General features: G+C 67.1%; 50 protein-coding genes and 1 pseudogene (1 of these 51 running past the window's edge). 34 read left to right on the top strand and 17 right to left on the bottom strand.

Going from position 1 to position 56855, the window contains the following annotated elements; all coding sequences use genetic code 11:
- The 3 genes from ACFVDI_RS06300 to ACFVDI_RS06290 all read left to right on the top strand — a co-directional run.
- A protein-coding gene (locus tag ACFVDI_RS06300; RefSeq protein ID WP_008362725.1) for a rhodanese-like domain-containing protein crosses the window boundary here: on the top strand, positions 1-1198 show its 3' portion. The gene continues 296 nt to the left of window position 1, outside the view; only the last 1198 of its 1494 coding nucleotides appear in the window; its start codon lies beyond the left edge, outside the window; it ends in the stop codon at positions 1196-1198.
- A 1-nt stretch (position 1199) separates the two neighbouring features.
- Entirely contained in the window at positions 1200-2051 is an 852-nt protein-coding gene (locus tag ACFVDI_RS06295) for a sulfite exporter TauE/SafE family protein (protein ID WP_008362724.1), read from the top strand.
- A gap of 81 nt (positions 2052-2132) precedes the next feature.
- On the top strand, positions 2133-4334 hold the full coding sequence (locus ACFVDI_RS06290) for an MMPL family transporter (RefSeq protein WP_008362723.1): 2202 nt from the start codon (positions 2133-2135) through the stop codon (positions 4332-4334).
- A 221-nt stretch (positions 4335-4555) separates the two neighbouring features.
- On the opposite strand, the gene ACFVDI_RS06285 is transcribed toward ACFVDI_RS06290, so the two are convergent.
- From ACFVDI_RS06285 to ACFVDI_RS06275, 3 genes are read right to left on the bottom strand one after another with little or no spacing between them, the layout of a single operon-like run.
- Entirely contained in the window at positions 4556-5032 is a 477-nt protein-coding gene (locus ACFVDI_RS06285; protein ID WP_008362722.1) for a PaaI family thioesterase, read from the bottom strand.
- A 13-nt stretch (positions 5033-5045) separates the two neighbouring features.
- Complete coding sequence (locus ACFVDI_RS06280) at positions 5046-5666, bottom strand: TetR/AcrR family transcriptional regulator (protein WP_170225267.1); 621 nt, start codon at positions 5664-5666, stop codon at positions 5046-5048.
- Between the two features lie 34 nt (positions 5667-5700).
- On the bottom strand, positions 5701-8742 hold the full coding sequence (locus tag ACFVDI_RS06275) for an MMPL family transporter (RefSeq protein WP_141782166.1): 3042 nt from the start codon (positions 8740-8742) through the stop codon (positions 5701-5703).
- A gap of 101 nt (positions 8743-8843) precedes the next feature.
- Here ACFVDI_RS06275 and ACFVDI_RS06270 point away from each other — a divergent pair, with 101 nt between their 5' ends.
- On the top strand, positions 8844-9476 hold the full coding sequence (locus tag ACFVDI_RS06270; RefSeq protein WP_008362719.1) for a TetR/AcrR family transcriptional regulator: 633 nt from the start codon (positions 8844-8846) through the stop codon (positions 9474-9476).
- 257 nt (positions 9477-9733) lie between these two features.
- Here the strand turns inward: ACFVDI_RS06270 and ACFVDI_RS06265 are convergent, their stop codons facing one another.
- On the bottom strand, positions 9734-10753 hold the full coding sequence (locus tag ACFVDI_RS06265) for a helix-turn-helix domain-containing protein (protein ID WP_378878377.1): 1020 nt from the start codon (positions 10751-10753) through the stop codon (positions 9734-9736).
- 114 nt (positions 10754-10867) lie between these two features.
- Here ACFVDI_RS06265 and ACFVDI_RS06260 point away from each other — a divergent pair, with 114 nt between their 5' ends.
- The 10 genes from ACFVDI_RS06260 (at position 10868) to ACFVDI_RS06215 (ending at position 21610) form a co-directional block, all read left to right on the top strand.
- Positions 10868-11188, top strand: coding sequence for a 2Fe-2S iron-sulfur cluster-binding protein (locus ACFVDI_RS06260; protein ID WP_040756907.1), 321 nt, complete (start codon positions 10868-10870; stop codon positions 11186-11188).
- Between the two features lie 21 nt (positions 11189-11209).
- Positions 11210-12598 (top strand): cytochrome P450, encoded by a 1389-nt coding sequence (locus ACFVDI_RS06255; protein WP_040756998.1) that lies wholly within the window; start codon positions 11210-11212, stop codon positions 12596-12598.
- Positions 12595-13809 (top strand): NAD(P)/FAD-dependent oxidoreductase, encoded by a 1215-nt coding sequence (locus ACFVDI_RS06250; protein ID WP_040756905.1) that lies wholly within the window; start codon positions 12595-12597, stop codon positions 13807-13809. The genes ACFVDI_RS06255 and ACFVDI_RS06250 overlap by 4 nt, the downstream gene beginning before the upstream one ends.
- Before the next feature lie 368 nt (positions 13810-14177).
- Complete coding sequence (locus ACFVDI_RS06245; RefSeq protein ID WP_008362709.1) at positions 14178-14903, top strand: transglutaminase family protein; 726 nt, start codon at positions 14178-14180, stop codon at positions 14901-14903.
- A complete protein-coding gene (locus ACFVDI_RS06240; protein WP_008362707.1) occupies positions 14900-16432 on the top strand; it encodes an aldehyde dehydrogenase family protein in 1533 nt (510 codons plus the stop codon). The genes ACFVDI_RS06245 and ACFVDI_RS06240 overlap by 4 nt, the downstream gene beginning before the upstream one ends.
- Positions 16429-17262 (top strand): SDR family oxidoreductase, encoded by an 834-nt coding sequence (locus ACFVDI_RS06235; protein WP_008362705.1) that lies wholly within the window; start codon positions 16429-16431, stop codon positions 17260-17262. The genes ACFVDI_RS06240 and ACFVDI_RS06235 overlap by 4 nt, the downstream gene beginning before the upstream one ends.
- A 52-nt stretch (positions 17263-17314) precedes the next feature.
- A complete protein-coding gene (locus tag ACFVDI_RS06230) occupies positions 17315-18382 on the top strand; it encodes a BtrH N-terminal domain-containing protein (RefSeq protein WP_008362703.1) in 1068 nt (355 codons plus the stop codon).
- Positions 18383-18460: 78 nt separating this feature from the next.
- Complete coding sequence (locus ACFVDI_RS06225) at positions 18461-20092, top strand: long-chain fatty acid--CoA ligase (RefSeq protein ID WP_008362701.1); 1632 nt, start codon at positions 18461-18463, stop codon at positions 20090-20092.
- Positions 20093-20147: 55 nt separating this feature from the next.
- Positions 20148-20819, top strand: coding sequence for a PaaI family thioesterase (locus tag ACFVDI_RS06220; protein WP_008362700.1), 672 nt, complete (start codon positions 20148-20150; stop codon positions 20817-20819).
- Between the two features lie 29 nt (positions 20820-20848).
- On the top strand, positions 20849-21610 hold the full coding sequence (locus ACFVDI_RS06215) for a 1-acyl-sn-glycerol-3-phosphate acyltransferase (RefSeq protein WP_008362699.1): 762 nt from the start codon (positions 20849-20851) through the stop codon (positions 21608-21610).
- 239 nt (positions 21611-21849) lie between these two features.
- On the opposite strand, the gene ACFVDI_RS06210 is transcribed toward ACFVDI_RS06215, so the two are convergent.
- Complete coding sequence (locus ACFVDI_RS06210; protein ID WP_008362698.1) at positions 21850-23091, bottom strand: CdaR family transcriptional regulator; 1242 nt, start codon at positions 23089-23091, stop codon at positions 21850-21852.
- 256 nt (positions 23092-23347) lie between these two features.
- On the opposite strand from ACFVDI_RS06210, the gene ACFVDI_RS06205 reads away from it, so the two are divergent.
- From ACFVDI_RS06205 to ACFVDI_RS06150, 12 genes are read left to right on the top strand one after another with little or no spacing between them, the layout of a single operon-like run.
- Positions 23348-25102: a GMC family oxidoreductase gene (locus tag ACFVDI_RS06205; RefSeq protein ID WP_008362697.1), complete on the top strand. Its 1755-nt coding sequence runs from the start codon at positions 23348-23350 to the stop codon at positions 25100-25102.
- 44 nt (positions 25103-25146) lie between these two features.
- The gene (locus ACFVDI_RS06200) at positions 25147-25953 is read left to right on the top strand and encodes an ABC transporter permease (RefSeq protein ID WP_141782921.1); all 807 of its coding nucleotides are present in this window, start codon (positions 25147-25149) and stop codon (positions 25951-25953) included.
- Between the two features lies 1 nt (position 25954).
- The gene (locus ACFVDI_RS06195; RefSeq protein ID WP_008362695.1) at positions 25955-26758 is read left to right on the top strand and encodes an ABC transporter permease; all 804 of its coding nucleotides are present in this window, start codon (positions 25955-25957) and stop codon (positions 26756-26758) included.
- 6 nt (positions 26759-26764) lie between these two features.
- Positions 26765-27940 carry an MCE family protein gene (locus tag ACFVDI_RS06190; protein WP_008362694.1) on the top strand — a complete coding sequence of 392 codons (1176 nt, stop codon included), beginning with the start codon at positions 26765-26767 and terminating at the stop codon, positions 27938-27940.
- Positions 27937-28968 (top strand): MCE family protein, encoded by a 1032-nt coding sequence (locus ACFVDI_RS06185; RefSeq protein ID WP_008362693.1) that lies wholly within the window; start codon positions 27937-27939, stop codon positions 28966-28968. Before ACFVDI_RS06190 ends, ACFVDI_RS06185 begins: the two co-directional genes overlap by 4 nt.
- Complete coding sequence (locus ACFVDI_RS06180; protein WP_008362692.1) at positions 28965-29954, top strand: MCE family protein; 990 nt, start codon at positions 28965-28967, stop codon at positions 29952-29954. The genes ACFVDI_RS06185 and ACFVDI_RS06180 overlap by 4 nt, the downstream gene beginning before the upstream one ends.
- A complete protein-coding gene (locus tag ACFVDI_RS06175) occupies positions 29951-31183 on the top strand; it encodes an MCE family protein (RefSeq protein ID WP_008362691.1) in 1233 nt (410 codons plus the stop codon). Before ACFVDI_RS06180 ends, ACFVDI_RS06175 begins: the two co-directional genes overlap by 4 nt.
- A complete protein-coding gene (locus ACFVDI_RS06170) occupies positions 31180-32322 on the top strand; it encodes an MCE family protein (RefSeq protein ID WP_008362689.1) in 1143 nt (380 codons plus the stop codon). Before ACFVDI_RS06175 ends, ACFVDI_RS06170 begins: the two co-directional genes overlap by 4 nt.
- Positions 32322-33626, top strand: coding sequence for an MCE family protein (locus ACFVDI_RS06165; protein ID WP_008362687.1), 1305 nt, complete (start codon positions 32322-32324; stop codon positions 33624-33626). The genes ACFVDI_RS06170 and ACFVDI_RS06165 overlap by 1 nt, the downstream gene beginning before the upstream one ends.
- Before the next feature lie 2 nt (positions 33627-33628).
- Positions 33629-34114 (top strand): hypothetical protein, encoded by a 486-nt coding sequence (locus tag ACFVDI_RS06160; protein WP_008362685.1) that lies wholly within the window; start codon positions 33629-33631, stop codon positions 34112-34114.
- Positions 34111-34695 (top strand): hypothetical protein, encoded by a 585-nt coding sequence (locus ACFVDI_RS06155; RefSeq protein ID WP_008362682.1) that lies wholly within the window; start codon positions 34111-34113, stop codon positions 34693-34695. Before ACFVDI_RS06160 ends, ACFVDI_RS06155 begins: the two co-directional genes overlap by 4 nt.
- Before the next feature lie 32 nt (positions 34696-34727).
- Positions 34728-35747: an ABC transporter ATP-binding protein gene (locus ACFVDI_RS06150; RefSeq protein WP_008362680.1), complete on the top strand. Its 1020-nt coding sequence runs from the start codon at positions 34728-34730 to the stop codon at positions 35745-35747.
- Positions 35748-35956: 209 nt separating this feature from the next.
- On the opposite strand, the gene ACFVDI_RS06145 is transcribed toward ACFVDI_RS06150, so the two are convergent.
- Positions 35957-36445, bottom strand: coding sequence for a TetR/AcrR family transcriptional regulator (locus tag ACFVDI_RS06145; RefSeq protein ID WP_141782164.1), 489 nt, complete (start codon positions 36443-36445; stop codon positions 35957-35959).
- Between ACFVDI_RS06145 and ACFVDI_RS06140 the strand changes: the two genes are divergently transcribed.
- From ACFVDI_RS06140 to ACFVDI_RS06125, 4 genes and pseudogenes are all read left to right on the top strand, one after another.
- Positions 36420-37505 (top strand): tyrosine-type recombinase/integrase, encoded by a 1086-nt coding sequence (locus ACFVDI_RS06140; protein ID WP_141782163.1) that lies wholly within the window; start codon positions 36420-36422, stop codon positions 37503-37505. The genes ACFVDI_RS06145 and ACFVDI_RS06140 overlap by 26 nt on opposite strands.
- A gap of 3 nt (positions 37506-37508) precedes the next feature.
- Positions 37509-37688 (top strand): annotated as a pseudogene (locus ACFVDI_RS06135) (type IV toxin-antitoxin system AbiEi family antitoxin domain-containing protein); the annotation flags it as partial.
- Between the two features lie 87 nt (positions 37689-37775).
- The gene (locus ACFVDI_RS06130) at positions 37776-38153 is read left to right on the top strand and encodes a hypothetical protein (RefSeq protein WP_246088252.1); all 378 of its coding nucleotides are present in this window, start codon (positions 37776-37778) and stop codon (positions 38151-38153) included.
- A gap of 125 nt (positions 38154-38278) precedes the next feature.
- Positions 38279-39055, top strand: a complete 777-nt coding sequence (locus tag ACFVDI_RS06125) for a nucleotidyl transferase AbiEii/AbiGii toxin family protein (RefSeq protein WP_211352508.1) — start codon at positions 38279-38281, stop codon at positions 39053-39055.
- Between the two features lie 471 nt (positions 39056-39526).
- Here the strand turns inward: ACFVDI_RS06125 and ACFVDI_RS06120 are convergent, their stop codons facing one another.
- The 3 genes from ACFVDI_RS06120 to ACFVDI_RS06110 all read right to left on the bottom strand — a co-directional run bounded on the left by ACFVDI_RS06120 (position 39527) and on the right by ACFVDI_RS06110 (position 43689).
- A complete protein-coding gene (locus ACFVDI_RS06120; RefSeq protein ID WP_378901727.1) occupies positions 39527-40048 on the bottom strand; it encodes an isochorismatase family protein in 522 nt (173 codons plus the stop codon).
- A gap of 141 nt (positions 40049-40189) precedes the next feature.
- Positions 40190-41314, bottom strand: coding sequence for an acetate/propionate family kinase (locus tag ACFVDI_RS06115; protein WP_378901724.1), 1125 nt, complete (start codon positions 41312-41314; stop codon positions 40190-40192).
- Positions 41299-43689 carry a phosphoketolase gene (locus ACFVDI_RS06110; RefSeq protein ID WP_378901721.1) on the bottom strand — a complete coding sequence of 797 codons (2391 nt, stop codon included), beginning with the start codon at positions 43687-43689 and terminating at the stop codon, positions 41299-41301. Before ACFVDI_RS06110 ends, ACFVDI_RS06115 begins: the two co-directional genes overlap by 16 nt.
- A 290-nt stretch (positions 43690-43979) precedes the next feature.
- Between ACFVDI_RS06110 and ACFVDI_RS06105 the strand changes: the two genes are divergently transcribed.
- Complete coding sequence (locus tag ACFVDI_RS06105; protein WP_378901718.1) at positions 43980-45572, top strand: sulfatase-like hydrolase/transferase; 1593 nt, start codon at positions 43980-43982, stop codon at positions 45570-45572.
- A 121-nt stretch (positions 45573-45693) separates the two neighbouring features.
- On the opposite strand, the gene ACFVDI_RS06100 is transcribed toward ACFVDI_RS06105, so the two are convergent.
- Positions 45694-46722: a GlxA family transcriptional regulator gene (locus ACFVDI_RS06100; RefSeq protein WP_378901715.1), complete on the bottom strand. Its 1029-nt coding sequence runs from the start codon at positions 46720-46722 to the stop codon at positions 45694-45696.
- Positions 46723-46845: 123 nt separating this feature from the next.
- Here ACFVDI_RS06100 and ACFVDI_RS06095 point away from each other — a divergent pair, with 123 nt between their 5' ends.
- Both ACFVDI_RS06095 and ACFVDI_RS06090 read left to right on the top strand, forming a co-directional pair.
- Positions 46846-47280, top strand: coding sequence for a hypothetical protein (locus ACFVDI_RS06095; protein ID WP_378901712.1), 435 nt, complete (start codon positions 46846-46848; stop codon positions 47278-47280).
- On the top strand, positions 47277-47939 hold the full coding sequence (locus ACFVDI_RS06090; RefSeq protein ID WP_378901709.1) for a DJ-1/PfpI family protein: 663 nt from the start codon (positions 47277-47279) through the stop codon (positions 47937-47939). Before ACFVDI_RS06095 ends, ACFVDI_RS06090 begins: the two co-directional genes overlap by 4 nt.
- Positions 47940-48159: 220 nt before the next feature.
- On the opposite strand, the gene ACFVDI_RS06085 is transcribed toward ACFVDI_RS06090, so the two are convergent.
- From ACFVDI_RS06085 to ACFVDI_RS06055, 7 genes are all read right to left on the bottom strand, one after another.
- Positions 48160-48714 carry a GNAT family N-acetyltransferase gene (locus ACFVDI_RS06085; RefSeq protein ID WP_378901706.1) on the bottom strand — a complete coding sequence of 185 codons (555 nt, stop codon included), beginning with the start codon at positions 48712-48714 and terminating at the stop codon, positions 48160-48162.
- A 184-nt stretch (positions 48715-48898) separates the two neighbouring features.
- Entirely contained in the window at positions 48899-49876 is a 978-nt protein-coding gene (locus ACFVDI_RS06080) for a bile acid:sodium symporter family protein (protein WP_378901703.1), read from the bottom strand.
- Positions 49873-50730: a PaaX family transcriptional regulator C-terminal domain-containing protein gene (locus ACFVDI_RS06075; RefSeq protein WP_378901864.1), complete on the bottom strand. Its 858-nt coding sequence runs from the start codon at positions 50728-50730 to the stop codon at positions 49873-49875. The genes ACFVDI_RS06080 and ACFVDI_RS06075 overlap by 4 nt, the downstream gene beginning before the upstream one ends.
- 2 nt (positions 50731-50732) lie before the next feature.
- Positions 50733-53138 carry a bifunctional salicylyl-CoA 5-hydroxylase/oxidoreductase gene (locus ACFVDI_RS06070; protein WP_378901700.1) on the bottom strand — a complete coding sequence of 802 codons (2406 nt, stop codon included), beginning with the start codon at positions 53136-53138 and terminating at the stop codon, positions 50733-50735.
- Positions 53135-54778 carry an AMP-binding protein gene (locus tag ACFVDI_RS06065; protein WP_378901697.1) on the bottom strand — a complete coding sequence of 548 codons (1644 nt, stop codon included), beginning with the start codon at positions 54776-54778 and terminating at the stop codon, positions 53135-53137. The genes ACFVDI_RS06070 and ACFVDI_RS06065 overlap by 4 nt, the downstream gene beginning before the upstream one ends.
- The gene (locus ACFVDI_RS06060) at positions 54775-55683 is read right to left on the bottom strand and encodes an acyl-CoA thioesterase (protein ID WP_378901694.1); all 909 of its coding nucleotides are present in this window, start codon (positions 55681-55683) and stop codon (positions 54775-54777) included. Before ACFVDI_RS06060 ends, ACFVDI_RS06065 begins: the two co-directional genes overlap by 4 nt.
- Positions 55680-56165, bottom strand: coding sequence for a cupin domain-containing protein (locus tag ACFVDI_RS06055; RefSeq protein WP_378901691.1), 486 nt, complete (start codon positions 56163-56165; stop codon positions 55680-55682). Before ACFVDI_RS06055 ends, ACFVDI_RS06060 begins: the two co-directional genes overlap by 4 nt.
- A gap of 88 nt (positions 56166-56253) precedes the next feature.
- Between ACFVDI_RS06055 and ACFVDI_RS06050 the strand changes: the two genes are divergently transcribed.
- Positions 56254-56685, top strand: coding sequence for a RidA family protein (locus tag ACFVDI_RS06050; protein ID WP_378901688.1), 432 nt, complete (start codon positions 56254-56256; stop codon positions 56683-56685).
- The last annotated feature ends 170 nt before the right edge of the window (positions 56686-56855 follow it).

The raw sequence follows: 56855 nt of genomic DNA, 5'->3' as shown, positions 1-56855 counted from the left end.
GCTCGCACGGGCCACCGGCGCGGCGTATCTGGTCAATGGCGAGGACGAGGTCTCCTTCGACCGCACCTCGATCACCGATGGTCAAGCCGTCGAGGTGGGCTCGCGGATGCGGGTCCGGGCGATCGCCACTCCCGGCCACACCTTCACCCACCTCTCCTACGCCCTCTCTCTCGATGGGCCTGACGGGGAGGAGCCGTACGCCGTGTTCACCGGTGGCTCCCTGCTTTACGGCGCCACCGGCAGACCGGACCTGCTCGGTGAGGAGCACACAGGCGAGCTCGTGCGCCACCAGCACGCCTCCGCCCACAAGCTCGCCGCTGAGCTGCCCGACGACGCCGAGGTCTACCCGACCCATGGGTTCGGCTCGTTCTGCTCCGCGACCCAGTCCGACGCCACCGCCTCCACCATCGGACAGGAGAAGCGGTCCAACCCCGTGCTGACTCAGGATGAGGAGACCTACGTCCGCGAGCTGCTGGACGGGCTGGGTGCATGGCCGGCCTACTACGTGCACATGGGCCCCGCCAACGCCGCCGGCCCAGACGCACCGGACCTTTCCCCTATTCGAGAAGCCGATGCGACAGAGCTGCGCCGCCGTATCGAGGCGGGCGAGTGGGTCCTCGACCTTCGCAACCGCAAGGCCTTCGCTGCCGGGCACGCCCCAGGCACGTTCAACTTCGGTCTCGACGGCGCCTTCTCGACCTATCTGGGCTGGCTCATCGAGTGGGGCACCCCGGTGACCCTGCTCGGGGAGACCGCCGAGGACGTCGCCACCGCTCAGCGCGAGCTGGTTCGTATCGGCATCGACCGACCGGCCGCCCACGCCACCGGCGGTCCGCAGAACTGGGCCGATGCAGAGCTCGGCAGCTTCCCCACTGCCACCTTCGCCGACCTGGCGCAGGTGCGCCATCACCGCGAGGTGGTCGTGCTCGACGTGCGCCGCACCGATGAGCACGAGGGAACCGCGATCGCCGGGGCCCTCAACATCCCGATCCACGAGGTGCCCTACCGCCTCGAGGAGATACCGGCCGGTGAGGTGTGGGTGCACTGTGCCAGCGGCTACCGCTCCTCGATCGCTGCCTCCTTCATCGCTGCCGCAGACCGCACCCCGGTCGCGATTCACGACTCATTCGAGAACGCAGAAAAGGTCGGCCTGCACATGGTCACCCCCGGGGAAGACCCCGACGGGTCCCACGCCTGAGATGACCCTGCTCCTCGCCGCAGCCGCCGGTGCGCTCATCGGGCTCTCCTTGGGGGCGCTCGGAGGTGGCGGATCGATCCTGGCCGTACCGGTGCTGATCTACCTGCTCGACCAGTCACCCGCCCAGGCGACCACTGGATCGCTGGTCGTGGTCGGCCTCACCTCCCTGATCGGGGCCGCCGCTGCCCACCGGGAAGGCAACGTGCTGCTCGGCCGCGGGTTCGTCTTCGGGCTGGTCGCCACCGGCGGAGCGGTGCTGGGAGCGGCGGCATCTTCCCGCGTCCCTGAGGATCTCTTGCTGGCCGCCTTCGCTGCCCTGATGCTGCTGGTCGGTGTGATCCTGGCGTGGCGTCAGATACGTCACGGTCAGGACAGTCAGAGCAGCCAGGACAGTCAGGACAGTGCCGCGGGGCATGCCGCCCGCCCCGCCCTAGATGACCCGATCATCACGTTCAGCCCGACCTTCGCCTGCCAGTGCCCCCGGGCGCTGAAGGTACTGGGCACCGCCACGATCGTCGGCGCCCTGACCGGGTTCCTCGGCGTCGGCGGCGGCTTCTTGGTCGTCCCAGCACTCCTGTTGGCGCTCGCGCTTCCCATCGAGTACGCCGCAGGCACCTCGCTGGTCGTCATCACCATCACCAGCGCCGCCGCCCTCGCCGTCCGATCCGGTTCCGGTGTCCAGCCGGACTGGACGGCCGTCATCGTCTTGACCGCGGTCTCCGCGGCGGCAGCCGTGGCCGGAGCACGACTGGCCGACCGGGTCGACACCGGCCGGCTCCAGGCGGCATTCACCGTCCTGGTCCTCGGCGTCGCCATCTACACCGCGACCCAGGCGCTGCCCGCGCTCGCCTGAACCCGGCCCCACGCATTCAAGTCCGCGTATCCCAAGTCTCACGTATCCAAGCTTGTCCATCACACACGGAACGGAACCTGCATGAGCACCACCACGGCCTCCAGCCCCACGGCCGGGCCCTCAACCCCGCCACCTACCACCGCCGGCCCCTTGGGACGTCTGGGGATCTGGGTCACCGAACACGCCAAACTCGTCACCGTGGTCTGGCTGTTGACCATCGTCGGCCTCGGCGCCTTCGCCCCTCAGGTCGAGCACAACCTCTCCGGTGCCGGCTGGCAGGCCAACGGCTCAGAGTCTGTGCAGGCTCGCGAACTCGCACGAGAACACTTCGGCGGCAACGCCTCATCCGCCATCCAGGTCGTAGTCCGCTCCACCGACGGACCGGTCACCGAAGGTGAGGGCCAGCAGGTCCTCGCCGAGGTCACCGACATCCTCGAGGCCGAACCGCGCATCGCCGACGTCCTCGCACCCACGCCGGGAGCCACCCTCTCCCAGGACGGCTCCACCGCGATCGTTCTGGCCGGCGCAGGCGCCGACACCAACGAGATGGTCCGCGTCGCCACCGACCTCAAGGCCGAACTTCAAAACCTCTCCACCGACACCGTCGAGGTCAACCCAACTGGGTCCTCGCTGCTATGGAGCGACTTCAACGAGGCCAACCTCGACGCCATGCTGAAGTCGGAGTTCATGTCCTGGCCGGTCACCCTGGCCATCTTGGTACTCGCCTTCGGCGCCCTCGTGGCCGCCGGACTCCCACTGATCCTCACCCTGGCCGGCCTTGTCGCCTCGGCCGGTTCCCTGGTGCTGATCAACGAGCTCGTGCCCGTCTCCATCTGGGCCATGAACTTCGCAATGATGTTCGCGCTCGCCCTGGGCATCGACTACGCCCTCTTCTTGGTCGTGCGCTACCGCGCCGCCCGCGCCGTACGCCGCGAGGCTAACCGCGCCGCCGGCCGCCCCGACACCCGCGAAGACCGACAGTGGGCTATCGCCCAGACCATGGACACCGCAGGCAAGGCCGTGCTGCTCTCCGGCCTCACCGTCCTCGTCTCGCTGTCCGCGGTCATGCTGGTGCCCTCGCCCTCCTTCCGCTCCATGGCCGGCGGCATCATGCTCTCGGTGGTCTTCGTCCTAGCCGCCACCCTCACCCTGCTGCCGCTGGTGCTGTTCGGCCTCGACGACCGAATCAACAAGCTCGCACTGCCCTGGTCCCGCGCTGGTGAGCACCGTTCCTCGGCATTCGCCGCCTGGGGCGAGCGACTCTGGAAGCGCCCCGTTGCCTGGGGCCTCCTCGCCACGGTCATCCTGCTCGCCCTCGCCGCCCCGATCCTCGGCCTGAAGACCGCCATGCCCTCCATCAAGGTGCTGCCCGAGGACGCTTCTGCCCGAGTCGGCTACAGCCAGGTCCAAGACGCCTTCGGCACCGGCGCCCCCGGTACTTTGCAGATCATCACCGACGACACCGACGCCTCGGCCGCCAGCGCAGCACTCAAGGACGACCCCGGCATCGCCGCTGCCATGCCTCCGATGCCGGCTGCCGACGACAGTGGACTGGTGCTGATCCAGGCCGTTCCCTCCGTGGACCCCTCCGACCCCGCACTCAGCGACACCGTCGACCGGCTCCGCGCAGACCTCCCCGACTCCGCCGTCCTCGGGGGCGCCCCCGTGGAGAACCTCGATCTCAAGGCGCAGCTCGACGAGTCCACCCCGCTGGTCATCGGCGTCGTGCTCGTCCTCGGCTTCATGCTGCTCCTCATCGCACTGCAGGCCCCGCTCATCTCCCTACTCGGCACCCTCGCCAGCCTGCTCTCCACCGCGGCGGCGTTCGGTGTCGCCCGGCTGATCTTCCAGGAGGGACACGGCGCCGACCTGCTCGGCTTCGAACCACAGGGCTTCCTCGACGCCTGGGCGCCGGTGTTCTTCTTCGCCATGATCTTCGCCATCGCGATGGACTACACCGTGTTCCTGCTCGCCTCGGCCAAGGAGCACTACGAGCGCTCCGGGGACCCCAAGCACGCCATGATCGGCTCACTTGCCCACTCCGGCCGGGTCATCTTCGCCGCCGGCGCGGTCATGGTCGCGGTCTTCTTCACCTTCGCCCTCTCCGGCCCCATCCCGCCCAAAGAAATGGGCGTCGTCCTCGGCCTCGCCGTCCTCCTCGACGCCTTCCTCGTCCGGCTCGTCCTCCTACCGGTCATGCTTCGCCTTACCGGCAAGGCCGCCTGGTACACCCCCGCCTCGCTGCGGAAGATCCTGCCTAACATCACCTTCGCCCATGACTGACCGCGGATCCGTGGGCAGGAACCCGATCGAAGGATCCGATTGTCATATACCGACAGTCAGGCGGGCGTCTCCCGGTACCTTCCGCCCGCTGGTCACCGCCGCGGTGCCCTCGTGCGCTCCCCGCTCATAGCCCGCGTGGTGCAACGCGCCGAGTGCGGGCGAGGGTCTTCTCATCCAGCCTGGCCATGCCACAGGGGCATTGGCTAGCGTTGTGGATCGCCTCAGATAGCGGAGCTCGGGCGTGCCTGAGCGAAGTGCTCGGCGTCGACTGTAACGAACACAGCCGTCGATGTGGCGGCGGTTCGCCCGTCGAGTGCGGTCACCTTGGCGTTCACGAACAGCTTACGGCCCTCGCGCCGATCTACCCGGGCCTCGAGTCGGTATGTCGTCCCGATCAGGACCGGCGCGAGGTATTCGACCACCAGTTGGCGAGTGACAGCTGGTTCTCCGACCAGGTAGAGCAGGAAGCCGTAGAGGTCGTCAAGGACGGTGGCGACCGCGCCGCCGTGCGCGATGCCGGGTGCGCCCACGTGGCGATCGTCGAAGATGTGGGTGGCCACCACGAGATCGCCTTCGCGATGCACGCTTAAGTGATGGCCATGAGGGTTGTCAACGCCGCAGCCCAGGCATTGCTCGTGGTGGGCCGGCAGGTGCGCGCCATCTGGATGGGGGCCGATTCTTTGCTGCAACGCAGTCATGAGTGCTTGAAGGTCAGCCACGGGTGCTGCCGTTCAGAAGGCGTGCCCAGGCGGTGAGCAGTTCTGCTTGCCGATCGGGATGTGGCGTCAACAGCCGTGCGACACCCCGTCCGAGGACAAGGTCCAAGGTCAAGCGCACTTCGATCGGGTCGTCGCTGATATAGGTGCGACAGATCTCAGCGAGCTCCGCGTTGACACGCTCCTCGGCTGGGACCAGCTCCTTACGCAAGCCGGGGTCTGAGCGCGCGGCCACCCAGAGCTCGAGACTGGCCGCGTACAACGGTCCGGACAGGGCCTCAGCTAGCAAACCCAACGCCGCTTCGCGTTCCTGGGTGACCGTCGTCAACTTCTGGAGTTGGGCCCCTTGTGGTGCGATCCGAGACATCTCCGTCCGCACCCTGCGCATGCGTTCTTGCGCTAAGTGCTCGACGGCGGCTACCACGAGTTGGTCACGGGTTCCGAAGTGGTGCAGTTGGGCCCCGCGGGACAGCCCGGCTCGCTCCGCCACGGCGACACTGGTGGTGCCGGCATATCCCAGGTCGGCAAGGCAGGCGATGGTCGCGTCCAACAGCGCGCGTCGGGTGGTGGCCGAGCGTTCGGCTTGTTTTCGCGGTCGTCGCGTAGCTACCTTCATGCCCGAAGCGTACATGCATGCATGAACGTATGTACTAGGCCGAGCTGGCTTTTCTGATCTGTGTTCCCTTAAGCCCAGGGTTCCGGATCTGGCGGGCAGGCCACCAGTTGTGGTCCTCAAGCAGGGCGGCACAGGCGGGAACGATGAGGCTGCGGACTACGAAGGTATCGAGCAGCAGTCCGGCTGCGACGGCGAAACCAGTCTCGACAAGCGTGACCACGGGAGAGGTGAGCAGCGCGATGAAGGTGCTCGCAAAGATGATTCCTGCGGATGTGATCACCGGGCCGGTCAGGGTCACTGCTTCGGCAACGGCGCCTCGAGTCAGGGTGGTGCCGTTCTCGCGCATTCGGCTCATGAGCAGGATGTTGTAGTCGGCGCCAACGGCGACGAGCAGCACGAACGTGATCACTGGGACGGCAAACTGGATGTCGTGGCCAAGGATGCCTTGGAAGACCAGTGTTGTCAGGCCAAGGGCCGCGGCGCAGGATAGCGCTACAGAGGCGAGCAGGTATAGCGGCGCGGCCAGGGAGCGCAGGGCGATGATGAGGAGGAGCAGGACGATCAGAAGCACCGCCGCGAGCACGAGTTTCGCGTCTTCGTACAGATAGCGGTTCAGGTCGGCGCCGAGTCCAGCGGCCCCGGTGCCGCTGACGGTTGCGCCTTCGAGACGTGTCCGATTCAACGCGTTTTCAGCGGCTGCCTGGGATTCTTCGAAGCGGCGCAGCCCATCCGGGCTAAGAGGATCTGAGTCACCGGTTACCTGGATGCGGGCAACGCGGCCATCGGGGCTCAGGAATACGCTGCGGGCGTAGGCGAAGCGCTGGTCGTCTAGGGCGCTCGCGGGCAGGTAGAAGCCACCAGCCTCTGGTGTGTCGGCCTGACGGTTGACCGTGCGCAGGTAGGACTCAGAGGTCTCCAGGTTCTGGGCGAGTTCCTTGGTCTGGCGGATGAGGTCCTTGATCCCCGGCGCAAAGGCCTCGGCGTTCTCAGCGATCTGGGAGGTGCCGTCCGCCATCTGCCCTAGACGCGCGCGCAGAAGGCGCTGTCCTTCGGTGATCCGGTCGGCACCCCGCTCGGCCTGGCTCAACCCGGAGGCGAGATCGTTGAGGCCATCGGCGAGGCTTCCTTGTTTGCGGGCGATCAAGTTCGCTCCGTTGGCTGCCTCCTGCAGTCCTGGGAGGAGTTCATCCTTCATGCCGCGGTGGATGTCGGCAAGTCCTTCCCTGGACCTGCGGCAGATCGGGTCTGTGGTGCACAGCAGGTCGCGGTCGAGTGCCTGGACGATCAGGCCGATGCTACTCACGACCACGGTGACTTGGTCGTGAGCGGTTTGGATGCCTGTGGCCAAGGCGGCAGCGCCGGTCTGCAACTGGCGGGCGCCGTGCGCTGCGTCACGCGTGCCCTCGGTAGCGCGGCCGAGACCGTTGGCGAGATCGCTGGTTCCGTTCGCAAGTCGGTCGGCGCCGCCTTGGGCGCGGCCGGCGCCGTCGGCCACCCGGCTGATCGCGTCGGCTAGCTGGGCGCTGCCCGAGGAGAGGCGTTCGAGATCGGGCTGACCCTCCTCCAAGCCATCGCTGGCCCGACCCAGCCCGGTGGCGAGGCGCTTGAGCTGTCGCGCGATCGACGCTGGTTCTAGTGGCTCACCTGCCGGCTGGGTGATGCTCCGGACGCTGGAAACACCATCGACCTTGGCCACGGCTCGGCTGACCTCGTTGAGGACTGCCAGATCCTTCGAATTGCGCATGTCATGTGTGGACTCCAGCAGCAGGTAGTCCGGGAGGGTCTCGTTGCGAGGGAAGTGGTCCTCCAGCACCGCCAACCCCTTGTTGCTCGGCGTGTCGGGCGGCTGGGAGTTCCGCTGGTCGTAGGAGATCACCATCGTCGGAAGGAACGCGGCAAGCACAACCAACACGGCGGTACCGGCAACAAGCACCCGGACCGGTCGGCGCGCCACGAGGCGGCCGACGCGTGACCACGCCGACGTCGGTGCTGGCGTGCGCGCCGGCCCGATCCTGGGGCCGAACCAGACCATCAGCGCGGGCGTGAAGGTCAGACTCACCGCAACGGTGACCGCGACGCAGATCGCCATCGGCGGTCCGGTGGTGGAGAAGATGGCCAGCTTGGTGAATCCCAGACATATCGCGGCGAGGATGACCGTTCCGGCGGACGCCACCAACGCCGGTCCTACTCTGGTGGCTGCCTCCTCGACGGCCGGCAGCGCGTCGACTCCGCGCCCGTATGCCTCGCGGAATCTGCTGATCAAGAACACGCAGTAGTCAGTGCCAGCGCCGAGCACGATGGCGGTTACGAACGCGTCGGTGTAGGTCGACAGCGACATTCCTTGCATCCCGGCCCATGCCAGCACTCCCCGCGCGCACGCCAGTGCCACCCCGATCGATACCAGGGAAACCAGTACAGTGGTGACGCGGCGGTAGATGATCAACAAGATGATGACCAGCAGCAGCCCGGAGACCACCGTGATCCGTACCGAGGCCTCGTTCACCTCGGTGGTCAGGTCGGTGATCATCGCTGGGTCCCCGGTCACATACGCGCTGCTGCCACGGGGCAAAGACAGGTCGGCGACCCGTTCTCGCAGCCAGTGGATGTCCTGTTCGGAGTCCGGCGATCCGATGCCACTGGTCAGCCCGGCCACCAGGTAGGCCGCCTGGCCGTCCTTGCTGACCAAGTGTCGCCGCGCGTCCTTGTTGCCGACGAAGTGCTGCACTTCGGAGACCCGCTCCTGGTTCGCACCCAGGGTGCGAACCAGGTCGCGATACGCAAGCGTGTCAGCCGCGCTCAGGCCGTTCTCGTTGCGGAACACGATGTAGGCAAATGACTCGGTGCGCCCCGAGCCGAACGCCTCGTCCATGTCGTGCAACGCGGTCAACGTCGGCGCGTCCTCGGGCAGAAAGGCCGCACTGCTGCGCTCGACCACCGACGGCAGCGACGGCAGGCCGAGAGTGACCGCTGCAGCCGCGACCAACCAGCCGACGACGACCAGACGCGGGAAACGGATTCCCGCCGTGCACAAACGGGCCAGACGACCCGGCGCCCCAGCATCCACGGATGCCTCCATGACTTGTATCTTGAGTTTGTACTCGCAGTACAACATAGGCTGAGGCTGCTGTCGATACCCTCCGAATACGCAGTGTCACTCGTCCGGAAAGGTGTGTGGAGATGCGGCAACTGCCTGCCTCCATCGCAAGCAAGCTCTACGGAGCCGCGGAACTGATCGCCGAGCGCGGAGTCGCCGAGGCCAAGATGGACGAAATCGCGGCTGCCTCCGGCATCCCTCGCGCAACCCTCTATTACTACTTCACCGGTAAGGATGAGATCCTCGCCTTCCTCCTCACCGACATGCTCGAGGCAATTGCTGGCGAGGTAGCGGCAGCTGTTGGGGCCACCGGAAGCGCCCGCGTCCGCCTCGAAGCTGCGGTCCAAGCCCAGATCGCCGTGATGCTCGACCAGCCCGCCGCATGTCGGGCGCTCGTTGGTGACCTCGGCCGAGCCACCAGACTTCCTGCGCTCGCTCACGCCCTCCAAGAAGCATTCCGCCGTCCCATCGAACAACTCCTTGCCGAAGGCGCCGCCGACGGATCGCTACACGTGCAGCCCCACCCAGAAGAGGCATCCCTGGCGATCTTTGGGGCCATCACAGTCGCCGGTCTGTATCACGCAGTTGAAGACAGCCGCCCCTCTGCAGAACAGGTTGCGAAACGAGTTCTCGGCGTTCTGATGCAAGGGCTTGGCGGCCAAAAGGAACCACGCACCACTGATTGCCCTGCTAGCGCGACTGACGCTCAGGCCTGATGGTGAGATGGCCTCTGAGTGCATGCCCGGGGGTAGCGCGATCACGACCTCGTTCCTCGGCTCCCTGCCGCCCCCACCGCTCAGTCTGACCCGACCTGGGACTAGTTGATGTGCCCGCTGAGAGGACACCCCAAGATTGGGTCGCTCGCCGAGGTCTCAATGCCTGTGCTGCCATGCAGGAGCCCACCTAGACCACCTGGCTCTGCGGAACCGGCGGACTGCGGCTGCATCAGGTCTGGTGATTCAGTGCGGAACCGTCACCACCTCAGGCATTCTTGTCGGAAGTGGCTTGGAGACTGGCCAGTCCATCGCTTGAAGGCATGTGAGAAGTTGGTCAGGTCGCTGAAACCGAGTTCAACAGCTATCTCGCTGACCGACAAGGATCGGTCGAGCAGCTTTAGCGAGGCCCGCTCCAGCAACGACGATTCGAGTATCTCTCGGAACGTGGTGCCCTCGTTGAGGAGACGTCGCTTGAGAGTGCTGGTCGAGATTGACAGTTCGTTTGCGACCGACTGACAGGTTTTTAGTCCGGGGCCCTCTTCTATCGACAGTCTTACCTTGGTCGCGTATGACGCCGGTCCGATCCGGTGCTCAAGGGATTTCGACAGATCGGCGATCGCGTGTCGGTATGCAACGGGGTCGGAGAACCGGCAGACCTCGTTCAGGACCTCCGTGGGCACATACAGGAACGTCATGGGCGCGTTGAAAACCAGGTGTCTTCCCAGCGCGTCCTCATGCTGGGTCGTGGAGGCGGGCGCCGGCCAACTGGTGTGCAGCCTGACGGTTGACACGTCGCCAGCGAGCATTCGGATCAACCGCAGGAGCGCGGAACCACAGTAGGTGACGACCAGGCAGTCCAGGTCCGGATCGCCCGTCTGACCTGTGAGCCCGACCGCAAGGCCGTCGTCATTCGGATGGAACCGCGTACTGACGGCCGTCGTAATCAAGGGAAGATACGTGAGCAGTTCCATGACCTCAGCGACCGAGCCCGCACTGATCAAGGGAAGACTCAATGGGCCGAATGAGGTCAGCTGGGCCTGATCTGCGAACGCATGGCCGAGGTGGGTCGCTTGATCGGCGTCCAGGTTGGGGTACACCTCCCGGAACCATCGAGCCGGTGCCTGGCCGCCGAGTTGCAGCAGGGTCGTCTCGTCGGCTCCCTCGCGAACCATGATGGCGCGGAACCGTGCGGCTGCCTCTGCGTCGAGAGTTTGGCTCTCGAGCAGCTGTGCGAAAGCCGTGTAGGGCACGCCCGCGTCGCTGCCGTTCAAAGACACTCCTTGAGCCGAAATCACAACTTTCTGACTCGTGTGACCATAGCCACAGGGCGCATCCGCGACAAGAGTTTGTCCAAGGCTTTGCGGCCCACAACAGCACCAGGAGAGTTGATCATGACAGTGGTTAGGTTTGTGTCACACGACGGGAAGACGCACGCGGTGCCCGTTGAGGAAGGGCAGTCGTTGATGCAGGTCGCGACGAACAACGCGGTGCCTGGCATCGACGGTGACTGCGGTGGAGAAGCTGCGTGCGGGACCTGTCACGTCATCGTTGATCCGCAGTGGTCCGAATGTGTCGGGCCGCCCGGCGCCGATGAGGAGGAGATGCTCGCGATGAACCCTGAGCGTGAACCGACCTCCCGGCTGTCTTGCCAGATGGTGGTCTCCGACGTGTGGGACGGGCTGAGCGTCCGGCTTCCCGAATTTCAGATGTGACGACGAGAACGGGTTGAAATGATGAAGATTCCTGAGGCAATCACGGCCAAAGTTCAATCCTCCATCCCGATGGAGCGCCAGATTCAGGGCGCGCATCTCTACGACAAGACCATGAGATGGGTGAGAGGTGCGAACGGCGACAGGATGTTCGTAGAACGTCCTATCCCGCCGGTCGACGAGGTGGAGCTCGCGGACATCGACGTCAGCAATCCCTTCCTGTATCGGCAGGGTCGATGGCAATCCTACTTCGAGCGCCTGCGCAACGAGGCCCCGATCCATTATCAGCCCAACAGCCCGTTCGGCCCGTTCTGGTCGGTCACTCGTCACGCCGACATCATCGCCGTTGACAAGAACCATGAAGTCTTCTCGGCCGAACCTTTGATCGTCATCGGTGTTCCACCTCGATTCCTCGACATCGAGATGTTCATCGCGATGGATCCTCCGCGTCACGACCTGCAGCGACAGGCGGTCCAAGGCGTTGTCGCGCCGAAGAACCTGCGCGAGATGGAGGGCCTCATCAGGACACGTGTCCGCGAGGTGCTGGACGATCTTCCTGTGGGTGAGCCCTTCAACTGGGTGCAGCGAGTATCAATCGAGCTGACGGGCCGCATGCTCGCCACCTTGCTGGACTTCCCGTACGAGCAGCGTCAAAAGCTCACCTACTGGTCAGACCTTGCGTCGTCGATGGAGCAGGCCAACGGTGGCCCCTCGGACAACGACGAAGTCTTCCATGGAATGCGCGACATGGCGCGAGGTCTCAGCGCGCTCTGGCATGACAAGGCGGCCAGGACTGCTGCCGGGGAGGAACCCGGCTTCGATCTGATCACCATGCTGCAGAGTGACGACAACACCAAGGATCTGATCGACCGCCCCATGGAGTTCCTCGGGAACCTGGTGCTGTTGATCGTCGGCGGCAACGACACCACCCGGAACTCGATGAGTGGCGGGGTTCTAGCGCTCAACCAGTTCCCGGACCAGTTCGAGAAGCTAAAGGCCAACCCCGACCTGATCCCCAACATGGTGTCGGAGATCATCCGCTGGCAGACGCCGCTCGCCTACATGCGCAGGGTCGCGAAGACCGATACCATCCTGAACGGCCAGTTCATCCGCAAGGGCGACAAAGTCGTCATGTGGTACGCGTCTGGTAATCGCGACGAGACGGTGTTCGATCGGCCAGATGAGCTGATCATCGACCGGCCAAACGCACGCAACCATATCGCCTTCGGATTCGGTGTCCACCGTTGCATGGGCAACCGGCTGGCCGAGTTGCAACTGCGCATTCTCTGGGAGGAGCTGCTCCCGCGCTTCGAGAACATCGAAGTCGTGGGTGAGCCGGAATACGTGCAGTCCAACTTCGTGCGGGGTATCAGCAAATTGATGGTCCGACTGACCCCAAAAAGCAGCGCATGACCGCACTGAGAACGGTGATTGTCGGAGCAAGCCATGCCGGCGCGCAACTCGCGGCCAGCCTGCGCCAGGAAGGCTGGGACGGCGAGATTGTCCTGGTGGGCGATGAGTCGCCAGTGCCCTATCAACGCCCACCACTGTCGAAGGCCTATCTGGCTGGGAAGAGCGCCTTCGAAGAGCTGGAAATTCGCAGTGCGGAGTTCTACGACAAGCGGAAGATTAGCCTTCTCGATGCGAGGGTCGAGGCGATCGACCGCTCTGCTGGCCACCTGACGCTGAGCAGCGGCCAGTCGCTGGCCTACGACCATCTCGCGTTGTGCACCGGCGCGCGTCCGCGACGGTTGCTCGTCCCAGGTGCCCATCTTTCCGGTGTTTGCTACCTGCGCACCGCCATGGACGTGGACCTGATCCGAGCAGCCGCCCAACCAGGAAGCGTGGCCGTGATCGTTGGCGGGGGGTACATAGGGCTCGAGGTGGCAGCCTCGCTGCGCGCCTTGGGGCTGGACGTCACCGTGCTCGAGGCGACCGAGCGTGTTCTCGAAAGAGTCACCGCTCCCGAGGTCTCAGCGTTCTTCCAACGGGTCCACCAAGAGGAGGGTGTGAGCATTCGAACCGGAGCCCTCGTCGAGGCCTTCACCGGTGAAACCAAGGTCCGCGAAGTGCTCCTGTCCAATGGCGAGGCCGTCCCTGCAGACCTCGTGATCGTTGGCATCGGTGTCGAGCCGAACACCGAGCTCGCCGCATCAGCCGGCTTGGAGGTCGACAACGGTATTGTGATTGACGACCGTGCTCGGACAAGTGACCGGAACATCGTTGCGGCCGGTGACTGCACGAGTCGATACATGGCCTCCTACGGCGGTCGGGTCCGCCTGGAATGCGTTCCAAGCGCGGGGGAGCAGGCCAAAGTGGCCGCAGCGACGATCTCTGGAAAGTCCAAGGAGATCGCTGCTCTTCCATGGTTCTGGTCGGATCAGTACGACGTCAAGCTCCAGATCGCTGGGCTCAACACCGGGTTCGACGAAGTCGTCCTCAGCGGTGACCCGAAACTGGACCGTGACTTCACCTGCTTCTACCTTCGTCAAGGCGAGCTAATCGCTGCGGATTGTGTCAACCGTCCCCGTGACTTCGTCGTCAGCAAGCGGCTTCTGACGCAGGCGTCTCGGGGCGTTGGGCGAGCCGAGCTGACTTCGGCTGTGAGTGACGCGGGTGCGTAATGCCGTGCGATCCGGGCTCGTCGCGAGCCGGGCGTGCTGGAGCGGAGGGCTCCGGGCCAACCGCGAATCCCATGGCAACGAAGAGTGGACCTATCGTCGAGAGGACATTCAATGACGACCTGCCTATCGCGTTCGGGCAGACAGAGCCCTGCGCGCGGTCCGAGACCAGTTGCCAGTCCGCGACCTCGCACCAGTTCGGGCAGGCTCCGGTCTCAAGTCGGTTCAGGAAACTGTCAGGCTCCCGTCTCTTGGCCACGTCATGGACTGCTCCCGATTCGGACCAGTCTCACCCGGGCCAAGAACAAGCGATGGGACAACGCCTCGCTACCGGTTCTCGCGGACGAGTATCCGATGACCTTGGAGCGAGGATGAGCTGCAGTCCGGCGTCGTTCCTTGAGGCGACTGAGTTCCTCGACATCGAGCACGAAGACATCCGCGCCTTCACCGAGGCCACCGTTGGTGACGCGTCCGGCGACAGGGAAAAGGCGAGGCGCCTCTTCGCTGCCGTCCGGGACCAAGTCTGGTACGACCCCTACACCGTTTCGGCCGACCCCGCCAACTACCGCGCGAGTTTCGTCCTCCAAGCGGGCCGTGCCTATTGCGTCCCGAAAGCGGTCCTCTTGACCGCAGTGTGCCGTGCAGCGGGAATTCCAGCGCGGTTGGGGTTCGCTGATGTGCGCAACCATCTGCAGACCGAATCACTGCGAAAGCTCATGGGCGGCACCGACCTGTTCGTCTATCACGGATACAGCAGTCTCCACATCGACGGGAGATGGCTCAAGGCCACCCCGGCATTCAACGTCGAACTATGCGCTCGTTTCGGCGTTCCACCTGTGGAATTCGACGGCGAGCACGACGCGCTCATGCACGCTTTCACTGGGGACGGAACCCAGCACATGGAGTACGTCCGCGAGCGCGGCGTCTATGACGACCTTCCCCTGGCCGCGATCCTGACCGAGCTTCGGAACACCTATGGATCGATGGTCGAGGCCTCGCCGCAGGCGATCGACGACGCCTTCACCGCAAAGCCCGCCAGCCAGGTCAAACCCGGTGGATCCTCACGCCGGTCCACTTCGCCTCAGGAGGATCAATGACCACCACAACGACCTCAAATAGCGCACTCGAGGTGCGCAACCCGTCCGACGGTCAGCTGGTGGGAACCGTGTCCGTTGACGACCGTGACGCTGTGAACCGCCGCGCCACGCAGCTCCGGCTGGCCCAACGTGCATGGGCCGAGGCTGGTCCGCGGCAGCGCTCCAAGTGGCTGCGCCTCTGGCGCGACTGGATCCTCACGCACTCCGATGAGCTCACCGACCTGCTGCAGGCCGAGACAGGCAAGGTTCGTCCGGACGCGCTCGTAGAGACGACCGCCTCGTGCGAGTTCATCACCTACTACGCCGACCATGCCGAGGAGTTCCTCGCCGACGAACGGGTCAAGACCGCGGGTCTACTCAGCCTGCCGAAACGACTGTCCAAGACCTACCAGCCCTACCCACTCGTCGGTCTGATCACCCCGTGGAACTTCCCGATCACCCTGTTCCTCATGGACGCAGCCCCCGCACTGGCTGCCGGTTGCGCGGTACTGGCGAAGCCCTCAGAAGAGACACCGCTGACCTGCGCGCGGGTCATCGACGGCTGGCGCGAGATCGGCGCGCCACCCGTTCTCGCACATGTCACAGGAGCCGGCGACACTGGTGCCGCAGTGGTGGATGCCGCCGACTTCGTCCAGTTCACGGGCTCGACAGCGACAGGGCGCCAGGTCGCCCTCCGCTGTGCTGAGCAGTTGAAACCGGTGAGTCTGGAGCTGGGCGGCAAGGATCCGGCGATCGTGCTGGAGGACGCCGATCTCGCTCGAGCGGTCGAGGGCGTCGCCTGGGGTGGCCTTTTCAACGCAGGGCAAGTCTGCATCTCCGTCGAACGCGTGTATGTCGTTGCTGCGGTCTACGAGGAATTCGTGGCCCGCCTGACACAGCGCGTGCAGTCCCTGACCCAGGGGGCGGATGCCGGCAACGATGTTGGTGCGATGGTCACCGCGAGACAAGTTGACATCGCGGATCGCCACGTCAGCGAGGCGGTGGCCGCGGGAGCGAAGGTAGTGGCCGGCGGCAAGCGGGGTGCGGCCGGGAACTACTACACGCCAACGGTCCTTGTCGACGTGGATCACACGATGTCCTGCATGACCGAGGAGACCTTCGGACCCACGATCCCGGTGATGTGCGTCGCCGACGAAGAAGAGGCCATCCGACTGGCCAACGACTCGACGTACGGATTGTCGGCGACCGTGTGGACTCGTGATCGTGCTCGCGCCCGCCGTGTTGCACGGCGCCTGGAGGTCGGCGCGGTCAACATCAACGATGTCTTCAGCAACCTCTTCGCGATGACGTTGCCTCACAGTGGCTGGAAGGCCTCCGGGATGGGCGCCCGGCTCGGAGGAGCCGACGGGCTGCACAAGTACTGCCGCGTCCGCGCGGTCACCGAGCCACGACTTCCAGTCCGGGCAAGAGAGCTCACGTGGTACCCGTACTCCGCCTGGCGTACGGCCATCGCCGCGAAGATGCTGCGCGCAGCAGCCGGACGCGGCCTGAGTCAACGCCTCGGCCAGAACAAGGAGCACCGCAGATGACGCACGCCACTTCCTTCCCCGCCAAGACGATCGCGATCACTGGAGGAGCCCGTGGCATCGGCTACCAGACGGCGAAGGAACTGACCGAACGCGGCCACCGCGTTGCCATCGGCGACATCGACGAGGCCCGTATCAAGAAAGCGGCGGACGAGCTCGGTATCTCTGTTGTGGGCCATCTCGACGTCACCCACCCCGACTCGTTCCGGGCGTTCCTCGACATGGTCGAGGAACAGCTTGGCCCCCTCGATGTGCTGGTCAACAACGCGGGCATCATGCCCACCGGACACGCTCACGAGGAGGACGACGCCGTCACCCGGCGACAGGTGGAGATCAACCTCCTCGGAGTGATCTTCGGGACCAAGCTCGCCCTCCAGCGGATGCTGCCGCGGCGGGCCGGACACATCATCAACACCGCATCGCTGGCCGGGGAACTGCCCGTGCCTGGCCTGGCTACCTACTGCGCCACCAAGTTCGCAGTCATCGGATTCACCGAGGCAGCACGGCAGGAGTACCGCAAGTCCGGGATCCAACTGTCCACCGTGCGACCGACATTCACCAACACCGAGCTCGTCGCCGGCACGGCCGGAGCCAAGGGGCTGCGCAACGCCGAACCCGAAGAGATTGCTCGCGCGACAGCCGAGCTGATCGAGCATCCCCGTCCCTTCGTACGGGTCACTCGCCTCGCCGGCGGCATGGTCGCAGCGATGAAGTTCGTGCCCGGACGGGTGGCGTCCGCGCTCGGCTCTGTCCTGGGCACGGACTCGGTCTTCCTCGACGACGTCGACATGGTCGCCCGCCAGACGTACCTCGACCGCATTCGGAACAACTGACCCCCAACTCCAGAACCATTCGGCACGAAGAGCACAAAGAGAAGGACGCCACATGCCCGTCAATGCCTTCATCCAGGACTACCCCCATCGACTGGGGGGACACTGCGGCTCCGGTGCGATGCGCGATCTGCTGCACTGGCACGGTCTGGGATGGGATGGACCGCCCAATGAGGGCCTGGTCTTCACGCTCGGCGGCGCTCTAGGGCTCTCGTTCCTCCGGTCGAGCGAACTCTTCCCCCCGCTGTACCTGGTGGGGCGAGGTGCTGACTTCGAAATCGATCTACCGACGCGACTGGGCGGTGTCGTGCAGGTCCTTACCACCGACGATCCCGCCGAGGGATGGTCGTGGGTCCGTAACGAACTCGACGCCGGTCGACCCAGCCTGATTTGGGGAGACATCGCCGAACTTCCGTACCTCCGTGTCCAGCTGCAGATGAGCCGTCACGACATCGTCGTCATCGGCTACGACGAAGACGAACAACTCGCCTACGTCGTGGACAACGACCGCGCCGAGGTGCAGAAGGTGCCTTTGGACGCCTTGGCCCGGGCACGGTCCTCAACGGCATTCCCACAACCCACGCGTCACTGCACGTACCGCATCACCTGGCCGCCGTCCCTGCCCGCCATCGAGGAAGCCGCCGCGGGCGCGTTCATCCAGTGTGCCGGCAACATGCGCGATCCGTCACAACACAGCATTGCCGGCCCCGCCACAGCCGCGGTCGGTGCCGAAGGCCTGAAGGCGGTTGCTCTGTTCGCTGACGACATCGCGACCTGGGCGGAACTTCCCGACGACGAACTCGGACTCTTGTTGTTCAGCCTGGGTGCCTTCATCGAGAAGGCAGGCACCGGCGGCGGGCTCTTTCGGCGACTGCTCGCAGATGGCTGCGCAGAAGTCGCACGTCTGACCGGCGACCAGGCGACCGCTGAGGCTGCGACCGAAGCTGCCCGTTGCGCACAGGGCTGGACAGAAGCCGCCCGCGCTGCGGTCAAGCGCGACACCCACCCACGTTCGCGGATTGACGACGTGGTCCTGATAGCCAGCCGGCTACCGGAGTTGGAGTTGCGTCTCGTCGAGTCCCTGGAGTCTGCCGCAACCTCCTTGGCGGCGGCAGATGGCTGATCATCGCCATTGACGTTCGAAGGTCGGCTATCTCGGAACAACTGTCCGTGCGGATCCACACACGAGTGAAGGAACCTTATGCAGAGCACGATGATGAACGTCCCGTTGACGACCACAGCAATCATGCGTCACGGCGCAGGCGTGCACGGGTCTGCAACGGTGCGGACGCTGCAACCCGATGGAACCGTAAAGGTCGGCACCTTCGCCGAGGTCGGCCGTAGGGCTGCGCAGTTGGCTCACGCGTTGCGAGGCTGCGGAATCACTGGCGATGATCGGGTCGCCACCTTCATGTGGAACAACCAAGAACACGTGGAGGCGTACTTGGCGGTGCCCTCGATGGGCGCGGTGCTCCACACCCTGAACTTGCGCCTCGCCGCGGAGCAGATCACCTACATCGGCAACCACGCCGAAGATCGAGTGATCATCGCCGATGGCAGTCTCGTACCCCTCCTGGCTCCGGTGTTACCGCAGATCACCAGCGTGCACACCGTCGTGGTGACGGGCGACGTCGATCTCACTCCGCTACGCAGCAAGGACGTCACGGTCGTGAGATACGAGGATTTCATCTCGGGTCAGCCCGAGGCCTTCGACTGGCCCGAGCTCGATGAAGGCACGGCGGCGGCCATGTGCTACACGTCCGGGACCACCGGCAATCCCAAAGGAGTCGCCTACAGTCACCGGTCGACCTACCTGCACTCCATGGCCGCCTGTCTCGCAGACGGCCTCGGTATCGGCGCCGGTGACCGCATCCTCGCGATCGTGCCCATGTTCCACGCCAACGCTTGGGGCCTGGTCTATTCCGCCTTCATGGCCGGTGCCGACCTACTCATGCCCGAGCGTTTCCTACAGGCCGAACCGCTCGTGCGCCTGATCGGTGCTGAGCGACCCACGATCGCCGGAGCAGTCCCGACGATCTGGAACGACGTCTTGAACTTTCTGGAGTCCAACCCAAGCCACGATGTGTCCTCGCTCGGTCTTGTCGCCTGCGGTGGCTCTGCGGTGCCCCTGCACCTCATGAAGACATTCCAAGAGAAGTACGGCGTGCAGATCGTCCAAGCATGGGGGATGACTGAGACCTCTCCGCTGGCCGCCGTCGCCCGTCCGCCCGCATCGCTCGACCCGTCCGAGCAGTGGCAACTGCGTGCCACCCAGGGGCGTCCGGTCGCTGGAGTGGAATTGAGGATCGTCGACGATGCGGGCCGAGTGCTGCCCAACGATGGCGCGGCGGTGGGGGAGTTGCAGGTGCGCGGGCCCTGGATCAGCGGCGCCTACTACCGGGAGGAGGACGACGGAGAGAGGTTCCACGACGGGTGGTTGCGCACCGGCGACGTCGGGCGCATCAACTCACGCAGCTTCGTCACGTTGACCGACCGCACCAAGGACGTGATCAAGTCCGGAGGGGAGTGGATCTCTTCGGTTGAGCTTGAGTTGCACCTCGCCGGTCACCCCGACGTTCTGGAAGCCTCCGTGGTGGGGGTTCCGGACGCGAAGTGGCAGGAGCGGCCACTGGCCGTCATCGCCGTACGCGAGGGCAGGGAACTCACACCGGCCCAGCTTCGTGACTTCCTCGAGGACAAGGTTGCCAGGTGGTGGCTGCCGGAGCGCTGGAGCTTCGTCGCCGAGGTACCGAAGACGTCGGTCGGGAAATTCGACAAGAAGCGCCTACGCGCACTGCATGCCGACGGCGAACTGGCCGTCATCGAAGTCTGAGAAGTATCGCTTCACTCGGACAACTCGAAGCCCGACGAATAGAGAAGTGACACGGATGACGGCGATTGGGAAGCACAGCAACCAGATGACGCCCGTTGGCGGTAGCGAAGGCGACGTATCCCGCGAGGGGGGAGTGATCTCTCGCTGGGCGGCGCACCTCGCCGGTCAGCGCCCGGTGGGGATCGGCCAGACGCTGCCCCCGCACTCGCCGGATTGCGCCGGATGCGGGCCGGATAATCCGGCCGGCCTGCATCTGCGTGCGGTCCGCACCGCGTCGGGAGTCGAAGCAGTCCACTGCTTCGACGAGGCGCATGTAGGAGCCCCAGGTATCGCGCATGGAGGAGCGGTCGCACTCGCGTTCGACGACTTGTTTGGGTTCGTGCTCTACACGGTCGGATCGCTCGCCGTCACTCGCAGCCTTACCGTCGAGTACCGAGCACCGTTCCGGTTGCGCCAGCCGTACACCTTCTGCGCCAACGTGGCCCAACGGGAAGGACGACGGCTGCTGCTCCACGCCGAGGCGCGGGACGACAATGGACGGGGGGTCGGATCCGCCGAGGCCACCTTCGTGGTCGTCGGTGCTGAACATTTCGCCGCGAACGCTGGACAAGGAATGAGCCCCGGCGAATGCGACCTGCAGATGAGAGATCCGAGAGGTCCGAGCAACGTGCCCAGTTCAGTAGCGGTGTCCTACGTGCACAGCCAGCCATCGGTGGAGGTCCAGTGAGGTTACCTGCGTTTCTACCTGGGTGGGGCGTGGCGTGGTGGATCGCGTTCTTGGTCTGCAAGCCGGCGTTGGTCTTGGTGCGCCGTCGGGACTGGCATGGCGTTGAACAGATCCCATCCAGCGGCGGCGTGGTGCTCGCCGTGAACCACGTTTCCCATGTTGACCCGCTGCTCATTGCCGAGATGGTGCTCGCGAACGGAAGGACTCCGGCATTCCTTGCCAAGAGCAGTCTGTTCGGCGAGCGCATCGTGGGGTGGTGGTTCCGTGCCGCCGGGCATGTGGAGGTTGACCGTTCTCGTGGCGCGGACGGATTCGGCGCCGCCTTGACATCTCTCCGCGGCGGTGCGCTTCTTGTCATCTATCCCGAAGGATCGATTACGAGAGACCCCGACGGCCGCATGATGGATCTCAAGACAGGAGCGGTGCGGCTGGCACTCGAGTCAGGAGCACCGTTGATTCCGGTGGTGCAACGAGGCGCTCAAGAGATCCTGCCCGCCTATAGCCGGCGCCCGAGGCTGTTCAAGCGGACGACCGTCAGTATCAACGTCGGTCGTCCGCTGGACCTTACCGATCTCAGAGAGCAAGGACTTGAGCCTGAAGCGGTCAGCGCAGGAACACGTCGGCTGGCCGACACGCTTGCCCGAATGTTGGAGCAATTGTCGGACGGGCGCGGCACCGGTCTGTCTCCGTCGCTCGACTTGCACGTGGGTGGTGACGATCACAAGCGGTCACGCGACGACTTCGCCCGCCAGCAACTGCGATGCCTAGATGCGTCACAGAGCGGTCCGTAGTAGGCCCGACTGGTTGGGTCCTCCAGGGCGGCGAACGCGGGGAGGAAGAACACGCGTTTGAGCTGCAGCCGGACCTCGGGCCGGTACATCAGGCCCTTCGGGACTGCTGCACGTAATGGTGACAGTTGGGTTAGGACGCCCGGGTGAAGGTTGGGGTCATGATGGTCTCGCAGTCGATCAGGGTCAATTGGGCGAGTCGTGCTTGGCGTCGGCGGCGGTGGTCTTCGGATCGCGGCGGCTCAGGCCAGGTTGTCAGGTGAATGAAACAGCTCCCGGTGCTGGATCGCCAGCCGGAGCTCGTCCCCGGTCTTGGCTACCGGCCGGTCCAGTAGATCCTCCGCCCGGCCAAGCCGATACCGGATGGTGTTGCGGTGCACGCAGAGTTCCTCGGCTGTGTCCTCCACGCTTCCACCGTGTGACAGGAAGGCTAGAACCGTTTCGCGTATCCGTGCCGTCGGCTCATCGGATGAACCCAGCGGCCCCAGCACACGATCGACGAACCGGTCGACCTCGGGACTGCAGCCGAGCAGCGCAAGGAGCTCGATCTGCTCGTAGCGCATGACAGCTGCTGATCCACCGCCACTCGTGGCGGCCTCAAGGGTGCGTCGGGCATCATCGTGGCTGCTGACGAACCCCGCCTGGCCGGGGGCGGGTGTGCCGGCGTACAGTGCTGCGCTGATGCTCACCAGGTCGGGGGCGAGGTTCTCGAGACCGCCTAGATCCGGCTGGTCACGCGTGCCGATCCAGGCCCACAGTTGACGGCCGCCGGGGTGGACTACAAGAGGACTACTCCCGCCGAGTAGGCTCGCTACCTCGTGGACGATACGTTCGAGCCCGTCGATGGCATAAGCGTCGGCGGTCTCCAGGATCAAGGCGGTGTGCCTCACCGACATCGGATAGCCGCCCAGAGCGGCCGAGGCGCGCCGGGGGTCGGTGGGCTCGTTAGCCAAGAGGGCCTTCACGACTTCGTACTGCCTCGCCGCCACGCCCTTGGTGCGGCGGGAACTCTCGGCATGGAAGATCTCGGTGGAGTCTGTGATCGCTCCGTCGATCCATGAGCTCGCGCGGCCCCAGAAGAAAATGAGCAGCGCAGCATGGTCGATCTGGTCGGTCGGCAGTGCGTTGACGACGCCGGTGACGTAGTGCCATGACTCCTGCTGAGCCACTCTGTACATCTTGATCAGAAGCTCCAGCGGCAGTTGACGGCCGGCGACCTCACGAGCCAATTGACTGCCCGCTTTAGGCAGGTGGGCGTGGAAATCGGGTTGGCCGAAGGCCGCTAGGAAAGCAAGCCAGTGCTCCCTGACGGCGTCCTCCAGGAGCGCGAAAAAATCCGGCGCCGAGGCGAGTTCGGGCAACTCGCGCCGGATCGCGCTGCTGGTCCGGGTGACCCACCGTTCGACCATCTCCGGGCGCAATTCGTCGGCGACGAACCGGGGGAGCCAGGTGGCGAAATCGGCGGGAAGAGCATCGATGGACAACTGAAATCCCTCCCGGATTGGGTAGCGCTGGCTTGCCAGGCTAGCCCAATTTGTGACCCCGGCCACGTCGTGATCGCGTCAGTGCTGCGGCACGGCCTAGTTTGCGGAAAGGCATGGAGCGGTTGTCGTGTTGCACAGTCCGGGCGCCCATATTTGGTGCTGCCTACAAGAGGTCTCCGCGAGCCCGGTGTTGAACTTCGCAAGCCCAGTCATGTGACGGGTGACACGTTTCCAAAGGACTGAAAGTGATGTTCCGGTGAACGCATCGAGCCCTGAACAGGTCTACGACGTCGTCGTGGTCGGCTCCGGCTTCGGCGGCTCGGTCGCCGCTCTGCGACTGGTCGAGAAGGGCTACCGGGTGCTGGTGCTCGAGGCCGGTCGCCGGTTCCGCGACGAGGACTTCGCGGCGACCTCCTGGGATGCCCGGAGGTTCCTGTTCGCGCCTCGGATCGGCTGCTTCGGGATCCAGCGCATCCGGCTCCTCCGCGACGTGGTCGTGCTGGCCGGCGCCGGCGTGGGCGGTGGGTCGCTGGTGTACGCGAACACGCTCTACGAGCCGCGCTCGGACGCGTTCTACCGCGACGCTCAGTGGTCCCACATCACCGACTGGCGCGACGAGCTGGCTCCCTACTACGACCAGGCAAAACGCATGCTCGGGGTCCGGCCCAACCCGACGACCACCCGGCCCGACGAGATCATGGGCGAGGTCGCCGCCGAGCTCGGCGTGGCCGACACCTACGGTCCCGCGCCGGTCGGGGTCTTCTTCGGTCGCGGTGACACGTTGGAGCCGGGCGTAACGGTCGCCGACCCGTACTTCGGCGGGGTCGGCCCCGACCGCACCGGTTGTCTGGAGTGCGGCGAGTGCATGACCGGATGTCGGCACAACGCGAAGAACACGCTGCTGAAGAACTACCTCCATCTCGCCGAGCGGGGTGGTGCCGAGGTGCGGGAGCTCACCACCGTCGACAGCATCACCCCGTACGACTGCGGCTACCGCATCGCGGTTCACGAGTCGGGCGGCTCGCGCCGCCGCACCGCGCACACGATCACGGCCGACCAGGTCATCATCGCTGCCGGCACCTGGGGTACGCAGGAGCTGCTGCACACCATGAAGCAGCGCGGGCTCCTACCCGGCCTCTCGGACCGGCTCGGTGAGCTGACCCGCACGAACTCCGAAGCGCTGTGCACCGCGAGCATGCGGCCCGGAGCCCGGATCGACGGCGACCTCAACCGCGGCGTCGCCATCACCAGCTCGATCCACCCCAACGACCACACCCACATCGAGCCGGTGCGCTACGGCGCCGGCTCCGGGTTCATGGGGTTGCTCACCACCGTCATGACCGACGGCGGCGGCCGGGTGCCCAGGGCGCTGAAGTGGATCGGCCAGATCCTGCGCCACCCCGTCCAGTTCCTCGGTCACTACCTGGGGATCCGCACCTGGGCGGAGCGTACGGTCATCGCCTTGGTCATGCAGACCAGCGACAACTCGATCACCGTCTTCGGCAAGAAGCGGCGCTTCGGTCGCGGGGCGCTGCGGCTGTCCTCGAAGCAGGGCCACGGCGAGCCGAACCCGACCTGGATCCCGGTCGCCAACCAGGCGATCCGCAGCATCAGCGAGAAGATCGACGGCCGGCCGTTCTCGAGCATCGGCGAGATCTTCAACATCCCGATGACGGCCCACTTCCTTGGTGGCTGCGTCATCGGGGACAGCGCCGAGAGCGGCGTCGTCGACCCCTACCACCGCGTCCACGGCCACCCTGGGCTGCACATCACCGACGGCTCGACGATCTCCGCCAACCTCGGCGTGAACCCGAGCCTGACCATCACCGCGCAGGCCGAGCGCGCCATGTCCTTGTGGCCGAACAAGGGCGAGACCGACCTGCGCCCGCCGCTCGGTGCCGCATACGAGCGGATCGCGCCGGTCGGCCCGAAGCAGCCGATGGTGCCGGCCGAGGCGCCGGCCGCGTTGCGGCTTCCGGTGGTCGAGATCAACGGTCGGGCCGCTTCATGACGGCCACCCAGACAGACCGGATGGAGCCGTCCGGTCCCCGCGGCATGACGCCCGAGCGTCAGCGGATCGCCGCCGAGGCGCTCCAGTCGAACGCCCTCTTCAAGGCTCTGGCGTCCTTCGGCGACTTCTACGCTTTCGTCGTCTCGGTCTTCCGCAAGGGGTTCACGCACAGCTTCCAGTTCCGCGAGTTCGTCTCCCAGGCCTGGTTCATCACGACCGTCTCGTTCTGGCCCGCGCTCCTGGTCGCGATCCCGTTCTGCGTCGTCATCATCTTCCAGGTCAACCAGCTCCTGATCGAGATCGGCGCGGTCGACCTCGCCGGGGCCGGGGCCGCCGTCGCCGTCGTCCGTGAGATCGGTCCGATCGTCAGCGTCCTGGTCGTCGCCGGTGCCGGGGCGACCGCGATCTGCGCGGACCTGGGCTCCCGCAAGATCCGCGAGGAGATCGACGCGATGACCACGCTCGGGATCGACCCGATCCACCGGCTCGTCGTGCCGCGCGTGGCCGCCTCGACCCTGGTGGGCATCGCCCTCAACGGACTGGTGACCGTCGTCGGCCTGGTCGGCGGCTACTTCTTCTCGGTGGTGCTGCAGGGCGCGACCCCAGGGCTCTACCTCAACGACCTCACCCTTCTCGTGGGCTTGTCAGACTTCATCGCAGCTGAGGCGAAAGCCGCGATCTTCGGACTGCTGGCCGGGTTGACTGCCTGCTACCTGGGCCTCAACGCCAAGGGCGGCCCCAAGGGCGTCGGGGAAGCGGTGAACCAGACAGTCGTGTTCGCGTTCATGCTTCTGTTCGCCGCCAACAGCGTGATCAGCACCCTGTTCCTCCAGTTCAAGTTGGGAGCCTGAGATGGCGGTCAACGCATCAGCACTCCGCGAGCTCGGCGAGCAGCTCGCCTTCCATGCACGCGCCTACTCCCACGTCCCTCATGCCTTCCACCGCTACCGCAAGGAAGTCGTCCGGCTCCTGGCCGAGGTCGCGATGGGAACCGGGGCCTTGGCACTGATCGGCGGGACCGTTCTCGTGATCGGGTTTCTCACCGCGGCGTCGGGCATCGAGGTCGGCCTGCAGGCGTACACCTCCTTCGACAACATCGGCGTCTCCGCGCTGTCGGGATTCTTCTCGGCGTACTTCAACACCCGCGAGGTGGCTCCGATCATCGCCGGGATCGCGCTCACCGCGACCGTCGGCGCGGGCTTCACCGCCCAGATCGGCGCGATGCGGGTCTCAGAAGAGATCGATGCGCTCGAGGTGATGGCGGTGCCGCCGGTGCCCTACCTGGTCACCACCCGGATCATGGCCGGGCTCATCGCGGTCATCCCGCTGTACGCCATCGCGGTGATGATGTGCTGGCTGGCGACCCGGCTCGTGGTGACCGTCGGCTACGACGAGGCACCGGGTACCTACCAGCACTACTTCGACACCTTCCTGATCCCCGGCGACCTGTTCCTGTCCATGTTGAAGGTCACGATCATGGCGCTGGTCGTGGTCTCGGTGTGCTGCTACCACGGATTCAAGGCCGCGGGCGGACCCGCCGGCGTCGGCCGTGCCGTCGGCCGCGCCGTGCGGTCGGCCCTCATCGCCATCATGTTCGTCGACCTGATCTTCGGCATCGCCATCTGGGGCGGTCCGTCGGTCCACATCGCGGGGTGATCGGGCATGGTTGATCGTCACGTCACGTACGGCCTCACCTTCATCGCGCTGATCCTCGCGCTGATCGTCGGCACCGTCGCCAGCTATGAGGGCGTCTTCCGCTCCACCGTCCCGCTCACCGTCTCCTCCGACCGGGCCGGTCTGACTTTGGCCCCGGGGGCAGCGGTCAAACTCCGAGGTGTGGTGATCGGCCGGGTCGGTTCGGTCGACCATGACGCCGGCGACGGGGTCTCGATCCAGCTCGAAATCGACCAGGACGAGCTCAATCAGATCTCCAGCGACACCACCGCCGAGATCGTCCCGCCGACAGCGTTCGGAGCAAAGTACATCCAGCTCAACCCCGGTGAGCCGGGCGCCGAGCGGATCCAGGCCGGGTCCACGATCGACGCCGACCGGGTCACGGTCGAGGTCGACGAGGCGTTCGAGAACCTCACTCAGGTACTGGACACGGCCAAGCCTGCCGAGGTCGCGGCCGCGCTCACCGCCGTCTCGCAGGCGGTCGACCAGCGCGGCGAGGACATCGGGCTCCTGATCACCCAGACCAACGGCTACCTCACCTCGTTCAACCCCTATCTGAGCACCCTCACCAGCGACATCAGGTCGGGCGCGAGCGTCGCTCAGACCTACGACACCGCGCGGCCCGACCTGGTGGCCCTGGCCGACAAGGCTGCGGTGACCAGCAGGACCCTGACCACCCAGCAGAAGTCGCTGCACGCCTTCGAGGTCAGCCTGTACTCCTTCGACAACAGCGCGAGCCAGCTGCTGGACAGCTCGGGTAGGCGGCTGACCACCACGTTGAAGCTGACCGCCCCGGTCGCTGACGTAGTCGAGCGCTACTCGCCGGAGCTCCCGTGCACGATCCTCGGCCTCGCCTCGGCCAACAAGCTCGCCGAGGCCGCCGTCGGCGGCACACATCCGGGAATCACCACGATCACCCGCATCGTCCCGGGTCGCGATCCATACACGTACGAGCGCAACCTGCCGAAGATCGGCGACACCAGGTCTCCCGAGTGCTACGGGCTTCCGTACGTCACCGAGGAGGAGGCACAGGCTGCGGTGCCGACCTTCGCAACCGGCGCCAACCCCTACGCGGGCAAGCAGCCCACGGTCCAGGAGAACACGCTCACCACGCTGCTCGGCCTGCTGGCCGGTGGCGCCAACGCCGCAGGAGGTAAACAGTGACCAGCAACAGTAAACTTCGGCGCCGGGAGCGTTCCGACCTGATCAAGTTCGGAATCTTCTTGGTGGTCGCGGCGCTGTTCACCTACTGGGTCGGTGTGGTGACGGCCGCGCATCGCCCCGGCGACCGGGTTACGTACGATGCCGTCTTCGCCAACGTGTCGGGTCTCCAAAAGGGCGACTCGGTCCGGATCGCCGGCGTGGACGTCGGCAAGGTCACGGCCCTGGCAGTCCAGCGCGACGCGACCGTGCGCGTCTCCTTTGACGTCCCGCGGGACCAGAAGCTCAACGCCTCGACCGAGGCCACGGTGCAGTACCGGAACCTCATCGGCGACCGGATCGTCCAACTCAGCCGGCCCGACCCGGACGCCAGACCGATCAAGGCCGGCGACACCATCCCAATATCCCAGACCAGGCCGGCCCTCGACCTCGACCTGCTGCTCAACGGGTTCAAGCCGCTCTTCGCGGGCCTTGCCCCGGCGCAGATCAACGCCTTCTCCGGTGACCTGATCAAGATCCTCCAAGGGCAGAGCTCCGCCATCTCCACGCTGGTGCAGCGGGCGGCCTCGCTCACCACGACGCTCGGGAACCGCCAGGAGCTGATCGGGGAGGTGATCCGCAACCTCAACACTGTCGTCGGCACCCTCGATGACAAGCGCGAGACCATCCAGGCGCTCATCGACCAGTTCAGCAAGCTTCTCGACGGTCTCGAGCAGCAGGACACCCAGATCCTCGATGCAGCGGCGCAGACCGACCGGTTCGCCCGTGACGCGGCGTCACTGGTCGAGGCGGGCAGGGAAGACCTGGCGGCCGACCTTACTCAGCTCACCAAGACGGCGAACGGCATCAACCAGGAGCAGGCCACTCTTCAGCAGGTCCTGCAGAAGCTGCCGAACCACTACGCGGCGATCCAGAACACCGCCTCGTACGGCAACTACTTCAACTTCTTCCTGTGTGGGGTCCGGATCCAGACCGAGGCCACCATCACGACTCCCTGGATCATGTCCGACACGCAGAGGTGCAAACGATGAGCGTCCGTACGCCCTCCCAGAACGCCGCCCGAGGCCTGATCGGCACCATGGCGATCGCCCTGGTGGTCACCGCCAGCCTCAACTACAACAAGCTCCCGCTCGTGGGCAACGGTGACATCATCCACGCCGCCTTCACCGAGGCCGGTGGCCTCAAAGGTGGAGATGCCGTGATGGTCTCCGGCGCCCAGGTGGGCAAGGTTCGTGACGTCCGTCTCGATGGCGACGAGGTCGTCGCCGACTTGGTCGTCACCGAAGGTGATGTCGACCTCGGCGGCAAGACCGAGGCACGCATCATCACGGTCACGCTCCTCGGCCGGGCCGCCGTCGAGCTCGTCCCCTCCGGCAGCGGGCGGCTGAGTGCCGGTGACACGATCCCGACCTCCCGGACGTCCTCGCCCTACAACCTCACCGCCACGCTGAACGAACTGACGACGACCACGGCGGACATCGACAAGGCACAGCTGGCCGGCGCGCTCGACCAGGCCAGCGCGGCTCTGAGCGGAACCCACGACGACGTCGGGCCCGCTCTGCGAGGTGTCACTGAGCTCACCGCCGCCGTCGAACAGAACGACGACCAACTTCGCGCCCTGCTCGCCCGCGCCTCACGGGTCTCGGGCGTCCTCGCCAGTCGCAACGAGCAGATCGAGACCCTACTTGTCTCCGGACAGTCGCTGCTCCAGCAGCTCAACGCTCGCCAGGCCGTCGTAGTGAGCCTGCTTAGCAGCGTGCAGGACCTCTCCACGCAGCTGCGTGGACTCGTCGACGACAACCGGGCCACCCTCGGCCCGGCACTGGACCAGCTCGATGCGGTGGTCACTCTGCTCAACCGGAACAAGGCGGCTCTCCAGGACGCCATCACCGGCCTACGCGGGTACGTCACCGGGTTCGGGGAGGCCATCTCGACCGGACCGTGGTTCGACGCGTACATCCAGAACCTCACCTCGCCAGGCACGCTGGTGCCGATCGTCTCGGGGGTCGTGAAATGACCAACTCCTCCAGTCTCCTGCTGCGCCGTGTCCTGATCGGGCTCGCGCTACTGCTCCTCGCCACGGGCGGCTACTACACGGTCAAGGACACCCGCTCGACGGTGCTGACCGCGGTCTTCAGCAACGCCGACGGGCTCTACGAGGGCGACGACGTCAAGGTCCTCGGCGTCGCCGTCGGCCGGGTCACCGAGGTCGATCCGCAAGACGACGGCGTACATGTGAGGATCGAGGTCGAGGGCGGGCAGCGGATTCCGGCCGAGGCCAACGCCGCGATCGTCTCCCCGAGCCTGGTCAGCGGACGGTTCGTCCAGCTCTCACCGGCCTACACCGACGGCCCGGCGATGCCCGACGGTGGCCAGATCCAGCTGGACCGCACCGCGGTGCCGGTCTCGTTCGACGAGGTCAAGAAGCAGCTCACCGACCTCGCCACCGCGCTCGCTCCCGATGGCTCCGGCAAGCAGCCGCTCCGGACCGCCATCGAGACCCTGGACGCCAACCTCCGCAACGGCAACGCCGAGCAACTGAGCGAGGCAGTTGAGGGGCTCCGCAGCGCCACCGCGACCCTCTCGGACGGGCGCGCCGACATGTTCACGACCGTCTCCAACCTGAACAGCTTCACCAAGAACCTCGCTGTCAACGATGCCGCCGTGGCCGGGTTCACCGAGCAGCTCAGCGAGGTCTCCGCGGTGTTGGCCGCCAACCGGCGCGAGCTCACCAAGGCGATCGAGGAGCTCTCCGCGGCACTGGTGGCGACGGGTGAGCTCACCCACGACAACCGCGGCAGGATCAAGAACTCCGTACGCGACCTGAACCTGCTCAGCGCTGCCCTCGCGGACCGATCCAACCAGCTGGCGGCGATCCTGCACATGGCTCCGACGGCCTTGATCGATCTCTTCAACGTCATCGACAAGCAGGCAATCACCGGCCGGGCCTCACTGACCGGGCTCAACGACGCCGCCCAGCTCGTCTGCGGCGCCGTGCTCGGTGCCGGCGGCACGGCACAGCAGTGCCGTGATGCGCTCGCGCCGCTTGTCGACCTGATCAAGACCGCCCAGCAAGGCACGACCGGGCCAGGCGCGACGGGGCCAGGCACGGGGCAGCCAGAGATGGACCCACCGGCCGACCCGGGGCGACCGCCGACACCGCTCCCTGACCTGGGCTCGGGCCTCGACGGGGTACAACCCCTCTTGCCCGGCCTGCTCGGCACCGACCTCGGAGGCGACCGATGAAGACACAGATCCTGGCCACCATGGCCGCAATCGTGGTCGGCCTGACCGGCTGCACGAGCCTCCAGCCGAACGATCACACACTTCCCGGCCAGCCCGGCGTCGGCGGGGACGGCTACACCGTCACCGTCACCTTCGACGAGGTCGCGAACCTGGTGCCGAACTCCGCCGTGCAGATGGACAACGTCGTCATCGGCACCGTCGCCGGCATCAGCGTCTCGGACTGGCAGGCAAAGGTCCGGCTCCGGCTGATGAAATCTGCCCGCGTCCCGGCCGATGCCACCTTCGCGATCGGACAGAAGACCCTGCTCGGCGCCCAGTACATCGACGTCAGCGCGCCCGGGCCAGCCCCGACACCGAGCAGCGCCGACAGCATCGCGGCAGCGGCGGAGCGGACCGAGATACTGCAGCACGGCGCCCGGGTTCCGGTCACCCAGACCGGTACCTACCCGGCCACCGAGCAGGTCCTCGGCGCGGTGGCGCTACTGCTCAACAACGGCGGGTTGTCGCAGATCGAGACCATCACCTCCGAGCTGGCGACCGCGCTGGACGACCGGGTCCCCGACACCCGCAACCTGGTGCGACGGACCAACGAGTTGCTCGCGGTGCTCGACGATAACAAGAGTGAGATCGTGCAGGCGCTCGAGGCGCTCGACCGGCTCTCCGCCGGCCTCGCTAAGGACCGGACGGTCCTGGCGAACGCGATCGACGATATCGCTCCGGGGCTGCGTGCGCTCGAGGAGGAGCGGGAGAGCCTCGTCCGCGCTGTCACCCGGACCGGCGAGACCGGAGATCGGGCGACCAAGGTCATCCGGGCCAGCCGTACGGCTCTCCTCACGAACCTGGACGCCCTGCGGCCCATCCTGACCAGCCTCGGCAAGGTCGGCGACTCCATCCCCGAGGCGCTCAAGCTCGCTCTGACCATCCCGTTCCCCGCGATGACCACGACCAACGCGCTGCGTGGCGACTACGCCAACCTCTTCGCGACGCTCGACCTCCGCGGCTCGAGCCTCACCGAAACCTGGCTCACCGGATTCGGGCCGACCGGCCTGCCTCCCGTTGGCGCCGCCCCCACGTCGACACCCATCCCGAGCACGTCCGACGACAGCGGCTGCCTGATGGCGAACCTGGGGGGCTGCTGATGCTGCTGACGAGACTGGTGAAGCGGCAGTTGGGCGTCTTCGCCTGCCTGACGGCTCTCGCGCTCGGGCTGATGGTCTTCACCTATGCGAGAGTCCCGGCGATGCTCGGCATCGGGGTCTACCAGGTCACCGCCGAGTTCAAAGATGCCAGCGGGCTCTACGAGAGCGCCCTGGTCACCTATCGGGGCGTCAAGGTCGGGCAGGTGACCGACCTTGAGGTGACCCCGCGAGCAGCCGTCGCCACTCTTCGTCTCGATGATGGCACCAGGATCCCCGGCAACGTTGACGCTGAGCTCCACAGCACCTCCGCGGTGGGGGAGCAGTACGTCTCCCTGGTCTCGCCGTCGACCACCAAGGCGGCCTTGAGCGCCGGGGACGTGCTACCAACTTCACGCACCGTCGACATGCCCCAGATCGCGCCCGTCCTGGATGCCGTCAACCACCTGCTTGAGTCCGTGCCGCAGCGACAGACACGCAACGTACTGGATCAGGTCGACACCGGCCTCGGGTCGAGCAGCGAGGACGTCGGCCGGCTGATCGAGGAATCCAGCACGCTCTTGGACACAGCCCAGCAGGAGGTCACCTCGACGACCGAGCTGATCCGCGCCCTGGAGCCGGTGCTCGCCACCCAGCAGGAGATGGCGCCGCAGACCGTGTCGTCGATGTCGTCGCTCCGCGCGCTCACCAAGGAGCTCGCGGCGAACGACGCCGACCTGCGCTCGCTGCTCCGCGACGGGCGTACGGGTCTGGACAGCACCGCCGCGACAGTTGATGACCTCCAGACCACGCTGCCGATGCTCTTGGACAACTTGATGGTCAACGGCGAGGTGCTCAACACCTATCTTCCGCAGCTTCAGCAGACCCTGGTCGTGTACCCCGCCACGATCGGACGACTTCAACAGACGGTCAATCCGCGGGCGAAGGAGGGCGACGTGAAGCTGGACCTACGCGCAGGCGTCAACAATCCACCGTCATGCACGACGGGATACCTGTCCACCGACGATCGACGCAGCCCGTCCGAAGAGAACGTACGCAAGGTCGACCCGCTCGCGCACTGCGAGACCGCGCCCAGCGACCCGTCTTCGGTGCGGGGCGCTCGCAACCAGCCGTGTCCGAATTCCAGCGCGCGGGGCCATCTACCCTCCTCGTGCGGGCTGGAGTTCGGCAAGGGGCGCTGGCCCGAGGGCGACGATCCGAACGCGCCAAAGGCTCCGGCAGGTGAGCCGTCGTCGACGGGGACGACGGACGCATCTGAGGACAACTCCTGGAAGCAGTTGTTCCTCGAGCCGGTCGGGCTGTGGTGACGATGTCCAGACTCTCCACAAGGACCTTCGTGCTCCTGCTGGTGCTAGGCATCGGGCTGCTCGTGTTCGCCGGGCAGCGCGCTTGGTCCTGGCGCGAGGACGTAAGCGCGGAGCATCAGCGAGCGGCGGCCGTCTCGGCGGCTTCCACCGAGGTCACCCGACTGATCTCGGTCAGCGCAGAGGACTCGGAGGCGGCCTTCGAGTCCCTTCTCGACGGCGCGACCGCCTCCTTCCGCAGCGACCTGAAGCAGCAGGCAAGTGCGCTGCAGAAGGCGCTGAAGGCCAACAAGGTCGACGCCGAGGGCGAGGTCGTCTCGGCCGGTGTGGCGCGCTCGACCGACGAGCAGGCGACGGTGTACATCGCGGCGACCGGCACGGTGTCGAACTCGGGCACGAAGGCACCACAGCAACGTGACTACCGGGTCAAGGTCGAGATGCGGAACGTCGAGGGCCGCTGGCTCGTATCCGGACTGGAGTTCATCCCGTGACCATCGATGAGACCGAGATGCCAACAGCCCTCTCAGAAGAGACCGAGGTGGACGAGCACGTGGACAAGTCGCGACCGCCCGAATCCGGTCGGCTCCGGCTCGACCTGGGGGGAAGACTGCTGCGCTGGGCGGTCGTGCTGCTCGTGATCGTCGGACTGGCCGCGGCGATAACCTTCGCCGCGCTCGCCGGTCACGCCTCGGACCGCGCTCGGGACCGAACCGATGCGCTCGCCACGGCCAAGAGCCGGGTGCCCGTCCTGCTGAGCTACGACCACCGCACGCTCGAAGCAGACCTCGACCGGTCCAAGAACCAGACCACCGGCCGGTTTCGCACCGACTACACCAAGCTGCTCGAAGGCCCTGTCGCCAAGGCAGCGACCCAGAAACAGATCTCCACGAAGGCGACCCTCTCCGGGGCAGGCGTCGTCGAGGTCGCCGGGCCGCGGGTCACGGTCCTGGTCTTCATCACGCAGACCACGATCGCGCCTGGAGCCGAGCCCAGCGTCAGTGCATCGCGCGTCGAGGTGAAGATGCAAAGGGTCGGCAACGGCTGGAAGGTGGCTGGGCTCACGCCCCGCTGACCGGACGACAACCCGCGAGTGGAGGCATTGGTATGGGTGTAGACGTAAAGATCGAAGGGCTGACCAAGAGCTTTGGTAAGCAGCTCATCTGGAAGGATGTCACGCTGACGCTGCCTGCGGGCGAGATCAGCGTGATGCTCGGCCCGTCCGGCACGGGTAAGTCCGTGCTCCTGAAGACGCTGATCGGTCTGATCAAGCCCGACACGGGCTCGGTGGTCATCGAGGGCGTCGACATCGCCAGCTGTTCGGAGCGAGACCTCTACGAGGTCCGCAAGCTGTTCGGCGTGCTGTTCCAGGACGGCGCCATGTTCGGTTCGATGGACCTGTTCGACAACGTCGCGTTCCCCCTTCGTGAGCACACGAAGAAGAGCGAGTCCGAGATTCGCAACATCGTCATGGAGAAGATGGACCTGGTCGGTCTCATCGGCGCCGAGAACAAGCTTCCCGGCGAGATCTCCGGTGGTATGCGCAAGCGTGCCGGTCTGGCGCGCGCTCTGGTCCTCGACCCCGAGATCCTGCTGATCGACGAGCCCGACTCCGGTCTGGACCCGGTGCGTACGGCGTTCATCAACCAGCTCTTCATCGACCTGAACGCGCAGATCGACGCGACCTTCCTGATCGTCACCCACGACATCAACTCGACGCGTACGGTGCCGGACAACATCGGCCTGCTCTACCACAAGCACCTGGCCATGTACGGACCCCGCGAGATGCTGCTGAGCTCCGAGGAGCCCGTCGTGCGGCAGTTCCTCAACGCCCAGACGATCGGCCCGATCGGCATGTCGGAGGAGAAGGACGCCGACGAGCTGGCCGCCGAGAAGGACATGGGCCTGCCGCCGCTCCCGCCGATCCCGATGCAGCTCGAGCCGTCCAACGGCATCCCACGCAAGTACCAGCGTCCGCCGGGCGCCTGGTGCCGCGAGAACGGTGTCACCCCGCCGCCGGGGTCGTTCCAGCCCGACGAGACACAGGCCTTATCTGGCGCTCGTGTACTTCAGATGGAGTCGTCGCGACCGTCCGTAGCAGGGACGTCTGGCGAGTTGTTCACGTAGAAACGCTCGCCGCCGACGTTTCTAGCGGTTCTTGTCGCAGCGAGACCGGGTTGGACTGATCGCTCAACTGTTGGCACAGTCGGCCATGGTTTCCGCTGCAGGCGGCATCTCATACTGCTGCTTCGCCCGAATCACATCGAGGCACGGCCACCATTGCCGCGATGGGCCACGACCATCCCGGTAGCCACATCGCTGCCTGAGACTGTCGGTCAGACCTCGGAACTCGCGTTCGCGGTTGGCGGAGCGAAACAGCAGGCGAAAGCATCGAGACCCTCGGCGGCTGCATCGAGCAGCGCGGGAATCGCATCGTCCTCGAAGTCATCGGTGCCCACGTGTTCGGCCAGCCGCTCACGCGCCCGATCCAGGATGGTCCGACACAGCTCTGCCTTGGAGTCGAAATACCTGTAGAGCACGACGCGCGTGCCCCGTGCCTCATCGGCGACATCGCCCGGGCTTGTCTCGGCGAAACCTCGTGGCGCGCAGGGCCGCGTTGGACGCGGGACCGCTGTTGCCGGCGGGCACCTGAATTCGCAGAACCATCCCCGCCCGGTGTCGGCGCACCGCCGCTTTCGCCCCGCAAGTACTCGCACTTTTCGCGCCAGCACCCGCTCGATGGGCCAGTGCGCTCGAGTTGAGGCCGGGTGCGTCGGGTCGCGTGGGTAGAACCGCGCGATGAACTCAACGTCTCCAGTGCTCATCGACTCCTATCCTCACCGCGGTACGCCGCTCACCGCGGAGGACGTCGAGCGGATCGCCGCCGCGATCACCGCCACCCACGCTGCGACCACCCGCACCGTCTACGCCTCCGCCTGGCGCCGATGGGAACGCTGGTGCACGCACCGCGGCATCGCTCCGCTCGGCGAGGAGGGTCCCGGCGCCGGCCGTCGGGGCGCCGACCCGGTCGCGGTGTGCGCCTACCTCGCCGAGACAGCCGCTGACGGGCTCTCGGCCGCGACTGTCGACCTGGCTTGCTCCGCGATCGGCTACCACCACCGATGTCGCGACCTGACCGATCCCACCGCGACCGTAGCCGTTCGCCAGGTACGCCGCGGCCTGCACCGCATCCTTGGGACCGCGCCACGCCGACCCGCCCATCCAGTCGGCCCCGAAGAGATCGGCCAGCTCCTCGCCGCCATCGACCGTGACAGCCCGGTTGGTGCGCGAGACGCCGCGGTCATCCTGCTCGGCTTCGCCGGCGCGCTGCGCCGCTCCGAGCTCGCGAACCTCACACTCGCCGACCTCGAACCCAAGCCCGGCGGACTGTTGCTCCGCCTGCGCCGCTCGAAGACCGACCCCGATGCTCGCGGGCAGGTCGTCGGGATCGCACCGGGCCGCCACCGCGACACCGACCCGATCACGGCCCTCGACGCCTGGCTCGCCCATCGAGGACCCGGGCAGGGCCCGGTCTTCACCAGCTTCCGCAACGGCGCTCCGCCGCTCCAACCGATCTCCGGCAACGTCGTCACGAGTGTCGTCAAGCGCTACGCCGAGGCCGCCGGGCTGACCGGCCGCATCACGGCTCACTCGCTGCGCGCAGGACACGCCACCACCGCCGCCATGGCCGGCGTCGGCATCGACCGGATCGCCGCCCAGGCCAGGCACCGACGCATCGACATCCTCATCGACCGCTACATCCGACCAGCCCAAGCGCTGCACGCCACTTCCAGCCGCCACCTGGGCTGTGACCGGTTCGCGTTCGTAACGCGCACGATGTGGTCGCTTTGCGAAACGTCAATGCTGGCGGGTGTCTTGCATTGAGCCATGCAACCATGGATAAAAACCACTCACTCTCCCTGCGAGAGTGTATGGTTTTTATCCATGGTGGGATTGGAGTCACTTCCAGTGACGTTCACGACACGAGCGGCCCTGCGAGCAGGGGCGCATCCGCGGGACCTGTATCGATGGCGGGACGATGGCGATGTCATCGAGCTCTCGCGAGGTGTGTTTCGTAACGCGGCAGCGCCGGAGCCCTCGTTCCCTGACCTGTTGGCCGTCGGCATGAGGGCTCCGCACGCGATCGTGTGCTGCGTGAGCGCTGCGGTGGCCCACGGTCTCAGTGACGAGATGGAACCTGCGGTCCAGATCGCGATCGCGTCCGGGCGAAACCTGGCCCGCATCACCTTCCCGCCGACGACGGTGTTTCGGTTCGATGCTGAGACCTTCGAGCTCGGACTCTCGCAATTGGAGGTCGCGCCGGACGAGTTCACGCGAATCTACGATCCCGCTCGGACAGTGGTGGACCTGATGCGCCTGCGGCACCGACTCGGCGAGCCGGTGGCGCACACGGTGCTCAACAGGTACTTGGAATCGCCAGGAGCGAAGCCGGGGCGGGTGCTGGAGTACGCCAACGCCCTCGGGGTCGTCGGGCCGGTGCGGTTGGCACTCGACATCGCGGGGGCACGATGAGTCGGCCGACGCGAGAGTCGGCGGCCGGGCGCGCCTACTTGGATCTGCAGAACCGAGCTCGGCGGGAGCGCAGGCGTACCCAGGACCTGTTGACGATGTACGTCGTGGAGCGATGGCTGGCCCGGATGAGCGCATCGCCATACGCCGGTGACTTCGTCCTCAAGGGCGGGATGCTCCTGGCGAGCTTCGGGAGTCGGCGCCCGACCACCGATGCGGACGCTTTGGCTCGGAACATGCCGGCCGACGAGAGCGCCGTCGCGGCCCGGGTGGTCGAGATCGCAGGTCTGGCCGACCCGGACGACGGAGTGGTTTACCTGACCGAGACCGTCAAGACGGCGATGATCCGAGACGACGCGCTCTACTCCGGTGTCCGCGTGACCATGGACGCGACGCTGGGCACGGCGCAGCTGAAGCTCAAGCTGGACATCAACTTCGGAGATCCAGTGACACCGGAGCCATCAGTCGTCGAGCTGCCTGCGCTGCGACCCGGCGCACCGCCGGTGCGGATATTGGGGTATCCGATCGCGACCGTGCTGGCGGAGAAGATCTCGACCGCGATCGACCTCGGGCCGGCGAGCACAAGAGTGCGGGACTGGGCCGACATCTACACCCTGGTCACGACCCATGACCTCGACGGTGCCGAGGTGAGCGCGGCAGTGGCGGCCACCATGAACTTTCGAGGGGTCGTCGTCAGATCGCTGTCTGAGGCGATCGGTGACCTCGTGAAGGTCCGGGCCTCAGCGTACGTCGCGTATCGACGCGGGCTCGGCGCCGATGGCGAGCATCTCCCCGCGACATTCGAGGAAGTCGTGGAGACGGCGGTCCGGTTCGCCGACCCGGTGCTGAGTGCCGGCACCCCCGGCGCTGCGCAGTGGCGGGCGGAGGCCCGGACGTGGTCCTGAACTCCGCGAATACTCCGCGAAAACCCTGTCGAGAGACCCCGAGATCGGGCGAGGAGATGAGGTAATGTCGACCTCGTCATCGAAAACGATGACGGATGTTCGCCCAGGTCAAACGGTGGTTTCTCAGAAACTGGTCGAGAAACCACGAGAGATGCGGCACCCGGCGAAGGGCGCCAGGCACCAAGAGAAGGCCAGGGGTTCGAATCCCCTCAGCTCCACAAGTTGTAACCCCGCCTGACCTGCGAAAACGCAGGAAGTCAGGCGGGGTTCTTCGTTCTTGGTCCTGCCGTTCCGGTGAAGATTCCCCTCGGATTCCCTCCGCCGAGCCGTTCGGGCGGGCCGACTCCGGAGTCGTAGGCGACGGCTTCGAGATGGTGCAGCGCCTCGTACGGCACCTGCACATCGTTCTGAACGCGCTGGATGCTGCGGAAGAAACCTCCGCCAGCCTCGACCCGAGAAGCTGTCATGACTTCACTCCAGCGCTGCCACGACCTCGGCGGTGGTGCAGACGGTCGCGATGCGCGGGAAGACGTAGTCGAAGGCGAACTCATGGGCGCGCGCGTCGAGTGCGGTGACCGCGTCTTCGGGCAGGACCACTTTGAAGCCGAACTCGTCAGCGAAACGCGCTGTCTGCTCGACGCCGAAGTTCGTGGCGATCCCGGTGATGATCAGCGTGTCGACGGCGTGCTCACGCAACGCCTCCTCCAGCCCGGTGTTGTGGAATGCACCCCAGGTGCGCTTCACGATCTCCAGGTCGCCGAACACCCCTTCCGCCAGTTCGCTGCCCGGCGGCTGCTCCGCAACGCCTGGCCGCTCGGTCCGCACGGCGACGACGAGACCGCCCGCCTTTCGCACTGCGTCGGCCAGGGCGAGGGAGCGGATGACCACGGCAGGTCCGGAATGTGGTGCCGTGGGCTGTTCGACGATGCGCGTCATCAGGTCGATGAGGACCAATGCGGTGCGGGGGCCATCCAGTTCAACCATGTTCGGCATGCTAGCGAGGCGTCGGGACTGCTCAACGAGGCCCAACACGTCGGACTCGCCGAGACGTGATCTTCGATGACTCGGGCTTCGTGATGAGAAGGCAGGGGTTCGAATCCAGAACCAGAGGATGGACAGAGGCCCGTGCCGCGTTCACTCCGCGGCGGCGGGCCGCCGGCGGAGCACTGCGCGGGTCTGGCGCGCCACCTCGACGTCCTCGGCGGCGGTCACGACCACGGCCCGGACCGGGGCCTCGGCGGTCGAGACGTCGGCGTCGGTCGTCGCCTGGTTGCGCTGGTCGTCGATCGCCACTCCGAGGAAGCCCAGCCGGGTCGCAACATCAGCACGTACGACGGGTGCGTGCTCCCCGATCCCGCCGGTGAACACGAGCACGTCCAGGCCACCCGCGCTGGCCGCCATCGCGCCGATGCCGCGTACGAGCGACTGTACGAACACGTCGTAGGCCAGGGCGGCGTCCTGCTCACCCGCCGCACGAGCGGCGAGCACGTCGCGCAGGTCACCGGACGTGCCCGAGAGGCCCTTCAGGCCGGAACGGTGCTCGAGCACGTCGGAGAGACTCTCGCTGTCGACATCGCCGTGGTTGAGCAGCCACAGCAGAGCGCCCGGGTCCACGCTGCCGGCCCGGGTCTGCATCACGAGCCCGTCGAGCGGGGTGAAGCCCATGGTGGTGTCGACCGAGCGGCCGCCGCGAACCGCGGCCAGGGAGGAACCGGCACCGAGGTGGCAGGACACCACGCGGAGGTCCGCGGCGGGTCGGCCCACCAGCTCGGCGGCGCGGCGTACGGCATAGGCGTGCGAGAGCCCGTGGAACCCGTAGCGGCGAAGGCCGAACCGGGCGTTCCACTCCCGAGGCAGGGCATAGGTGCGGGCCGCGGCGGGGAGACCGGCGTGGAAGCTGGTGTCGAAGGCGGCGACCGACGGCAGGTGGCCGAGCAGGGCGGCCACGGCACGGATCCCCGCCACCGCCCGTGGATTGTGCAGGGGTGCGAGGTCGCGGATGGAGTCGAGGTAGCCCGTCACCTGGTCGTCGATGACGACCGCCGTGGCGTACCTCGGTCCGCCCTGCACGACGCGATGGCCGATGGCGTCGATCCCGTCGACCGAGCCGAGGAACTCCTCCAGCGGCGCCAGGTGGTCCTCTCCCTCCCACCGCTCGACGGTGCGGGTCGCCACCCGGGTGCCGTCCGGGTCGAGGACGCTGAGCTTCAGGCTGCTCGACCCGGTGTTGAGGACCAGCACCCTCATCGTGGCTGCCACTGCCAGTCGCGTACCTCGGGCAGGTCCTCGCCGTGCTCCCGGATGTATGCCGCGTGCTCGATCAGCTTGTCGCGCAGCCACTCGCGGGTCTCCCCGCTGCGATTACGCAGCCGCGGCACCCGGTCGATGACGTCGATCGCGAGGTCGTAGCGATCCACCTGGTTGAGCACGGTCATGTCGAACGGCGTGGTGGTGGTGCCCTCCTCCTTGTAGCCGCGCACGTGGATGTTGTCGTGGTTGGTGCGGCGGTAGGTGAGCCGGTGGATCAGCCAGGGGTAGCCGTGGTAGGCGAAGACCACTGGCCGGTCGGTGGTGAACAGCGCGTCGAAGTCGGCGTCGGGCAGCCCGTGCGGGTGCTCGCGGTGGTCCTGCAGCCGCATCAGGTCGACCACGTTGACCACCCGCACCCGCAGGTCGGGGAAGAACCCGAGCAGCAGGTCGACCGCCGCGAGCGTCTCCATCGTGGGGACGTCGCCGGCACATCCCATCACCACGTCGGGCTCCTCGTCGCCGTCGGTGCTGGCCCACTCCCAGATCCCGATGCCCTTGGTGCAGTGCACGACGGCCTGGTCCATGTCGAGGTACTGCCGAGCCGGCTGCTTGCCGGCGACGATGACGTTGACGTACTGCCGGCTGCGCAGGCAGTGATCGGCCACCGAGAGCAGGCAGTTGGCGTCCGGCGGCAGATACACCCGGACGACGCTCGCCTTCTTGTTCACGACATGGTCGATGAAGCCGGGGTCCTGGTGGGAGAAGCCGTTGTGGTCCTGGCGCCACACGTGGGACGTGAGCAGGTAGTTCAACGACGCGATCGGCCGCCGCCAGGGGATCTCGTTGGTGGTCTTGAGCCACTTCGCGTGCTGGTTGAACATCGAGTCGATGATGTGGATGAACGCTTCGTAGCAGGAGAACAGCCCGTGTCGGCCGGTCAGCAGGTAGCCCTCGAGCCAGCCCTCGCAGGTGTGCTCGGACAGCATCTCCATCACCCGCCCGTCGGGGGCGAGGTGATCGTCGTACGACGTGGTCTCGGCGTTCCAGGTGCGGTCGGTCACCTCGAGTACGTCCTGGAGCCGGTTGCTGTTGTTCTCGTCGGGGGAGAACAGCCGGAACCGGTCGCCGTTGCGGGCCATCACATCGCGCAGGAACGTACCGAGCACCCGGGTGGCCTCCACGGCTCCGGTGCCTGGTGCGGGCACCGGGACGCCGTACTCCCGGAAGTCGGGAAGCCGCAGGTTGCGCAGCAGCAGGCCGCCGTTGGTGTGCGGACTGGCACTCATCCGGCGGGTACCGGCCGGATGCTGCTCGCGTACGGCAGGAACCGGCGCCCCGGTCGCGTCGAAGAGCTCCTCGGGCCGGTAGCTGCGCAACCACTCCTCCAGCACGCGACGGTGCGCCTCGTTGCCGCGTGCGTCGGTGAACGGCACCTGGTGGGAGCGCCAGTAGCCCTCGATGCGCCGGCCGTCGACGTTCTCTGGTCCGGTCCAGCCCTTGGGGCTGCGCAGCACGATCATCGGCCATGGCCGTCGCACGACCGCCCCACGGGTACGTGCCTGCTGTTGGATGTCCCGGATCTCGTCCAGGCAGTGGTCGAGAGTGGCCGCGAACGCCTGGTGCATCTGCTCCGGGTCGTCCCCGGACACGACGTACGGCGTGTGGCCGTAGCCGCGCAACAGCGCGAGCAGCTCGTCGTCCGGGATGCGAGCCAGCACCGTCGGGTTGGCGATCTTGTACCCGTTGAGGTGCAGGATCGGCAGCACCGCGCCGTCGCGCCGCGGGTCGAGGAACTTGGTGCCGTGCCAGCTGGTCGCGAGCGGCCCGGTCTCTGCCTCGCCGTCCCCGACCACGCAGGCGACGATGAGATCAGGATTGTCGAACGCCGCGCCGTACGCGTGCGACAGCGAGTAACCCAGCTCGCCGCCCTCGTGGATCGACCCGGGCGTCTCCGGTGCGACGTGGCTGGGGATCCCGCCCGGGAAGGAGAACTGCCGGAACAGCCGGCGGATGCCATCCTCGTCCTGGCTGATATCGGGGTAGGTCTCGGTGTAGGTGCCCTCCAGGTACGCCGCAGCGACGATCCCCGGGCCGCCGTGGCCGGGGCCGGTCACGTAGATCATGTCCAGGTCGCGGGCGCGAATGACCCGGTTCAGGTGGGCGTAGATGAACGTCAGCCCGGGCGTGGTGCCCCAGTGCCCCAGGAGTCGCGGCTTGATGTGCTCGGGCCGCAGCGGTTGGCGCAACAGTGGATTGTCCATCAGGTAGATCTGGCCCACGGACAGGTAGTTCGCGGCTCTCCACCACGCATCGATGCGCTCGAGCTCGTCGTGGTCGAGCGGCGCGCCCTGAACCATCGCGGCAACGGTGTCTGTGTCGGTCATGGTGTCCTTCGTGTATGCGTCGGCCCGCGACGCGGCGCGTGGGCATCTCCACGGTCCTCGGGCGCGACAGGTCGAGACAGAGCCGAGAGTCGCTCGCGAACAGGTCGGAGGTCCCGCTGCGGTCGGTGCCAGCGCCGGCTGGCGGACAGATGGTCGCCGAAGCCCGGAAAGCCCTGCGAAAAGTGCCCCGGGGGGCTACATTTTGCGTTGCTTGCCGGCTCGGGATCGGAGAAGCGTTCCAGCTGTCCGATTCACTGCCAGGAGTCTCGTTGAACCTCCCATGCCATCGCATGGTTGCTGCCACCTTCCGGAGACTGTCGCCTGGTGCGGCGGCTGAGGCGCGCGCGGGTGGTGCTCGGCGCGGGCGGGTGGCGATCGCCACCGTGGCGGTGGCGAGCACCGTCGGGATGTTGTGCGGTCCGGCGTCGACGGCAGAGGCGGCCGCGCTCCCAGGGCGGTTGGAGTCGGGGCGTCCGAGCGTGCTGATGATCAACGTCGACGACCTGGCGGCAACCGACATCAGGTACATGCCGAACGTGCAGAGGCTGCTGGTGCAGCAGGGGACGACGTTCACCGACGGGGTGGCGCCGACGCCGTTGTGCGTGCCGGCGCGGGCGAGCCTGTTGACCGGGAAGTACGCGCACAACCACAAGAACTGGTCGATCTCGGGGACCAACGGCGGCTATGCGGGCTTCACCGGGCGGCGGAACACGCTCCCGGTGTGGATGGACAACGCCGGCTATCGCACGATGTTCCTCGGGAAGTACCTCAACAACTACGGCAAGGGCTCGGAGCGCTACTCCAGTGGCGAGCCGGGGTGGGACGACTGGCAGGCGACGATCGATCCGTCGACCTACAACCTGTTGAGCCCGAAGTTCAACAGCAACGGGACGATCCAGTCGCCGGGGCTCTACAGCTCGGTCGCTCTGCAGAACCGCAGCATCAGGATGATCAAGCACGCCGGGACCAACGTCGGTGGCAAGAAGCCGTGGTTCCTGTGGGTCAACTACGTGGCGCCACATGCCGGCGGCCCGGTCGAGGCCAGCGACCCGAAGAAGCGCTATCCCGACCAGCCCTCGCTGTGGCTGGAGAACACCCGGCCGATGGGTGTGGACAAGGGCCGCTTCAGCAGCCTCGAGCTGCCGAAGACGCCCGACATGTTCTACGCCGGTCCGGGCCAGGTCACGGCCGGGAAGCCCTACACGACGGCGCAGAAGCGGGTCATGCGCTACGTCTACCAGCAGCGCATCGAGGCGGCGCAGTCCGTCGACCGGGCGGTCGCCCGCACGATCGCCCACCTGAAGAACAGCGGGCAGTACGGGCGTACCGTCATCATCTTCTCCGGCGACAACGGCTACACCACCGGTCACCACAACCGGCAGGGCAAGCTCTGGGAGTCCTCGCAGTCGATGCGGATCCCGCTGATCATGGTCGGCCCGGGGATCCCGAAGAACACCAAGGTCGGGTCCGCGGTCGGCAACCCCGACATAGCGACCACGATTGCCACGCTCGGGCGGGCGACGCCGGGGCGTACCCAGGACGGCGTCGACATCACCCGGGTGCTCGCGTCGAGCGTGAAGGCCGGCAAGACGCTCTACCGGCCGATCCCGGTCGCCGCCTGGCCGACCCTGGGCGGGACGACGAGCAAGTACCGCGGCATCCGCTACGGGCGCTACACCTACATCACCCTCACCGCGAGCGGCGTGCCCGTTCTCTACGACCGTGCCGTCGACCCGTACGAGACCCGCAACCTGGCCGGGGACCCGAGGTACACCGACGTCGTGGCCCATCTGAGAGCACTCGACGCGAAGTACCGCGCCTGCTCGGGAAGCACGTGCCCCAAGATGTACACGGCCACGCTGGCCATCCCGAGTCCTGGTTAGCGCCGGAGGCCTACGCGCGGGTCGCCCGGGGTCTGACGGGAGAGCCGGCGGGCATGCCTCGGACTATCAAGACGAGACGTCACGTCTTGGCGATGGGTGCTCCCGCGCCGCCGTCCGGTAGCTACCGATCAGCCGCCTGCTGTCGACCTGATGGCTGGACACATCTGACGCCCGTATGGCCTATGCCGGTCGATGTCTGAGTTGCCCGGTAGCGCGAGGGAGAAGCCCCGTAGGCCGCCACGAAGGCCTGTCTCAGGGCCTCCACGGTGCCGAAGCCGCAGCGGCTCGCGATGGAGCTGATGCTCAGGGCGGAGCTGACCAGCAGTTGGGCCGCGGCCTCGACCCGGGCCTTCCGTACGTAACGCCCCGGTGTCAGTCCCACCTCGCTCTGGAACAGGCGGGTCAGGTGTCGCTCGCTCACGGCCGCCCGTCGCGCGAGCGTCGGGGTCGACAGGTCACCCCGCAGGTTTGAGGCGACGTGGTCCAGCGCCTCCTGAACCAAGGCGTGCCGCGCCGCCGGCGGGGCTGTGAACATGCTCATCTGGGCCTGGTTGCCCGGCCGCTGCAGGTAGGTGACCAGCTGCCGCGCCACGTCACGGGCCAGCGCGGGCCCGGCGTCTGCCTCGATGAAGGACAGCGTGAGGTCCAGGGCCGAGGTCACGCCCGCGGAGGTGCACACGCCGTCTTCGGAGATGAAGATCGGGTCCGGGTCGAACCTGACTGCGGGGAACCGCCGGCGCAGGAAGTCGACGTGGTCCCAATGGGTCGCCACCCGCCTGCCGTCGAGCATGCCAGTCGCTGCGAGCACCCCCGCGCCGGTGCACACCGACGCCACTCGTCGCGAGACGCGACCCAGACGCCGCACGTGGGCGACGAGCCGCGTGTCGTCCATCGCGTCCACGTATCCGATCCCGCCTGAGACGACCAGGGTGTCGAGCGGTCCGCGCGCCTTCTCGAGCGTCACGTCGACGTCAAGGGTCAGCCCGGTGCCGGTGCGGATCGGCATACCCCCCGGCGAGGCGAGCCTGGGGCGGTAGAGCTCGGACCCGTGTCGAACGTTGGCCAGCTGCAGCGCCGTCATCACACACGCGATGTCCAGCAGCTCGGCTGCAGGGTACCCCACGATCAGCACGCGCCGGCGCTCGCCCATGGGCCCAACGTACCTCATCCGAGCGAAGCCCAAGTCATGTCTGACAGACTTGTTTCCCAAGAATAGAGACATCCGTCTGGTGTGCTGTGGGAACGCCTCCCGCAACGGCGCACAGTGCTCGGCATGACCTCCTCCACCAGCAATCGCCCGGTTCCCGCTACTCCGAGTCGCCGGGCCTGGCGCCTTGGCTTCCACTACCTCGAGATGGTCGCCGCGATGTTCGCCGGCATGCTGGCGTTCGGCGCACTGCGAGGTCTCGCCGGCCTGACCGTCCCCTTCATGGACCGCCCGGGCCTGTCGTTCACGTTGATGGCCACGGACATGGCGCTCGGGATGGGCCTCTGGATGTGGGTCCGAGGCCACGGAGCGGCCTGCACCATCGAGATGTGCGCGGCGATGTACGCACCCCTGGTGCTGGTGCCGTTGTTGTGGACCGGGCTGATCGGAGCGATGGCGTTCATGGTCCTCGCCCACGTCGTGATGATGGTCGCGATGCTCGGGGTACTGCTGCGCCACCGCGCGCACCCGAGACTCGCCGGAGAGGGCGGTCGGCCATGAGCACGCGCGTCGCCATCCCGCTCTACGACGGCTTCACCGCACTGGACGTCGTCGGGCCTTACCAGATGCTCGCCATGACGCCCGGGGTCAGCGTCGACCTGGTCGCCGCCCAGGCCGGCCCGATCGTCGACGACCAGACCAGCCTCACCCTGACGGCGGCCCTGGGGCTGGGCGAGGTACCCCGCCCTGACGTCGTGGTGGTCCCGGGCGGGCCCGGCACCCTCGCCGCTCTGTCCGGGCCGATTCCTGGCTGGCTGGCCGAGGTCCACGCCGACACCCTCTGGACGACCTCGGTCTGCTCGGGTTCCCTGATCCTGGGCGCGGCCGGCCTTCTCGAGGGACTCACGGCCACCACCCACTACCGACACCTGGACAAGCTCGCCCTCTACGGAGCCGTCGCACGGCCCGACCGAGTCGTGGAACACCTCGGCGCGCGTGTCATCACCTCCGCCGGCGTCTCCAGCGGCATCGACATGGCTCTGCGGCTCGTCGAGCTGATCGCCGACCGCCGAACGGCCGAGGCCGTCCAGCTGTGGACCGAGTACGATCCCCAGCCGCCGTTCGATGCCGGATCACCGACCAAGGCCAGCGCCGAGGTACGCGAGCTGGCCGGCCGTTACGAGGCGGCCGCACTCGCTGCGCTCACCGACGCGATCTGACGCCTCCCCCTCCCGAGGAGCCGACCCCTGAGCACCTGTTCAGCGACATGACCTACAGGCGATCACCGGTCGGCCGGGCGTGCGTCAGTCCGACTGTGGGGGCACTGTCGTCGGCCTACTGGTCGACGAGACCCGCTCGGTACGCGATGACGACCACCTGTGCCCGGTCTCGCGCGCCGGGCCTGTCCCAGTGCGAGCCTGTGACCACCCGCCCAAGACCTCACTGAAGCACGGTGGACGCGCTTGGAGTCGAATGCAGGCCCATACCGTGAACGGTGATGGCGACCCCAGAGGGTGTTGTCGTCGATCGCTCCCAGGTCATGCCGATCTTCTCGGCCACCCTCTGCGAAGGCACGTTCTCAGGGTTGGTGATGGCGATCAGTCGCGGTATGCCACGTTCGGCCGCGAAATCGCGGCAAGCTGCGGCGCCCTCGGTCGCCAGACCCGCGCCCTGTCGTTCCGGCACGATGTGATACCCCACCTCGAGCTCCTCCTGCCCGTCCACCATCTGCCATGTCAGGCCGCAGTCCCCGACGAACGAGCCGTCGAGATCCTCGATGACCCACAGTCCGAAGCCATCGCGTGCATAGTTCCGGCGCGACCACTCAATCCAGGCAAGCGCCTCGGGTCTGGTCTTCGGCCGCGGATAGAAACGCATGACCCGCTCGTCACCCAGGAGAGAGGCGATGTCGTCGAGGTCGGATGTCGTCATCTCCCGAAATCGGAGACGTTCGGCCACCGGTAACGCTGGCCGACCCAGGTCGTGAGTGAGCATCGTGGGTCCCTCTCTGGGGGCAGTGGAAGGAGGGCGCGCAGGGCGGAGCGGCCGCCGCGACCACGACTCGTCCGTGGAAGGCGCGGCGGTCTTGTCCCAGCACTGTTGCATTGAAGCAGCGTCAGGGTAGTCAGTTCGCTCCGGTGATGAGACGCAGGGCGGCGAGCCAGGCGAGCCGGCCCGCTCAGGGTGTGATCGCGGCACCTGAGGCGTCGCTGGAGGTGACGTTCTCGCGCTCGATGGGGCGGCGGGACCAGTAGCTCGCCAGGGTCGAGCCGGACACGTTGTGCCAGACCGAGAAGATCGCCGCCGGCAGTGCGGCCGCGGGCGAGAAGTGGACCGTCGCGAGGGCTGCGGCGAGGCCGGAGTTCTGCATGCCGACCTCGATGCTGATGGCGCGGCGGCTCGAGACCGGCATGCCGCACAGGCGCCCGACGGCGTACCCGAGGGTCAGGCCGGCGAGGTTGTGCAGCACCACGGCGGCGACGACCAGCAGCCCGACGGAGAGCAACGTGGACGCGCTGCCGGCCACGACAGCCAGCACGACACCGGTGATGCCGGCGACGGAGATCAGGGGGAGCAGGTCGACGACCCGCTCGATGAGACGCGGAAACACCAGCCGGAGGATCAGGCCGAGCAGCACCGGTACGAGCACGATCTTCACGATCGAGAGGAACAGCTCGCTCGCGGAGACCGGGAGGTCCTCGCCGATCAGCAGCAGGACGAGCAGCGGGGTCAGCACCGGGGCGAGCAGCGTCGACACCGAGGTCATCGCCACCGACAGCGCCGTGTCGCCGCGGGCGAGGAACACCATGACGTTGGAGGCGGTGCCGCCGGGCGCGCAGCCCACCAGGATCATGCCGGCGCTGAGCACGGCGGAGAGGCCGAGCAGGTGCGCGATGCTCCAGCCGATCAGCGGCATCAGGGTGAACTGCGCGGCGACGCCCAGCAGAAGCGCCCAGGGCCGCCGACCGATGATCGCGAAGTCGCTGGGCCGCAGCGTCATGCCCATCCCGAGCATGATGATCTGCAGAAGCAGGGGCACCTGGGCCGCCCACCCGTCGAAGGTGCTGGGGGTGGCCAGCGCGATGGCGCCTGCGACGAGGACGATCAAGGCGAACCAGCGTCCCACGAAAGCGCTGATCCTTCTGACGGTGTTCATGCTCTTCCTTCCCGGACGGTGAGCGGCCAGTGGGCGCTCGCATGCGCGAGCGCGGGCTTCTCGAGCACCTCGACGAGGCGCTCGAACAGGGCGGTCGCGGTCGGCGCGCTCCAGTCCGGAGCGAGCACCTCGTGGGGCAGACCCGGATCGCGGAAGGGCAGCTTGCGCCAGCGCCCGACGACGCCGAGGTACGCCACGAACGCCTCCTGTCCCGACGGCGCGGCGCTCTCGATCCGCTCGGAGAGATCGCGGTGGGCCGTGATGAAGTCGCGGTAGCTCTGGTCGATCGCTGCCAGGTCCCAGCTGTTGTAGAGCAGCTCGGTGAGGTTCTGGGTGCCCTGGTAGCCACCGACGAAGATCGCCGCGTAGGACTCCAGCCCGAGCTCGGTGACCGCTCGCTCGGCCGCCTCGCGCATCCGCGCGGGCGCGATCCAGAGCGCGGTGCCGACGTTGCCGAATCCGAGGTGCGAGAGGTGGGCACGCAGCTGGTGGCGCTTGGCGCGCAGCGACTCCGGTACGCCGAAGTGCACGATGCACCAGCCGTCGGCCAGGTTCGCGGGCTCGCGCGCGTGCCAGATCACCTCGTCGCCGGCGGCGAGCGTGGTCAGCGCCGTCGGGGTGAGGGAGTATCCGCGGGTGCCGTCGCGGGTCTCCGAGGCGAGCCAGCCGTTGCGTTTGAGGCGGTGGACCGCGGTGCGTACAGAGGGGGCGTCCAGGCCGGCCTGGGTGAGCAGATCGACGGCGCCGGCGATCGGCATCCAGTCCCCGAGCGGGCGGACGACAGCACCGAGGAAGGTCACCATGGTGGTGCGCGATCGTCGGTTCTGCTGTGTTGCCGGTGCAGCCTCCGTCATGGTCACCTGCGGCATTCTGCCGGATTCTCCGCCGGCCTCCCGGGGGTCCACCTCAGGTGGACATCGTCGCTCTCGCCGGCCCGGAGCAGCTGCAGTCGTGGTGGGATCTTGTCGCTGCGCGACGTCGGTGGCTTGCGCCGCCCGGCCGCCCACTGCACCGGCCAGTCCGCTGCCGCGCCCTGGTAGTCCTGCTCGGCGGCGGCGTGCAGCGTCCAGCTGGGGTCGAACAGATGGGTGCGGCCGAGGGCGCAGAGGTCGGCACGACCGGCGAGCAGGATCGAGTTGACGTCGTCGTAGGACGAGATGGCACCCACCGCGATCACCTTGGACCCGGCCGGTTCGGCGACGCGGTGGCGGATCTTGTCGGCGAACGGGGTCTGGTAGGAGCGGCCGAAGGCCGGCTTCTCGTCCTTGCTGACCTGGCCGGAGGAGACGTCGATGGCGGCCGCGCCGTGCTCGACGAACGCGCGGGCGATCTCCACCGCATCCTCGTCGGTGTTGCCGTCGGGCATCCAGTCGGTCGCGGAGATCCGGACCGTCACCGGGATGTGGGCCGGCACCGTCGTACGGACCGCGTCGAAGACCTCCAAGGGGAACCGGAGGCGGTTGACGAGCGGCCCGCCGTACTCGTCGTCGCGGTGGTTTGCGAGAGGCGAGAGGAACGAGCTGAGCAGGTAGCCGTGTGCGGCGTGGATCTCGATCAGGTCGAAGCCGGCCTCGACCGCGCGCCGGGCGGCGGCGACGAAGTCTGCGACCACCGTGTCCAGGTCGGATCGCGTCGCCTCGCGCGGGACGTGACAGCCGTCGCCGTAGGGGAGCGGGGAGGGCCCGATCACCTCCCAGTTGCCGTCCTCGAGCGGCTCGTCCATCCCCTCCCACATCAGCTTCGTCGAGCCCTTGCGGCCCGAGTGGCCCAGCTGCATGCCGATCTTGGCGGTGGAGTGGCGGTGCACGAAGTCGGTGACCCGCCGCCAGTGGGTGCCCTGGTCGTCGGTCCAGATGCCCGGGCAGCCGGGCGTGATCCGGCCCTCGGGGGAGACGCAGGTCATCTCGGTCATCACCAGGCCGGCTCCACCGAGCGCCTTCGAGCCGAGGTGGACCAGGTGGAAATCGTCAGGTAGGCCGTCCACGGCGGAGTACATGTCCATCGGTGAGAGCATGATCCGGTTCTTCAGCTCCAGCTCGCCGATCCTGACCGGCTGGAACATCGCCGGCGCGACCTCGCGGGCGCCCTGGTGGCGGGCGAACTCCGCCTCCATCCGGCGTGCGAAGTCGGCGTCGCGCTCCTTCAGGTTCTCGAAGGTGATCCGGCGGGAGCGGGTCAGCAGGTTGAAGACGAACTGGGCGGGGTCCTGGTCGGCGTACATGTCGATGTTCTCGAACCACTCCAGCGAGGCCTGGGCCGCCCGCTGGGTCGACTCGACCACCGGCTTCCGCTCGGTCTGGTACGCCTCGAGCGCCTCCTCCAAAGAGGCGTGCTCGTGCAGGCAGACGGCGAGCGCGAGGGCGTCCTCCATGGCCAGCTTGGTGCCCGAGCCGATCGAGAAGTGGGCGGTGTGGGCGGCGTCGCCGAGGAGCACGACGTTGCCGTCGGACCAGTGCTCGTTGCGTACGGTCTGGAAGCTGATCCAGCGCGAGTTGTTGGTCAGGATCGCGTGGCCGCGGAGCTCGTCGGCGAAGATCTCGGCGACCCGCTCGACGGCGTACTCATCGGAGGAGCCCGGCGCGAGGACCTGGTCCTCGGTGCGGTCCAGGCCGGCGCGGCGCCAGACCTCCTCGCGCATCTCCACGATGAACGTCGAGCCGCGGTCGGAGAACGGGTAGCCGTGGATCTGCATCGTGCCCCACTCCGTCTGCTTGACGAAGAACTGGAAGGCCTCGAAGACCAGGTCGGTGCCGAACCAGATGTACTTGTTCCGCCGCCGGTCCAGGCTGGGGCCGAACCGGTCGGCGTACTTGGTCCGGACGGCCGAGTTGACGCCGTCCGCCGCCAGCACCAGGTCGTACGAGGCCCGCAGCTCGTCGGGGTCGGGGGCCGCGGTGCGGAAGTGGACGGTCACGCCCAGCTCGGCGACCCGCTCCTGCAGGATCTGGAGCAGGTCCTTGCGCGACATCGCTGCGAAACCCTGCCCGCCGACGGTGAAGGAGTGGCGCGCGCCGTGACGATCGGTGAGACCGACGTCGATGTCGGTCCAGCGGGCGAACAGCTCCTCCATCCGGTCGTGCACGACCTGGTCGGCGCCCTCGATGCTGCCGAGGGTCTCGTCGGAGAAGACCACGCCGAAGCCGAAGGTGTCGTCGGGGGCGTTGCGCTCCCAGACCGTGATCTCGTGGCTCGGGTCGAGGGTCTTCATCAGGGTGGCGAAGTAGAGCCCGCCGGGCCCGCCGCCGACGATCGCGATTCTCATGTCCCGGTCTCCGAGGCGATGATCTGGCGCAGCTTGAAGTGCTGCAGCTTGCCGCTGGTGTTGCGTGGCAGGGACGCGACGAACCGGACGTGGCGCGGGTACTTGTAGGGAGCGAGCCGCCCCTTGACGTACTGCTGGATCTCCTCGGCCTTGGCGGCATCGCCGTCGACGCCCTCGCGGAGCACCACGAAGGCGCACACGATCGCGCCGCGGTCCGCGTCGGGTCCGCCGACGACGCCGGCCTCCACCACGTCCGGGTGGGTGCCCAGGGCCTCCTCGACCTCGGGTCCGGCGATGTTGTAGCCGGAGGAGACGATCATGTTGTCGGTGCGGGAGCGGTACCAGTAGTAGCCGTCCTCGTCGCGGACGAAGGTGTCGCCGGTGACGTTCCAGCCGTTGACGACGTAGCCGCGCTGGCGCTCGTCGTCGAGGTAGCGGCAGCCGACCGGGCCGATCACCCCGAGGCGTCCTTCGACCCCGGGGCCGACCTCGTTGCCCTCGGCGTCGAGGACGGTGGCGCGGTAGCCGGGCACCGGCTTGCCGGTGGCGCCGGGGCGGATCTCGTCGCCGGCGGCGGAGATGAAGATGTGCAGCATCTCGGTGGCACCGATGCCGTCGATGACCCGTAGCCCGAGCTCGCGCTCGAGGTCCTCCCAGGTCACCTGGGGCATGTGCTCGCCCGCGGTGACCGCGACGCGCAGGCCGGTGAGCTGTCCGATCTTCCCGGACTTGAGGATCTGCTTGTACGCCGTCGGCGCGGTCGCGAGCGCGGTGACGCCGTGCTCGGCGATGAGGTCGGCGAGCTGGACGGGTGAGGCGGCCTCGGTGAGCAGAGCGCAGGCCCCGGCCCGAAGCGTGAAGACGACCAGCATGCCGAGGCCGAAGGTGAACGCGAACGGTGCCGTGCACGCGACCACGTCGGCCGGCTCCAGCCGCAGGGTCGCCCGGCCGAAGGTGTTGTCGATGGAGAGGATGTCGCGGTGGAAGTGGGTGGTGATCTTCGGGACGCCGGTGGTGCCCGAGGTCGGCCCGAACAGCGCGACGTCGTCGGCCGCGGTGTCGACCGCGGTGAACTCGCCGGGCTTGGTCAGGATGCGGCGGGCCAGGTCGTCCTCCGCCTCGCCGCCGTAGGTCACGACGGTGAGGTCGGGCGCGACGGTGTCCCGGACCGCGTGGACGTCCTCGACGAACCGGTGGTCGACGAGCGCGACCGCGGGCCGGGTCTTCGCGACGATCGGCCCGAGCTCGGTGGCCCGGAGCGCCGCCATCGTGGTCACCACGATCCCGCCCGCCTTGAGCACGCCGAGCCAGGCGGCCACCGTCCACGGGTTGTTCGGGGAGCGCAGCAGCACCCGGTTGCCGCTGACGAGACCGAGGTCGTCGACGAGCACGTGGGCGATCTGGTTCGCGCGGGTGAGCAGTTCGCCGTAGGTCCAGACCGTGCCGTCCGGGGTGCGCAGGGCAGGGCGGTCGGGGCCGTGAGCCGCGACGGTGGCATCGATCAGCTCGGTGGCCGCGTTGAGGCGCTGGGGGTAGTCCAGGAGCGGAGTGGTGAACTCGAGTGTCGGCCACTGCTCGGCCGGCGGGAGGTGGTCGCGGGCGAAGGTGTCCTGGTAGCCGCTCGGGCTCAGCTCGGTCATGACGCCGCTCCTGCCGCGCGGATCATGCCCTCCTGGACGACGGTCGCGACGTGCACGCCGTCGGTGGTGAAGAACCGGCCGATCCCGGTGCCGCGACCGTCCTCGACCGAGACCGCGTCCTGGGCGTAGAGCAGCCAGTCGTCCATCGCGACGGGCCGGTGGAACCACATCGCATGGTCGAGGCTCGCGGTCACCAGGCCCTCGTCGGCCCAGGCCAGTCCGAGCACCCGCAGGGCGGGCTCGAGGATCGTGTAGTCACAGACGTAGGCGAGGGCCGCGGCGTCGCGCTGCTCGTCGGTCAGCCCCTCGACCGGGCGGAGGGCGTCGTACGGCTTCACCCAGATGGCCTGGTGCGGCGATCGTTCGCCCTCGACGGTCAGGTAGACCGGCCCCGGGACGTGTCGCATGTCGAAGCTGCGCCCGCCGGACCAGTACGCCTTGGAGGTCTCGGTCATCGTGCCGCCGCTGCGGTCCGCGAGGTAGGCCGCGGAGGTCGGCACGGTCTCCGGACCGGGTACGTCGGCCGGCATCGTGACTTGGAAGCTGCCGCTCGGCTCGCCGGCGGCGAAGCTCGCCAGGCACACGTAGACGGGTTTGCCGTTCTGGAAGCCGCGGACCTGGCGGGTGCTGTAGCCGCGGCCATCGCGCAGCACCTCGACCTCGTAGCGGACCTCGGCGCCGATGTCGACGGGGCGCATGAAGTAGGAGTGCATCGAGTGCATCGCCTTGCCGTCGGTCACCGACCGGGAGGCGGCGACCAGCGCCTGGGCGACCATGTCGCCGCCGTACGCCTTCGGCCACGGGCACGGCTGGGTGGTCGCGGTGAAGGCGAGGTCGAAGACCTCCGCCTCGCACTCCTTGAGGGTGACGGCGTCGGTGAACGTCTCGGAGGTGGCGGCGGTCATGGCCGGTCCGCCCAGTCGCGCAGGTCGGCGTCGTCGACCTGGGGGAGGTTGACGACGATGTTCTCCGGGGTGCGGGTGGTCATCCAGGTCAGCGGGTGGTTGCGGTCGAGGTTGCACTCGACGTGCGGCATGAACGGCGGCACGAACACCCAGTCGCCCTCGGACATGTCGATGTAGTCCTCGAACTTCTCGCCGAAGTAGATCCGGGCTCGGCCGGAGAGCACGTAGCCGCCGGTCTCGGCCTCGCCGTGGTGATGGGGGACGGAGCGGTAGCCGGCGAGGTTGTGCACCTTGCCGAACCACAGCTTGGTCGCGGGCGTGTGCTGGATGCTCACGCCGCTGATCCGGGTCGCGCCCTCGCTCTGCCCGGTCAGGTCGGGCTCGAAGCCGGCGCGGGTCACGACCGGGACGACGAGACCGTTCTCGGAGGCGTACGCGGTGTTGTCGCCCTCGAGCACGAAGTTGTCGGGATTGGGGTCCATGGGGGTGTCCTGTCTGTGCGCTTCAGGATGTGTTTCATTTTCTGCACGAACGTTGTAGAGATGTCAATAGATGCCCTACCGTCGAACCATGAACACGGACCTCACGCCCGTACCGGTCAACCCTGCGGCACTGCCTGCGCCGAGCGGTTACTCGCACGGCACGCTCAGCGGCAACACGCTCCACCTCGGCGGCCAGACCGCGCTGGACGAGAACATGCGGATCGTCCCCGGAGGCATCGTCGAGCAATTTCGACAGGCGTTCGGCAACGTACTGACCACGCTGCAGGAGGCAGGCGGCATCCCTGAGGACCTGGTGTCGATCACGATCTTCCTGACCGACATCCCCGACTACCAGGCGCACGGCAAGGAGATCGGTGCCGTCTGGCGCGAGCTGGCCGGGCCGGTCTACCCGGCGATGGCCGGGATCGGGACGACCGCGCTGTGGCAGCCCGAGGCGATGATCGAGATCCTCGGCGTCGCCGTCATCCCCGACGAACGGATCGTGCGTCCGGCCAAATGAGACGTCCCGCCGCGCCCCAGGTGGGGCGCGACGGGACGGTCGCTGAAGGAGTGCCTACATCAGGCCTTCTTGGTGGCCCAGAAGATCTCGGCGATCTCGTCGATCTTGGCGAGGAGCTTGTCGGCGGTCTCGAGGTCGAGGGTGCCCTTGGTGCCGGAGGCGCCGGCGAG

The sequence above is a fragment of the Nocardioides sp. NPDC057767 genome (assembly GCF_042798275.1).
Classification (GTDB): Bacteria; Actinomycetota; Actinomycetes; order Propionibacteriales; family Nocardioidaceae; genus Nocardioides.
Note: the sequence above shows the minus strand (reverse complement) of the source record. Positions and strands in the feature narration are given on the sequence as shown.

Bases quoted from the DNA above. Each gene is read 5' to 3' on its own strand.
- ACFVDI_RS06180 (WP_008362692.1), top strand. From the start codon at position 28,965: ATGAGCGTCCGTACGCCCTCCCAGAACGCCGCCCGAGGCCTGATCGGC.
- ACFVDI_RS06120 (WP_378901727.1), bottom strand. From the start codon at position 40,048: ATGCCGAACATGGTTGAACTGGATGGCCCCCGCACCGCATTGGTCCTC.
- ACFVDI_RS06260 (WP_040756907.1), top strand. From the start codon at position 10,868: ATGACAGTGGTTAGGTTTGTGTCACACGACGGGAAGACGCACGCGGTG.
- ACFVDI_RS06250 (WP_040756905.1), top strand. From the start codon at position 12,595: ATGACCGCACTGAGAACGGTGATTGTCGGAGCAAGCCATGCCGGCGCG.
- ACFVDI_RS06100 (WP_378901715.1), bottom strand. From the start codon at position 46,722: ATGGGCGAGCGCCGGCGCGTGCTGATCGTGGGGTACCCTGCAGCCGAG.
- ACFVDI_RS06085 (WP_378901706.1), bottom strand. From the start codon at position 48,714: ATGCTCACTCACGACCTGGGTCGGCCAGCGTTACCGGTGGCCGAACGT.
- ACFVDI_RS06165 (WP_008362687.1), top strand. From the start codon at position 32,322: ATGCTGCTGACGAGACTGGTGAAGCGGCAGTTGGGCGTCTTCGCCTGC.
- ACFVDI_RS06095 (WP_378901712.1), top strand. From the start codon at position 46,846: ATGACCTCCTCCACCAGCAATCGCCCGGTTCCCGCTACTCCGAGTCGC.
- ACFVDI_RS06055 (WP_378901691.1), bottom strand. From the start codon at position 56,165: ATGGACCCCAATCCCGACAACTTCGTGCTCGAGGGCGACAACACCGCG.
- ACFVDI_RS06075 (WP_378901864.1), bottom strand. From the start codon at position 50,730: ATGACGGAGGCTGCACCGGCAACACAGCAGAACCGACGATCGCGCACC.
- ACFVDI_RS06240 (WP_008362707.1), top strand. From the start codon at position 14,900: ATGACCACCACAACGACCTCAAATAGCGCACTCGAGGTGCGCAACCCG.
- ACFVDI_RS06275 (WP_141782166.1), bottom strand. From the start codon at position 8,742: ATGGAGGCATCCGTGGATGCTGGGGCGCCGGGTCGTCTGGCCCGTTTG.
- ACFVDI_RS06080 (WP_378901703.1), bottom strand. From the start codon at position 49,876: ATGAACACCGTCAGAAGGATCAGCGCTTTCGTGGGACGCTGGTTCGCC.
- ACFVDI_RS06150 (WP_008362680.1), top strand. From the start codon at position 34,728: ATGGGTGTAGACGTAAAGATCGAAGGGCTGACCAAGAGCTTTGGTAAG.
- ACFVDI_RS06285 (WP_008362722.1), bottom strand. From the start codon at position 5,032: ATGACTGCGTTGCAGCAAAGAATCGGCCCCCATCCAGATGGCGCGCAC.
- ACFVDI_RS06245 (WP_008362709.1), top strand. From the start codon at position 14,178: ATGAGCTGCAGTCCGGCGTCGTTCCTTGAGGCGACTGAGTTCCTCGAC.
- ACFVDI_RS06295 (WP_008362724.1), top strand. From the start codon at position 1,200: ATGACCCTGCTCCTCGCCGCAGCCGCCGGTGCGCTCATCGGGCTCTCC.
- ACFVDI_RS06125 (WP_211352508.1), top strand. From the start codon at position 38,279: ATGAGCGCATCGCCATACGCCGGTGACTTCGTCCTCAAGGGCGGGATG.
- ACFVDI_RS06175 (WP_008362691.1), top strand. From the start codon at position 29,951: ATGACCAACTCCTCCAGTCTCCTGCTGCGCCGTGTCCTGATCGGGCTC.
- ACFVDI_RS06190 (WP_008362694.1), top strand. From the start codon at position 26,765: ATGGTTGATCGTCACGTCACGTACGGCCTCACCTTCATCGCGCTGATC.
- ACFVDI_RS06110 (WP_378901721.1), bottom strand. From the start codon at position 43,689: ATGACCGACACAGACACCGTTGCCGCGATGGTTCAGGGCGCGCCGCTC.
- ACFVDI_RS06270 (WP_008362719.1), top strand. From the start codon at position 8,844: ATGCGGCAACTGCCTGCCTCCATCGCAAGCAAGCTCTACGGAGCCGCG.
- ACFVDI_RS06200 (WP_141782921.1), top strand. From the start codon at position 25,147: ATGACGCCCGAGCGTCAGCGGATCGCCGCCGAGGCGCTCCAGTCGAAC.
- ACFVDI_RS06050 (WP_378901688.1), top strand. From the start codon at position 56,254: ATGAACACGGACCTCACGCCCGTACCGGTCAACCCTGCGGCACTGCCT.
- ACFVDI_RS06060 (WP_378901694.1), bottom strand. From the start codon at position 55,683: ATGACCGCCGCCACCTCCGAGACGTTCACCGACGCCGTCACCCTCAAG.
- ACFVDI_RS06235 (WP_008362705.1), top strand. From the start codon at position 16,429: ATGACGCACGCCACTTCCTTCCCCGCCAAGACGATCGCGATCACTGGA.
- ACFVDI_RS06065 (WP_378901697.1), bottom strand. From the start codon at position 54,778: ATGACCGAGCTGAGCCCGAGCGGCTACCAGGACACCTTCGCCCGCGAC.
- ACFVDI_RS06220 (WP_008362700.1), top strand. From the start codon at position 20,148: ATGACGGCGATTGGGAAGCACAGCAACCAGATGACGCCCGTTGGCGGT.
- ACFVDI_RS06280 (WP_170225267.1), bottom strand. From the start codon at position 5,666: ATGAAGGTAGCTACGCGACGACCGCGAAAACAAGCCGAACGCTCGGCC.
- ACFVDI_RS06105 (WP_378901718.1), top strand. From the start codon at position 43,980: ATGGTTGCTGCCACCTTCCGGAGACTGTCGCCTGGTGCGGCGGCTGAG.
- ACFVDI_RS06090 (WP_378901709.1), top strand. From the start codon at position 47,277: ATGAGCACGCGCGTCGCCATCCCGCTCTACGACGGCTTCACCGCACTG.
- ACFVDI_RS06145 (WP_141782164.1), bottom strand. From the start codon at position 36,445: ATGAGCACTGGAGACGTTGAGTTCATCGCGCGGTTCTACCCACGCGAC.
- ACFVDI_RS06225 (WP_008362701.1), top strand. From the start codon at position 18,461: ATGCAGAGCACGATGATGAACGTCCCGTTGACGACCACAGCAATCATG.
- ACFVDI_RS06195 (WP_008362695.1), top strand. From the start codon at position 25,955: ATGGCGGTCAACGCATCAGCACTCCGCGAGCTCGGCGAGCAGCTCGCC.
- ACFVDI_RS06290 (WP_008362723.1), top strand. From the start codon at position 2,133: ATGAGCACCACCACGGCCTCCAGCCCCACGGCCGGGCCCTCAACCCCG.
- ACFVDI_RS06160 (WP_008362685.1), top strand. From the start codon at position 33,629: ATGTCCAGACTCTCCACAAGGACCTTCGTGCTCCTGCTGGTGCTAGGC.
- ACFVDI_RS06170 (WP_008362689.1), top strand. From the start codon at position 31,180: ATGAAGACACAGATCCTGGCCACCATGGCCGCAATCGTGGTCGGCCTG.
- ACFVDI_RS06230 (WP_008362703.1), top strand. From the start codon at position 17,315: ATGCCCGTCAATGCCTTCATCCAGGACTACCCCCATCGACTGGGGGGA.
- ACFVDI_RS06255 (WP_040756998.1), top strand. From the start codon at position 11,210: ATGAAGATTCCTGAGGCAATCACGGCCAAAGTTCAATCCTCCATCCCG.
- ACFVDI_RS06140 (WP_141782163.1), top strand. From the start codon at position 36,420: ATGAACTCAACGTCTCCAGTGCTCATCGACTCCTATCCTCACCGCGGT.
- ACFVDI_RS06070 (WP_378901700.1), bottom strand. From the start codon at position 53,138: ATGAGAATCGCGATCGTCGGCGGCGGGCCCGGCGGGCTCTACTTCGCC.